This is a genomic window from Bradyrhizobium sp. USDA 4452 (assembly GCF_054063575.1).
This window is the reverse complement of record NZ_JBSSGK010000001.1, coordinates 2,377,660-2,433,088: the sequence shown is the minus strand read 5'-3', so window position 1 is coordinate 2,433,088 and position 55,429 is coordinate 2,377,660. Positions and strand designations below refer to the sequence as shown.

The 55,429-nt window shown below is 64.6% G+C and carries 55 protein-coding genes and 1 pseudogene (2 of these 56 running past the window's edge); 35 read left to right on the top strand and 21 right to left on the bottom strand.

From position 1 onward, the window contains the following. Window positions 1-1,036, bottom strand: partial view of an MFS transporter gene (locus tag ACVISU_RS11630; protein WP_456707032.1) — the 5' portion only. Its footprint begins 302 nt before the window's first position; only the first 1,036 of its 1,338 coding nucleotides appear in the window; it begins with the start codon at window positions 1,034-1,036; its stop codon lies beyond the left edge, outside the window. A gap of 212 nt (window positions 1,037-1,248) precedes the next feature. Between ACVISU_RS11630 and ACVISU_RS11625 the strand changes: the two genes are divergently transcribed. Further along, a complete protein-coding gene (locus ACVISU_RS11625; RefSeq protein ID WP_456707031.1) occupies window positions 1,249-2,280 on the top strand; it encodes an alpha/beta fold hydrolase in 1,032 nt (343 codons plus the stop codon). A 14-nt stretch (window positions 2,281-2,294) separates the two neighbouring features. Further along, on the top strand, window positions 2,295-3,245 hold the full coding sequence (locus ACVISU_RS11620; protein WP_456707030.1) for a fatty acid desaturase: 951 nt from the start codon (window positions 2,295-2,297) through the stop codon (window positions 3,243-3,245). 3 nt (window positions 3,246-3,248) lie between these two features. On the opposite strand, the gene ACVISU_RS11615 is transcribed toward ACVISU_RS11620, so the two are convergent. Then, window positions 3,249-3,860: a TetR/AcrR family transcriptional regulator gene (locus ACVISU_RS11615; RefSeq protein WP_456707029.1), complete on the bottom strand. Its 612-nt coding sequence runs from the start codon at window positions 3,858-3,860 to the stop codon at window positions 3,249-3,251. Window positions 3,861-4,013: 153 nt separating this feature from the next. Between ACVISU_RS11615 and ACVISU_RS11610 the strand changes: the two genes are divergently transcribed. The 6 genes and pseudogenes from ACVISU_RS11610 (at window position 4,014) to ACVISU_RS11585 (ending at window position 9,057) form a co-directional block, all read left to right on the top strand. After that, a complete protein-coding gene (locus tag ACVISU_RS11610) occupies window positions 4,014-5,039 on the top strand; it encodes a histone deacetylase family protein (protein WP_456707028.1) in 1,026 nt (341 codons plus the stop codon). A gap of 171 nt (window positions 5,040-5,210) precedes the next feature. Beyond that, window positions 5,211-5,327 (top strand): annotated as a pseudogene (locus ACVISU_RS11605) (gfo/Idh/MocA family oxidoreductase); the annotation flags it as partial. Window positions 5,328-5,329: 2 nt separating this feature from the next. Further along, window positions 5,330-6,400, top strand: a complete 1,071-nt coding sequence (locus ACVISU_RS11600) for an aldose epimerase family protein (RefSeq protein WP_456707027.1) — start codon at window positions 5,330-5,332, stop codon at window positions 6,398-6,400. 35 nt (window positions 6,401-6,435) lie between these two features. Continuing rightward, window positions 6,436-7,314 carry an SMP-30/gluconolactonase/LRE family protein gene (locus tag ACVISU_RS11595; protein ID WP_456710808.1) on the top strand — a complete coding sequence of 293 codons (879 nt, stop codon included), beginning with the start codon at window positions 6,436-6,438 and terminating at the stop codon, window positions 7,312-7,314. 57 nt (window positions 7,315-7,371) lie between these two features. Then, entirely contained in the window at window positions 7,372-8,115 is a 744-nt protein-coding gene (locus ACVISU_RS11590; RefSeq protein ID WP_456707026.1) for a TetR/AcrR family transcriptional regulator, read from the top strand. 159 nt (window positions 8,116-8,274) lie between these two features. Continuing rightward, window positions 8,275-9,057, top strand: a complete 783-nt coding sequence (locus ACVISU_RS11585) for an SDR family NAD(P)-dependent oxidoreductase (protein WP_050401673.1) — start codon at window positions 8,275-8,277, stop codon at window positions 9,055-9,057. A 185-nt stretch (window positions 9,058-9,242) separates the two neighbouring features. On the opposite strand, the gene ACVISU_RS11580 is transcribed toward ACVISU_RS11585, so the two are convergent. Continuing rightward, window positions 9,243-10,046, bottom strand: coding sequence for an enoyl-CoA hydratase (locus ACVISU_RS11580; protein WP_456707025.1), 804 nt, complete (start codon window positions 10,044-10,046; stop codon window positions 9,243-9,245). Between the two features lie 377 nt (window positions 10,047-10,423). Between ACVISU_RS11580 and ACVISU_RS11575 the strand changes: the two genes are divergently transcribed. Continuing rightward, on the top strand, window positions 10,424-11,077 hold the full coding sequence (locus tag ACVISU_RS11575; protein WP_456707024.1) for a PilZ domain-containing protein: 654 nt from the start codon (window positions 10,424-10,426) through the stop codon (window positions 11,075-11,077). Window positions 11,078-11,268: 191 nt separating this feature from the next. Here the strand turns inward: ACVISU_RS11575 and ACVISU_RS11570 are convergent, their stop codons facing one another. Both ACVISU_RS11570 and ACVISU_RS11565 read right to left on the bottom strand, forming a co-directional pair. Further along, complete coding sequence (locus ACVISU_RS11570) at window positions 11,269-11,619, bottom strand: hypothetical protein (protein ID WP_456707023.1); 351 nt, start codon at window positions 11,617-11,619, stop codon at window positions 11,269-11,271. A gap of 251 nt (window positions 11,620-11,870) precedes the next feature. Further along, on the bottom strand, window positions 11,871-12,575 hold the full coding sequence (locus ACVISU_RS11565) for a hypothetical protein (RefSeq protein WP_456707022.1): 705 nt from the start codon (window positions 12,573-12,575) through the stop codon (window positions 11,871-11,873). 195 nt (window positions 12,576-12,770) lie between these two features. Between ACVISU_RS11565 and ACVISU_RS11560 the strand changes: the two genes are divergently transcribed. The 7 genes from ACVISU_RS11560 (at window position 12,771) to ACVISU_RS11530 (ending at window position 20,845) form a co-directional block, all read left to right on the top strand. After that, window positions 12,771-13,379, top strand: a complete 609-nt coding sequence (locus ACVISU_RS11560; RefSeq protein ID WP_456710807.1) for a class I SAM-dependent methyltransferase — start codon at window positions 12,771-12,773, stop codon at window positions 13,377-13,379. A gap of 23 nt (window positions 13,380-13,402) precedes the next feature. Continuing rightward, window positions 13,403-13,813: a DOPA 4,5-dioxygenase family protein gene (locus ACVISU_RS11555; RefSeq protein WP_050401679.1), complete on the top strand. Its 411-nt coding sequence runs from the start codon at window positions 13,403-13,405 to the stop codon at window positions 13,811-13,813. Between the two features lie 358 nt (window positions 13,814-14,171). Next, window positions 14,172-16,553 carry a putative bifunctional diguanylate cyclase/phosphodiesterase gene (locus ACVISU_RS11550; protein ID WP_456707021.1) on the top strand — a complete coding sequence of 794 codons (2,382 nt, stop codon included), beginning with the start codon at window positions 14,172-14,174 and terminating at the stop codon, window positions 16,551-16,553. A 292-nt stretch (window positions 16,554-16,845) separates the two neighbouring features. Further along, the gene (locus ACVISU_RS11545) at window positions 16,846-17,805 is read left to right on the top strand and encodes a DUF2778 domain-containing protein (protein WP_456707020.1); all 960 of its coding nucleotides are present in this window, start codon (window positions 16,846-16,848) and stop codon (window positions 17,803-17,805) included. A gap of 243 nt (window positions 17,806-18,048) precedes the next feature. Then, window positions 18,049-19,098 (top strand): aromatic ring-hydroxylating dioxygenase subunit alpha, encoded by a 1,050-nt coding sequence (locus ACVISU_RS11540; protein WP_456707019.1) that lies wholly within the window; start codon window positions 18,049-18,051, stop codon window positions 19,096-19,098. Window positions 19,099-19,105: 7 nt separating this feature from the next. After that, the gene (locus tag ACVISU_RS11535) at window positions 19,106-19,852 is read left to right on the top strand and encodes a GntR family transcriptional regulator (protein WP_456707018.1); all 747 of its coding nucleotides are present in this window, start codon (window positions 19,106-19,108) and stop codon (window positions 19,850-19,852) included. Window positions 19,853-19,864: 12 nt separating this feature from the next. Further along, window positions 19,865-20,845, top strand: coding sequence for a PDR/VanB family oxidoreductase (locus tag ACVISU_RS11530; protein WP_456707017.1), 981 nt, complete (start codon window positions 19,865-19,867; stop codon window positions 20,843-20,845). Between the two features lie 200 nt (window positions 20,846-21,045). On the opposite strand, the gene ACVISU_RS11525 is transcribed toward ACVISU_RS11530, so the two are convergent. The 4 genes from ACVISU_RS11525 to ACVISU_RS11510 form a co-directional block, all read right to left on the bottom strand. After that, window positions 21,046-23,007: a putative bifunctional diguanylate cyclase/phosphodiesterase gene (locus tag ACVISU_RS11525; protein ID WP_456707016.1), complete on the bottom strand. Its 1,962-nt coding sequence runs from the start codon at window positions 23,005-23,007 to the stop codon at window positions 21,046-21,048. A 512-nt stretch (window positions 23,008-23,519) separates the two neighbouring features. Beyond that, window positions 23,520-23,993, bottom strand: a complete 474-nt coding sequence (locus ACVISU_RS11520) for a GlcG/HbpS family heme-binding protein (protein ID WP_456707015.1) — start codon at window positions 23,991-23,993, stop codon at window positions 23,520-23,522. Window positions 23,994-24,032: 39 nt separating this feature from the next. Next, entirely contained in the window at window positions 24,033-25,538 is a 1,506-nt protein-coding gene (locus ACVISU_RS11515) for an aldehyde dehydrogenase family protein (RefSeq protein WP_456707014.1), read from the bottom strand. Between the two features lie 10 nt (window positions 25,539-25,548). Further along, window positions 25,549-27,090, bottom strand: a complete 1,542-nt coding sequence (locus tag ACVISU_RS11510; RefSeq protein ID WP_456707013.1) for a hypothetical protein — start codon at window positions 27,088-27,090, stop codon at window positions 25,549-25,551. A gap of 309 nt (window positions 27,091-27,399) precedes the next feature. Between ACVISU_RS11510 and ACVISU_RS11505 the strand changes: the two genes are divergently transcribed. From ACVISU_RS11505 to ACVISU_RS11480, 6 genes are all read left to right on the top strand, one after another. Continuing rightward, window positions 27,400-28,167 (top strand): TenA family transcriptional regulator, encoded by a 768-nt coding sequence (locus ACVISU_RS11505; protein ID WP_050401687.1) that lies wholly within the window; start codon window positions 27,400-27,402, stop codon window positions 28,165-28,167. A gap of 21 nt (window positions 28,168-28,188) precedes the next feature. Next, window positions 28,189-28,533: a 2Fe-2S iron-sulfur cluster-binding protein gene (locus ACVISU_RS11500; RefSeq protein WP_050401688.1), complete on the top strand. Its 345-nt coding sequence runs from the start codon at window positions 28,189-28,191 to the stop codon at window positions 28,531-28,533. A gap of 3 nt (window positions 28,534-28,536) precedes the next feature. Further along, window positions 28,537-28,833: a hypothetical protein gene (locus tag ACVISU_RS11495; RefSeq protein ID WP_050401689.1), complete on the top strand. Its 297-nt coding sequence runs from the start codon at window positions 28,537-28,539 to the stop codon at window positions 28,831-28,833. A gap of 12 nt (window positions 28,834-28,845) precedes the next feature. Next, window positions 28,846-29,175 (top strand): 2Fe-2S iron-sulfur cluster-binding protein, encoded by a 330-nt coding sequence (locus ACVISU_RS11490; RefSeq protein ID WP_050401690.1) that lies wholly within the window; start codon window positions 28,846-28,848, stop codon window positions 29,173-29,175. Between the two features lie 127 nt (window positions 29,176-29,302). Further along, the gene (locus tag ACVISU_RS11485; RefSeq protein WP_063695321.1) at window positions 29,303-30,112 is read left to right on the top strand and encodes a GntR family transcriptional regulator; all 810 of its coding nucleotides are present in this window, start codon (window positions 29,303-29,305) and stop codon (window positions 30,110-30,112) included. 176 nt (window positions 30,113-30,288) lie between these two features. Beyond that, a complete protein-coding gene (locus ACVISU_RS11480; RefSeq protein ID WP_456707012.1) occupies window positions 30,289-31,920 on the top strand; it encodes a GMC family oxidoreductase in 1,632 nt (543 codons plus the stop codon). 6 nt (window positions 31,921-31,926) lie between these two features. Here the strand turns inward: ACVISU_RS11480 and hemE are convergent, their stop codons facing one another. Next, on the bottom strand, window positions 31,927-32,973 hold the full coding sequence (gene hemE / locus ACVISU_RS11475) for a uroporphyrinogen decarboxylase (protein WP_456707011.1): 1,047 nt from the start codon (window positions 32,971-32,973) through the stop codon (window positions 31,927-31,929). A gap of 120 nt (window positions 32,974-33,093) precedes the next feature. Here hemE and ACVISU_RS11470 point away from each other — a divergent pair, with 120 nt between their 5' ends. Further along, window positions 33,094-33,279, top strand: a complete 186-nt coding sequence (locus ACVISU_RS11470; RefSeq protein WP_050401692.1) for a hypothetical protein — start codon at window positions 33,094-33,096, stop codon at window positions 33,277-33,279. Between the two features lie 218 nt (window positions 33,280-33,497). Here ACVISU_RS11470 and ACVISU_RS11465 read toward each other — a convergent pair whose 3' ends face one another. The 3 genes from ACVISU_RS11465 to ACVISU_RS11455 are packed head-to-tail and all read right to left on the bottom strand — an operon-like array spanning window position 33,498 to window position 35,929. After that, window positions 33,498-33,788, bottom strand: a complete 291-nt coding sequence (locus tag ACVISU_RS11465) for a PilZ domain-containing protein (RefSeq protein ID WP_456707010.1) — start codon at window positions 33,786-33,788, stop codon at window positions 33,498-33,500. A gap of 55 nt (window positions 33,789-33,843) precedes the next feature. After that, window positions 33,844-35,514: a pilus assembly protein TadG-related protein gene (locus ACVISU_RS11460; RefSeq protein WP_050401694.1), complete on the bottom strand. Its 1,671-nt coding sequence runs from the start codon at window positions 35,512-35,514 to the stop codon at window positions 33,844-33,846. A 1-nt stretch (window position 35,515) separates the two neighbouring features. Next, window positions 35,516-35,929, bottom strand: a complete 414-nt coding sequence (locus tag ACVISU_RS11455; RefSeq protein WP_456707009.1) for a TadE/TadG family type IV pilus assembly protein — start codon at window positions 35,927-35,929, stop codon at window positions 35,516-35,518. A 396-nt stretch (window positions 35,930-36,325) separates the two neighbouring features. On the opposite strand from ACVISU_RS11455, the gene ACVISU_RS11450 reads away from it, so the two are divergent. Beyond that, on the top strand, window positions 36,326-37,213 hold the full coding sequence (locus ACVISU_RS11450; RefSeq protein ID WP_244521973.1) for a LysR family transcriptional regulator: 888 nt from the start codon (window positions 36,326-36,328) through the stop codon (window positions 37,211-37,213). Window positions 37,214-37,239: 26 nt separating this feature from the next. Here the strand turns inward: ACVISU_RS11450 and ACVISU_RS11445 are convergent, their stop codons facing one another. Further along, window positions 37,240-37,455, bottom strand: a complete 216-nt coding sequence (locus tag ACVISU_RS11445) for a SlyX family protein (RefSeq protein ID WP_050401697.1) — start codon at window positions 37,453-37,455, stop codon at window positions 37,240-37,242. Then, on the bottom strand, window positions 37,448-38,200 hold the full coding sequence (gene trhO / locus ACVISU_RS11440) for an oxygen-dependent tRNA uridine(34) hydroxylase TrhO (RefSeq protein ID WP_050401698.1): 753 nt from the start codon (window positions 38,198-38,200) through the stop codon (window positions 37,448-37,450). The genes ACVISU_RS11445 and trhO overlap by 8 nt, the downstream gene beginning before the upstream one ends. A gap of 171 nt (window positions 38,201-38,371) precedes the next feature. Here trhO and ggt point away from each other — a divergent pair, with 171 nt between their 5' ends. Genes ggt through ACVISU_RS11425 form a run of 3 tightly spaced genes read left to right on the top strand, consistent with a single transcriptional unit; the run spans window position 38,372 to window position 41,506 of the window. Then, entirely contained in the window at window positions 38,372-39,958 is a 1,587-nt protein-coding gene (ggt, locus tag ACVISU_RS11435) for a gamma-glutamyltransferase (RefSeq protein ID WP_456707008.1), read from the top strand. A gap of 35 nt (window positions 39,959-39,993) precedes the next feature. Next, window positions 39,994-40,452 (top strand): FKBP-type peptidyl-prolyl cis-trans isomerase, encoded by a 459-nt coding sequence (locus tag ACVISU_RS11430; protein ID WP_083992030.1) that lies wholly within the window; start codon window positions 39,994-39,996, stop codon window positions 40,450-40,452. A 46-nt stretch (window positions 40,453-40,498) separates the two neighbouring features. Next, entirely contained in the window at window positions 40,499-41,506 is a 1,008-nt protein-coding gene (locus ACVISU_RS11425) for a D-2-hydroxyacid dehydrogenase family protein (RefSeq protein ID WP_456707007.1), read from the top strand. Window positions 41,507-41,562: 56 nt separating this feature from the next. On the opposite strand, the gene ACVISU_RS11420 is transcribed toward ACVISU_RS11425, so the two are convergent. Next, window positions 41,563-41,766: a CsbD family protein gene (locus tag ACVISU_RS11420; RefSeq protein WP_456707006.1), complete on the bottom strand. Its 204-nt coding sequence runs from the start codon at window positions 41,764-41,766 to the stop codon at window positions 41,563-41,565. Between the two features lie 147 nt (window positions 41,767-41,913). Here ACVISU_RS11420 and ACVISU_RS11415 point away from each other — a divergent pair, with 147 nt between their 5' ends. After that, on the top strand, window positions 41,914-42,435 hold the full coding sequence (locus ACVISU_RS11415; RefSeq protein ID WP_456707005.1) for a cupin domain-containing protein: 522 nt from the start codon (window positions 41,914-41,916) through the stop codon (window positions 42,433-42,435). Between the two features lie 154 nt (window positions 42,436-42,589). Next, window positions 42,590-43,327, top strand: coding sequence for an enoyl-CoA hydratase/isomerase family protein (locus ACVISU_RS11410; RefSeq protein ID WP_050401703.1), 738 nt, complete (start codon window positions 42,590-42,592; stop codon window positions 43,325-43,327). 120 nt (window positions 43,328-43,447) lie between these two features. Here ACVISU_RS11410 and ACVISU_RS11405 read toward each other — a convergent pair whose 3' ends face one another. Next, a complete protein-coding gene (locus tag ACVISU_RS11405; RefSeq protein WP_456707004.1) occupies window positions 43,448-44,974 on the bottom strand; it encodes an amidohydrolase family protein in 1,527 nt (508 codons plus the stop codon). Between the two features lie 215 nt (window positions 44,975-45,189). On the opposite strand from ACVISU_RS11405, the gene ACVISU_RS11400 reads away from it, so the two are divergent. Together ACVISU_RS11400 and ACVISU_RS11395 are read left to right on the top strand one after the other, a co-directional pair. Continuing rightward, a complete protein-coding gene (locus tag ACVISU_RS11400; protein ID WP_456707003.1) occupies window positions 45,190-46,206 on the top strand; it encodes an alpha/beta hydrolase in 1,017 nt (338 codons plus the stop codon). A gap of 116 nt (window positions 46,207-46,322) precedes the next feature. Then, window positions 46,323-46,745 (top strand): VOC family protein, encoded by a 423-nt coding sequence (locus ACVISU_RS11395; RefSeq protein WP_050401722.1) that lies wholly within the window; start codon window positions 46,323-46,325, stop codon window positions 46,743-46,745. A gap of 29 nt (window positions 46,746-46,774) precedes the next feature. Here the strand turns inward: ACVISU_RS11395 and ACVISU_RS11390 are convergent, their stop codons facing one another. Beyond that, window positions 46,775-48,220: a sensor histidine kinase gene (locus tag ACVISU_RS11390; RefSeq protein WP_456710806.1), complete on the bottom strand. Its 1,446-nt coding sequence runs from the start codon at window positions 48,218-48,220 to the stop codon at window positions 46,775-46,777. Further along, window positions 48,220-48,891 (bottom strand): response regulator, encoded by a 672-nt coding sequence (locus ACVISU_RS11385; protein ID WP_050401724.1) that lies wholly within the window; start codon window positions 48,889-48,891, stop codon window positions 48,220-48,222. Before ACVISU_RS11385 ends, ACVISU_RS11390 begins: the two co-directional genes overlap by 1 nt. A 474-nt stretch (window positions 48,892-49,365) precedes the next feature. Here ACVISU_RS11385 and ACVISU_RS11380 point away from each other — a divergent pair, with 474 nt between their 5' ends. The 3 genes from ACVISU_RS11380 to ACVISU_RS11370 all read left to right on the top strand — a co-directional run bounded on the left by ACVISU_RS11380 (window position 49,366) and on the right by ACVISU_RS11370 (window position 51,964). Further along, window positions 49,366-51,135, top strand: a complete 1,770-nt coding sequence (locus tag ACVISU_RS11380) for a glycosyltransferase family 39 protein (protein WP_456710805.1) — start codon at window positions 49,366-49,368, stop codon at window positions 51,133-51,135. A gap of 113 nt (window positions 51,136-51,248) precedes the next feature. Next, window positions 51,249-51,572, top strand: coding sequence for a hypothetical protein (locus tag ACVISU_RS11375; protein WP_050401706.1), 324 nt, complete (start codon window positions 51,249-51,251; stop codon window positions 51,570-51,572). A gap of 65 nt (window positions 51,573-51,637) precedes the next feature. Beyond that, on the top strand, window positions 51,638-51,964 hold the full coding sequence (locus ACVISU_RS11370) for a hypothetical protein (RefSeq protein WP_456707002.1): 327 nt from the start codon (window positions 51,638-51,640) through the stop codon (window positions 51,962-51,964). A 65-nt stretch (window positions 51,965-52,029) separates the two neighbouring features. On the opposite strand, the gene ACVISU_RS11365 is transcribed toward ACVISU_RS11370, so the two are convergent. Together ACVISU_RS11365 and ACVISU_RS11360 are read right to left on the bottom strand one after the other, a co-directional pair. Beyond that, on the bottom strand, window positions 52,030-53,148 hold the full coding sequence (locus ACVISU_RS11365; protein ID WP_456710804.1) for a hypothetical protein: 1,119 nt from the start codon (window positions 53,146-53,148) through the stop codon (window positions 52,030-52,032). Between the two features lie 47 nt (window positions 53,149-53,195). Beyond that, the gene (locus ACVISU_RS11360) at window positions 53,196-53,903 is read right to left on the bottom strand and encodes a FecR family protein (protein ID WP_050401709.1); all 708 of its coding nucleotides are present in this window, start codon (window positions 53,901-53,903) and stop codon (window positions 53,196-53,198) included. 237 nt (window positions 53,904-54,140) lie between these two features. Here ACVISU_RS11360 and ACVISU_RS11355 point away from each other — a divergent pair, with 237 nt between their 5' ends. Further along, on the top strand, window positions 54,141-55,429 hold the 5' portion of the coding sequence (locus tag ACVISU_RS11355) for a phospholipid carrier-dependent glycosyltransferase (RefSeq protein ID WP_456707001.1). It continues 16 nt past the right edge of the window; only the first 1,289 of its 1,305 coding nucleotides appear in the window; it begins with the start codon at window positions 54,141-54,143; its stop codon lies off the right edge, out of view.

Here is a 55,429-nt window from a genome sequence, read left to right as displayed (position 1 = left end):
TGTTGACATAGTTGCAGGCGATGATCGTCATCGACAGCAGCATGCCGCCGACGATCGGGATCTTGCGCGCCATGGTCAACGAGCCGGTGCGGCGCAAGAGGTAGTCCGAGATCACGCCGCCGAGCACGCCGCCGATAAAGCCGCACAGCGCCGGCAATGTCGCGACGAAGCCGGCCTGCAGGATCGACAGGCCGCGTTCCTTTACCAGATAGACCGGGAACCAGGTCAGGAAGAAGTAGGTCAGCGTGTTGATGCAGTACTGGCCGATATAGACGCCGAGCATCATCCGGTTGGCGAGCAACTGGCGGATATGATCCCAACTCGGGCCGCCGACCTGGGTCTTGCCGGTCTTGGCGGCATCCATGTCGACCAGCGCGCCGCCCTCTTTGATGTAGTCGAACTCGGCCTCGTTGATCGCGGGATGGTCCTTCGGCTCGTAGATCGTCTTGATCCAGGCGATACCCATCACGACGCCGAGCCCGCCCATCACGTAGAACACGTGGCGCCAGCCATATTCGTGCGCGATCCAGCCCATCAGCGGCGCGAAGATCACGGTCGCGAAATACTGTCCGGAGTTAAAGAACGCCGATGCGGTGCCGCGCTCATTGCCGGGGAACCAGGCCGCGACGATGCGGGCATTGGCCGGGAACGATGGCGCTTCGGCAAAGCCGACCAGGAAGCGCAGCGCGAACAGCGCCAGTACGGCCGCGCCGGCCGACAGGAACCCGACCAGGCCTTGCATCGCGGTGAAGATCGACCAGACGATGATGCTGATCGCATAGACCCATTTGGAGCCATAGCGGTCGAGCAGCCAGCCGCACGGCACCTGCGCGATTACATAGGACCAGCCGAACGCCGAGAACACGTAGCCCATCGCGACGGGGTCGAGATGCAATTCCTTGGAGAGCGCAGGGCCGGCGATCGAGAGCGTGGCGCGATCGGCATAGTTCACGGTGGTGACGAGGAACAGCATCGTCACGATCAACAGCCGGACGCGGGATCGCCGCGCGTCCGTGGCGGACACAATTGCGCTCATTCGCGCCTCCTTGGAAATTTCCTCGGGGTCTGTCCTAGAGAGATGACGGCAATGGGTCCAAGCCGAAACGGGTATTGATCGATGCCGATTTTGAATGGATCGGCCCGGTGTCATTCCACCTTCGTCGCTCTTGCTTCGGTTCCAGATTAATGTACTATTAGTACAGTTATTGGGGCGCGGCGTTTGCGCCCGCCTTTCGAGGTCGAATGCGCATGACCACGCAACGCGACTATGAGGTGTTCGAGGCAGGCAGGGTGACCTTGCAGGGCGGCGCGGTGTTTCCGCAGCTTGCGCTCGCCTACAAGACTTACGGCACGTTGAATGCGGCCAGGGACAACGTCATCCTCTATCCGACGTCGTTCGCCGCACAGCACACCGACATCGAATGGCTGGTGCAGCCGGGCGGGGCACTCGATCCCGCGCGCTATTTCATCGTCATCGCGAATCTGTTCGGCAACGGCCTGTCGTCCTCGCCGTCGAATTCGAGCGAGGTGCTCGGCGGCGCACCGTTTCCAGACTTCACCTATCATGACGCCGTCGCTATCCAGCGGCGGCTGCTCGTCGAGCGGTTCGGCGTGACCAAGCTCGCACTGGTCTATGGCTGGTCGATGGGCGGCATGCAGGCCTATCACTGGGCCGCGCGCTATCCTGACATGGTCGAACGCGCGGCGGTGGTCTGCGGCAGCGCGAGGTGCTCGCCGTATAATCATGTCTTCCTCGAAGGCGTGAAGGCCGCGCTGACCGCCGATCCGGCCTACCAGGATGGCCGCTTCGTCACCAGGCCGGCAGCAGGCCTTCGCGCGATGGGGCGCGTCTATGCCGGCTGGGCGATGTCGCACGCGTTTTTTCGCGAGGAAGCCTGGCGCGGGGCCGGCTTCAACTCGTTGGAGGACTACCTCGCGGGATCGTGGGATGGTGCTTTCGCGCGGCGCGACGCGAACAATCTGCTGGCGCAGATCGCGATCTGGCAGGCCGGCGATATCAGCCGCTGCAACGAATTCGGCGGCGACTTCGACCGTGCGCTGGCGGCGATCAAGGCGTATGTGCTGCTGATGCCCGGCCGCGCCGACCGCTATTTCGACCCGCGCGACAACGCGGATGAGCTTGGACGCCTCGTCAATGCCCGCTCCGCGGCGCTGCACGCGATCCCATCGATCCATGGGCACCGCGCCGGCAATCCCGTCAACAACGCCGAAGACCACGACTTCATCAACGCCGAAATCTCGGCGCTCCTGCAACGCTAATATGTGAGACCGCTATGAGCACCGCAGAAACCAGTGATGCCGGGCCTCGCCTCAAGCCGCTCAGCCCCCTGACCTTGCGCGAGCTGTCGACCAGGTCGAACCTTGCCGGCGCGGTGCGCGGGGCAAGCCACTACGGGATGATCGTCATCGTCGGCGCGCTGATCTCGTTGATCTCGTCGCGTTATGGTCTCGTCTGGGCGCTGCCGCTGATGGCCATCCAGGGTTACTTCGTCGCATTCCTGTTCATGGTGGTGCACGAGACTGCGCACAAGACGGCGTTCCGCAGTCACGCACTCAATCTTGTGGTCGGCAACCTGTCCGCCTTCATGATCGGATTGCCCTACCAATATTACTGCCTGTTTCACTGGGACCATCACCGCTACACCCAGGATCCGGAGAAGGATCCGGAGCTGATCGTCGGCCCCAAGCCCGCGTCGGACACCCAGCTCGCGATCGCCTATTCGGGACTGCTGCAGGTGCTGGTCCGGATTCGCCTGATGTTCCGGCATGCACTCACCGGGAAGGTGATCGTGCCGTGGATTCCGCAGCACAAGCGCGCCGCGATCGTGCTGGAGGCAAGGCTCTACCTCGCCGGTTATCTGCTGTTGCTCGTGGCATCGCTTGCGCTGCACAGCGCGATCCTGCTCTGGGTCTGGATCGTGCCGCTGCTGGCCGGCCAGCTCATCCTGCGCCCGTATCTTTACGCCGAGCACACCGGTTGCGAGCGGACGCGGAGTGCGTTCGAGAACACCCGCACCACGATGACCGGCCGGATCATGAAATGGTTCGCCTGGAACATGCCCTATCATGTCGAGCATCATGCCTATCCGACGGTGCCGTTCCATGCTTTGCCGAAGCTGAACGCGATCGTCGACGGCCACATCGTCTATCGCGGTCGCAACTACCGCGCCGTGACACGCGAGACCTGGGCCTGGTTCCGCCGTCAGCGGCAACGCTCCGCTTGATATTCAAGCCTCGGCGTGTGGCCGAAGCACCAGATTGACGAGATTGCGGGCATAGGCCGGCGTCAGCGGCCTGATGCCGAAGACATAGCGGTAGAACAGGCTGCCATACATCGCGTCGTAGATGTCGCTGGGCACGCCAGGCGCGCCGATGCTGCCGTCCTTCTGGCCGGCGGCGATGATTTTCAGCATCCTGGCGCGGCGAAGGCCGAGGTAGCGCTCATAAAACAGTTCGGCCGTGCCGGTCTGCGAAATGCATTCCGAGATCACCGCGAGCTGCACCCGTCCGAACTCGCCCTGCAAGGCCTCGACATAGGTCGCGACGTGCCGGCGGATGCGGGCCACCGGATTGCCCGCTTCGGGCAGCGGCACTGCGCGCGAGGCCTGGTCGAGGAAGGCATCGATCAGCAAGGCTTCGCGCGACGGCCACCATTTGTAGATCGTCATCTTCGAGACGTTGGAGTGTCTCGCGATCGCGTCGATGGTGGTGGCGGCAAGGCCCGTGGTTGCCATCAGCGTATAGGCGCTGTGCAGGATCGCGGCCGTGGTCGCGGCGGAGCGCGGCCGGCCGCGCCGTCCCGTCGTCGTATCCTCCGTCTCCGCCTTGCTTGCCGCCATGGCCGGGATTGGTGTCCTGCGTGCTTGAATCAGTGCGTTGCCTGCGGACATAGCATGAAATCGCGCGCTGTTTCAGATCATCGCGGCCGCTGATACTGTACAATTCGCCAGCGAAGGCTCAGCTCAATTGCCCCCATCGAACAGGAGTATCCCGTGAAGGCCGTCTACAGTGATCTGCACCGCAGCCATGATCCGCAATTCTTCCTGGTCCGCGGTGTGGTCCAGCGCACCACGGAGCAGCCTGAGCGCGCCGATCGCCTGCTGGCGGGCCTGAAGGCCGGCAAGCACTCGCTGATCGAACCGACCAAATTCGGGCAGGGGCCGCGGGCGCGCGTGCACAGTCCGGAATATCTGAGCTTTCTTGCTGACGCCTGGGACGAATGGTCGGCACTCGGCAACGCCGGGCCGGAGATGATCGCGAACATGCACCCGGTGCGCAACGCCGGCACCTATCCCACCCACATCGTAGGCAAGCTCGGTTGGCACACGGTCGACACCGCGGCGCCGATCGGCCCCGGCACCTGGGCCGGCGCCTGCGCCTCGAGCGACGTCGCAGTCACCGCGGCGCAGATGGTGCTCGATGGCGAGGATGCCGTCTACGCGCTGTGCCGTCCGCCGGGCCACCATGCCTATCGCGATCTCGCCGGCGGCTTCTGCTTCCTCAACAACAGTGCGATCGCGGCCGAACATCTGCGCCAGAAGCACGAGCGCGTCGCGATCCTCGATGTCGACGTGCATCACGGCAACGGCACGCAGGGCATCTTCTACGAGCGGGGCGACGTCTTCACCGTCTCGATCCACGCCGACCCGTCGTTCTTCTACCCCTTCGTCTGGGGCCATTCGCATGAGCGCGGCGCCGGGCCCGGTCTTGGCACCAATCTCAACATTCCGCTCGCCAAGGGCACCGGCGACGACGATTACATCAAGGCGCTCGCCGCCGCCGAGAGGGCGATCCGCTCCTTCGCGCCGACCGCGCTGGTGGTCGCGCTCGGGCTCGACGCCTCCGAGAAGGACCCGCTCGCAGGCCTCGCCGTCACCACCGACGGCTTCCGCCGGATCGGCGAGGCGCTCGCCCGGTTCGGCCTGCCGACGGTGCTGGTGCAGGAAGGCGGCTATCTCTCAGACATCCTCGGTGCCAATCTGACGGCGGTGCTCGGCGGATTCGAAGCTGCGCGCTAGCGTGGTTTCGACTGGTGATCGGTCCGCGCGAAAAAGCCTGTCAAGACAACGAATCTGGAGCATCGGTTTTGATCGATCAGGACCGATGCCCCAGCCGCGCGTCGCACAACAAGGCGTCGTGAATTTGCCGGTTTGTAACCAAGGCCGGATCAAGCCGTTGGTATCCCGTTCCGATTCGTCGTGCTGACCTCGGACGGAAAGTCCGAGGTCGACCTCGCGCCCTTGCGGCTCGTCGCCGATAGTTTCATGCTGGGGCGACGGCGCCTTGTCGAGGCGTTCGGGGACTGACCATGACATCAGCCAAAATTGCTCGCGCGCCCTTTGGCAACTTGTCCGACGGCACCGTGGTCGAGCGCGTGACGCTGCGCGGCGAACACGGCTTCGAGGCCAGCATCCTCACTTTCGGCGCCACGCTGCAAGCGCTGCTCGCGCCCGATCGCGGCGGCCATTGCGCCGACGTCGTGCTCGGACATGACGAATTCGAAGGCTACCTCGCTCAGCGCAAATTCTTCGGCGCGACGATCGGGCGCTACGCCAACCGGATCGCCGCCGCGCGCTTCGCGCTCGATGGCGAGACGGTAAATCTCGCCGCCAACAACGGCCCCAATGCGCTGCACGGTGGCCCCCAGGGCTTTGATCGCAAGCTGTGGCGGATTGCCCGGCTCGTCGATCAACCGGGGCCGACGCTGGTGCTGGAGCGCGAAAGCCCGCATGGCGAAGAGGGCTATCCGGGCAATCTTCAGACCCGAGTGACGTATCAGGTGCGCGACCCGGTGGAACTCGCAGTCACGTACGAGGCGACCACCGACCGGCCGACTTGCGTCAACCTCACCAATCACACCTTCTTCAATCTCGACGGCGCGCGTTCAGGCACGCAGATCCTCGATCATCGGCTGACGATCGCCGCAGATCATTTCCTCGCGGTGGACGCCACCGCAATTCCGCTACCGGGGCCGCCGTGGCCGGTTGACGGCACGCCGTTCGACTTCCGCAAGCCGATCGCGATCGGCGCGCGGATCAGAATTAATGATGAGCAGCTGCGGCTCGGCCGCGGCTATGACCATAATTTCTGTCTGGCCTCGGGGACAGGCATTCGCTTCGCCGCGCGGCTCGAGGCACCGCATAGCGGCCGCGTGATGGAGCTGTTCACCGATCAGCCGGGATTGCAGTTCTATTCCGGCAATTTCCTCGACGGTTCGACCGCCGGCAAGGGCGATCGGCTCTATCGCCAATCCGATGCGCTGTGTCTCGAACCGCACGCCTGGCCGGATACGCCGAACCGGCCCGACTTCCCGCCAGCGCGGCTCGATCCCGGGCAGATCTATCGGCGAACTGCAACCTATCGATTCTCGACCATGTGAGTAACGCCATGACCGATCCTGCCGCCGAGCCGCTGATCGAACGGGTCCCGACATCGGTGCTGTCAGCCGAGCGCTGTCACCTCGGCGAGGGCCCGACCTATGACGCAGCGACCGACACCGCCTGGTGGTTCGACATCCGCGAGCGTCGCCTGTTCGAGCATCGTTTTGCCAGCGGCCGCACCGTCATTCACGCGCTGCCGAAAATGGCGAGCGCGCTGGCGCGGATCGACGGCGAGCGGCAGCTGATCCTCACCGAGGATGGGCTTTACGTCCGGCAGGTCGCCGGCGGCCGGCTGGAGCTGTTCGCCGCACTCGAAGCCGACAATCCGGTGACGCGCTCCAACGATGCGCGCGTGCATCCGTCGGGCACCTTCTGGCTCGGGACCATGGGGCGTCAGGCCGAGCATAACGCCGGCGCGATCTACGCGCTGCATCACGGCCGCATCACGCGGCTCTATCCCGGGATCACGATTCCCAACGCGATCTGCTTTTCGCCCGCAGGCGACGTCGGCTACTTCGCCGACACCGCGACCAACGTGCTGTATCGCGTACCGCTGGATCCATCGACGGGATTGCCGACCGGCGAGCCCGTCGACCTGATCAGACATCAGGGCATCGGCGGGATCGACGGCGCGATTGTCGATGCCGATGGAATGATCTGGAACGCGCGCTGGGGCGGTGGCTGTGTCGACGTCTACGATCCCGGCGGCCGGCATTTGCGCTCGCTGAAGGTGCCGGCGAAGCAGTCGAGCTGTCCGGCTTTTGTCGGCCGCGATTTCTCGCGCGTGCTGGTCACCTCGGCCTGGCAGGACATGGACGAGGCGCAGCGCGCAGCCGATCCCGGCCACGGCCAAACCTTCCTGCTCGACGCCGCGGCACGCGGCCGTGCCGAGCCCGACGTCAAGCTCTCCTGAACGCGGCTCGCTGCCGCCTCGTTGACGCGACCTGAATATTTGGACGACAGTACAAATATGGTCCGTAAACCTGCCAGGTCCGGCATCAAGCCCGACGCCAAGGCCACCAGCACCAAGCCGAACATGCGCGAGGCGATCCTCGCCGCGGCGGAGGAGTTGTTCTCGACCTACGGCTTCAACGCCGTCTCGGTGCGCGACATCGCGCAGGCCGCCGGCGCCAATCCCGGCAGCGTGACCTATCACTTCAAGACCAAAGACGGCCTGCTGCTGGAGATCTATCGGCGGCATTGCGGCCCGATGAACCGGCGGCGCTCCGAGCTGCTCGCGGCAGCGCGGCGGGTGCGCGATCTTCAAGACCGGCTGGAGGCGATCGTGCGCGCCTATGTGCTGCCGGCCTTCACCTCGGGCAGCGATCTCGCCGGCGGCGGAACGCAGTTCACGCGGTTGCGCGCGATCATGTCGACCGAAGGCAATGAGGTGGTGCGCAAGATCATCGCGCAGACTTTCGACGACACCAGCCATGCCTTCATCGACGCGATCCATGACAGCCTGCCGCATATTCCGCGCACCGATCTGGTCTGGCGCGGCCACTTCCTGCTCGGCGCGCTGTACTACACGCTGGTGACGCCGGAGCGCGTCTCGCGGCTGTCGCGCGGCAGCGCCGACGGCACCGATGCCGGCCACGCTATCGAGGAGCTGGTACGCGCGACGGTCGCCGCGCTGCAGGCTGCGCCGCTCGATCAACCAACGCCTGTGCCGCGGAAGACCGCAAGCGCGAATCCTGGGCGCGCGCTGACCTGACCCCGCGGAGTTCGTCGCCATGGAGAAACTTCGGCTGCGCACCGTGCTTGGCAATCACCCGCACGTCCAGGCGGTGACGCGCGGAGAATCCGCCGCGTTCCCTGCCGACGCGCAATGCGCTATTGCTCTGCGAACAGCTTTGGTTCTGGAGGCACTCCCATGAAGAATTCCGGCAAGGTCGTCGCCATCACCGGGGCGGCGCGCGGCATCGGCAAGGCCTGCGCGGCGCGCTTCCTGGCCGATGGCGCCAGGGTCGTCATCTCGGATGTCGACGCTGCGGGGCTCGTCCACGCCGCCCAGGAACTCGGACATGAGGATCGGTTGCGGGCGGTCGAGGCCGACGTCAGCAAGCGCGCCGACGTCGATCGCATCGTGGCCACGGCGGTGAAGGAGTTCGGCCGGCTCGACGTCATGGTCAACAACGCCGGCGTCGCGCGCAACCGCGACTTCCTCGACATCAGCGAGGCCGAGTTCGACGACGTGATGGGGATCAACCTCAAGGGGGCGTTCTTCGGCGTTCAGGCCGCAGCCCGCCAGATGATCGCGCAGGGCGGTGGCGGCGTCGTCGTCAACATGTCCTCGGTCAATGCGCTGCTCGCGATCCCCTCGCTTGCGACCTACGCGATGTCCAAGGGTGCGATGAAGCAGCTCACCTCGGTGGCCGCCGTCGCGCTGGCGCCGCACGGCATTCGGGTCGTGGCAGTCGGGCCCGGCACGATCCTGACCGAGATGGTGGCGACCGCGATCTTTTCGTCGGAGGACGCGCGGCGCAGCGTGCTGTCGCGCACCCCCGCGGGGCGCTGCGGCGAGCCGAGCGAAGTTGCCTCGGTGGTGTCGTTCCTCGCCAGCGACGACGCCTCCTACATCACCGGCCAGACCATCTATCCCGACGGCGGGCGGTTGATCCTCAACTACACGGTGCCGGTCAACGAGAAGAAGTAGCGCGCCGCCAAAATATCGAAAACAACCCCATGCACAGTAGCCGCGGGCGGCCTGTGTCGGGGTGCCGGGCCTAATTTGCGGTATTATTTTACTTTTCAGAAACCTCGCGGCATCACCAACTGGATCGCCCGGTTAACCGGGCGATCCAGTAGGCCGCGGCATGCGCGGGTGATAACATCGGATGGCTACCGGCCCTTGAACCGCGGCTTGCGCTTTTCCATGAAGGCGTTGCGGCCTTCGCGGAAATCCGCGCTGTCCATGCAATCGATGCCGATCTGCCTGATCGCGGCCATGTCGCGATCGGCGGGATCCTTCAGCACCTGCGCGATGGTGATCTTGGCGGCCTTGATCGCCAGCGGCGCGTTGGCTGAAATGGTGCGCGCGATCTCCATGGTCGCGTCCCAGAGCTCAGCATCCGGCAGCACGCGGTCGACGAGGCCGATCCGCAGTGCTTCGGCGGAGTCGATCCGCATGCCGGTATACATGATCAGCCGCGCCCAGGACGGGCCGACCAGCGAGACCAGATGGCGCAGCCCGTCATACCCGTAAGCGATGCCGAGCTTGGCGGCGGGAATGCCGAACTGGCCGCTCGTGCCGGAGATACGGATGTCGGTCAGCATCGCGACCTGCATGCCGCCGCCGAGACAGAAGCCGCGGATGCAGGCAATGGTCGGTTTCGGGTAGTCGGCCAGCAGCGCGCGCTGGGCGGCGCTGCGGCGTGAATATTCCTCGGAAGCTGCCGCGTTGTGGCGGGTCTTCTCGAACTGGCTGATATCGGCGCCGGACACGAAGGCCTTGTCGCCGGCGCCGACCAGGATCACGACGCGGACGTCAGGATCGTCACGCAAGGCGGTCAGCGCTTCGCCAAGCCCCTCCCACATCTCCAGCGACATCGCATTGCGCTTGTCGGGGTTGTTGAAGGTGACGACGCCGACGCCGTCGACCACGCTTTGCAGGATCTTGCCGTCGGCGAGCGATTTGTCTGACATATTGAGCCTATGAGTGGCCGGACTGATTTGAGCCGAGGCTAGCAGGCAGTTGCCAGCCGGGGCAGGCGGTTTATGGCACGGCGCGATTGCATCGGCGCGCGGTAACTCTCCCGGTAGTTGCACGGCTCGCGAAATAAACTGCCGCGAAAGGGTTGCGCGATAGACTGTGCACTTTGTGCCAGTTTAACTGTTTCCTAGTGTTTCGACGGTACGACTGTACGCACCTGCGCGCCAGGACCGTTCCCCGACGCGCTGGGGTGCGTGCCGCAGCCTCCCGCTGCCATCGCGCCGGTAGCGGACGTCCCCCACCGGACCGGCAGGCAAGCCGGTCATCCCCGACCTCCGTGCACTCACATCGCCCCGGGCGAGGTTCAGTCGTGTCCGTCGAAAAGTTTCTCAAGCAACGCGCGGTCAGGATCACCGTCAACGGCAGCTACACGTTGCCGAGCTGGTACGATGCGCAGGGCAAGCTGCGCACCTTCGCCTGCCGCACCACGCGCGTCTCGCCGTTCCGGATGATCGTGGACGTGCCTGTCGTCGGCAAGGTCGGCGACCGGCTGACGTCGTATTTCGAGGAGTTCGGCAAGTTCGAAGGCTGCATCACCGACACGATGAGCGGCAGCTTCCTGCTCGAGCTCGAGATGACGCATGCCAGGCGCGAGAAGTTCGCCGACAAGCTGACCTGGATCGAGAAGAAGCAGAAGGATCCGAGCGTCCGCGAGGCGCGCAACAATCCGCGCTTCGTTCCCGTCGCGCCGCATGCCATGCTGACGCTCGCGGACGGCACCATGCAGAGCTGCTTCATCATCGACATGTCGCTGTCGGGCGCGGCAGTGTCCTCCGAGGTGCAGCCGCCGATCGGCATGCCGCTGGCGATCGGCGCCTGCGTCGGGCGCGTTGTCCGGCATCTGCCGAACGGGTTCGCCATCAAGTTCGTCGAGACCTACAAGCAGAGCGAACTGGCGCGCCTGATCGCGCGCAAGTCCAAGGAGCTGCTGGTGGCCTCCGCCGACGCGGATCCGGTTGCCTAGGGCGAGTACTCACAAATCGGGTGCGTGCGTGCGGCAATAGCGAGGACGGAGATATTCTCCAAAGCAGACGTCACCGGCGCCTAGGTGAATGTCCGCAAAGGGCCAAGAGCCGACATGTCGAGAGCGCCCAAGGCGATCTCTGCGCGCACTTCAAATGAACGAGACCAACTGGGGCGGCCTTGGTCTCAGAACTATTTGATCCCCGAAAACCAGAACCCGAAAAGCAGAAGTACGAGCATTGCAGCCTCGACGAAAAAGTAATGTACGGCGTCGGTCAAAGGCCTTTTCTGAACCCAAGCGCCGAGCCGTGACTTCGGGTCACTCAAGGCTCCCCAGGCTACTAAAGCAAAAAAAGCGCCCGTAGCCGCGACCAAGGCGATAAGTGCCGCTATCACCAACCAACCCCAAGCTTGATTTTCCGCGGCATGACCTGCTTGTCGCACCAGAGCAAAGACCACGCCGAACAAGAATAACGACATCCCCCCAAAGATGAGTGAAGCGGCGACGCGGTAGTGCAGCGGGTTATCTGGCATTTTTTTCATCGAAAGCGCTTCGAGTGCGACGCTTCCACGAAGATAGGTCGGAGCCGCACCGATCGGCGTTCACTTAGCAACACAAGAGCGTTATGCCGCGCCGCAAACCGCGTGTTCTCCGCATTGCATCTGATGTCTCCAATGGGTCAAAAAGGCGACTTTCCTTTGGTCGGGCCGCGAGTCCGCTTTCTTAAGTCTCGAACGCGGACAGGATCTATGAGTGCTCACCCTAGCCTGTGGCCGCGCGTCCGTTCCGCGCGTTACGTCAGCTCTTCCGGATCATCCGCCGCGCGCATGCCCGCGATGAGGTCCTCCGTCGCCGTTGCACCGGCGGCCGCGATCGCGATCTCGCGCGCCAGATTGGTGCATTCGGCCCACAGCAGGAAGAACACCAGCGGCGGCCGCTCGCGCGCCTCCAGCAGCTGCCGGCAGCGCTCCGCCGCACCGTCGAGCGCCCACCACTGCCGGGCGACGACCATGACCTTGCGGAAACTTCGCAGCGTGCCGGAGAATTTCTGCGGATCGGCACCGACGATGGTGCCGCAATGGTTCAGCCAGTTCAGCGCAGCGTAGATCGCGATCCCGTAGTCCTCGATCGTGGTGCCGGTGAAATCGACGACGGTCTTGTCGTGTGCGCGCTGGCGCAGGAAGGCGTCGATCATCTCGGGTTGGCGGGCCGGATCGACCAGCAGCGACGTGTCCTGCCGCGGCACCATCGGAATGTAACGCATCGCTTCGAGCCGGGTGTGCTCCCAGATCGCCCTGCTGTCGCCGAGCAGGTCGCCGGGCTTGCGCTTGCAGGCCGGATAGACCAGCACGCCGTTGTCGGCGAGGTCGAGATAGCGCGGCACCACCTTGTCGAGCGCGGCGAGGAACGCCGAGGGATCGGTGAGGCCGCGCAAGTCGCTGGCGGCGTCCTCCGTCTGTGCAGGCTTGTTGCCGCGTGTCCAGCCGAAATTGGCCATCCCCGGACGCCCCGATCTCAACCCGGCCATCAGGTTAGATGGAAAATGCGGCGATGCAAATGCGGCATTTGCTGCGACGCCGCCGTGCGTGTCCGCCGCTGCCGGTTGACGCGGGAGACCGCCGCGCCTAGCTGATGGTTAATGGCGCGCAACGCAACTTGTTGTCGCTTACAGGACGTATCGCCATGACCGCTTCTGATCGACAATCGCTGGCAGGCCGTCTATCTGACCAAGGGCGAGCAGCAGGTAAGCTGGTCGCAGGCCGATCCGCAACCATCGCTGCGTCTGATCGAACAGATCGCACCTCGCCGCGACGCGTCGATCATCGACATCGGCGGCGGGGCCTCGCGCCTCGTCGATGCGCTGCTGGCGAGGGACTTTCATGATCTGACCGTGCTCGATCTCTCGGAAGCTGCGCTGGCGAGCGCGCGGCAACGGATCGGCGCGGCCGGCGCGGCGGTGCGCTGGGTTGCCGACGATGCGACGGCCTGGCAGCCGCAGCAGGCTTTCGACATCTGGCACGATCGTGCGGCGTTTCATTTCCTCGTCGCGGAGGGCGACCGCGCGGCCTATCTCGAAAGGCTGCATCGCGGCGTCAAGGCAGGCGGCCACGCCGTGATCGGCACCTTCGCGCTGGACGGTCCGGAAAAATGCAGCGGCCTGCCGGTGCAACGCTATGATCCGGAAACACTCAGCCGGACCATCGGTCCGGCATTCGAATTGATCGCGCATGAGGCGCACCGGCACGTCACGCCCTGGGGCGCAACGCAGTCGTTCCAGTTCAGTGTGCTGCGGCGCAGGTGACCGGCCGCGGAAGGAGAGGCGAGATGACGGACGGGCCACGGGCGATCGGCGAGATCGCGAGCTATCACGCCCACGTCTATTACGATCCCGCGACCAGCCGGGGCGAGGCCGAACGGCTGCGCAACTGGATCGGCGAGCGCTTCCTGGTCACGCTCGGGCGCTGGCACGACGTCAAGGTCGGCCCGCACGATCAGGCGATGTATCAGGTGGCGTTCGCGGCCGAGCTGTTTGCCACCCTGGTGCCGTGGCTGATGCTGAACCACGGCAGCCTGAGCATCCTGGTCCATCCCAACACGACCAATCCGCGCCGCGATCATCGCGATGATCCGCTCTGGATCGGCACGCCGCTTGCCGTCCATGCCGACAAGCTGCCCGAAGAGGCCGACATGGAGCAGGCGCCGGCCCCGAACACGTCGCCGACATTGCGTCCCTGAGTACTAGAGCGGGATGACGTTAGCTTGAATCGGTTTGGCCTCGGGTTCGGTTTACCTCTCCCCGGCGGGGAGAGGTCGATTTGCGCAGCAAATCGGGTGAGGGGCCGTAACTCCAACGAGGGACCGTAACCCCTCACCCGGCGCTGCGCGCCGACCTCTCCCAAGGGAGAGGTGGACCTCCGATGCCGCTACAATTCAACCTAGTCTCGCTCATGCTTTGGCCCCGGCCGACACGATGGGTAAAGTTTGACGCAATTGCGGTACAGCCAAGTCGTTTCAAACTCATCGCGTTTTGCAACGTGAGGTTAAGCCGGCATTCCTAGGCTTACCCGGCATTTCAGGGTCGGGCGCATTGGGCATGTTCTTTTCGTTTCGAAGCTGGTCACTGTGGCGGGTGGTTGGGCCTCTGCTCGCCATCGTGCTGTTGCTCGGCGGTCTGTCGGCCGGCAGCCTGCAGGTGATGTCCGCGGTGCGCGCCTACGTAGCCGGCGAGAGCATGTGGTCGAAGGGCCAGAAGGACGCCATCTATTACCTTCAGACCTATGTCAGCACCGGCGCGCCGCTTTATCTGCAGAAGTTCGATGACGCGATCGCGGTGCCGCTGGCCGATCGCACGGCGCGGCGCGCGCTGGAAGCGCCCGGCAACAACGACGCCGTGGCGAGGAGCGGCTTCGCCAAAGCCGGCAATCATGATGACGATATCGGCGGCCTGATCTGGCTGTTCAAATATTTCCGCACGATGCATCACGTGGCCGGCGCGGTGACGGCCTGGCGCAACTCGGATGCGTTGCTCGATCAACTGATCGAAATCAGGAACGAGGCTGCTAACGACGTCGCACTGCATGATCCCTCGGCTGCGACCATCAAGCACTGGGCCGAGCGGATCGGTGCGGTCGACGCCGCGCTGAGCACGCTCGCCGTCGATTTCTCCGACCAGTTGGGGAAGGCGTCGCGTCAGGTCTCCGCGCTGCTGCTGCTGGTCAATCTCGTGATCGCGGCTTGCCTTGCCGGCATCGTGCTGTTCCACACGCGGCGGATGCTGTGGCGACGCTGGCTTGCCGAGACCGCGCTCGCCGTCGAGAAGGAGCGGGCCCAGCTCACGCTGGCCTCGATCGGCGACGCTGTCATCGTGACCACGCAGGACGATCGGGTCGGCTACATGAACGGCGCCGCAGAGCGGCTGATCGCGCCGGGGCAGGACGTGACCGGATGGCAGCTGTCATCGCTGTTCAACATTGCCGAGCAGCCGGTGCGGGGATCGTTCCAGAGCACCGATGCCGACGACGAGAGCCGGCCCCAGCAGCGGCTGCTGATGCGGCCGGACCATTCCAGCGTGCCGGTCTCGGTGGTCGAGACCCCGATCGTGCATGCCGGCGAACCGGCCGGCCGCGTCATGATCATTCACGACATGACCGCCGAGCGGCGGCTGGTCGAGGAACTGGCGTGGGCTGCATCTCATGACGCGCTCACCGGCCTTGCGAACCGGCGGCAATTCGAGTTCGAGTTGCACAAGACGATGTCGGGTTCGCCTGTCGTGGGCGCCGATCTGATGCTGATCGACCTCGACCAGTTCAAGATCGTCAACGACACCTGCGGCCACATGGCGGGTGACCGACTGTTGAAGCAGGTGGCGAAGATGCTGGCCGCCGAGGTCGGCGACAGCGGGCTGGTTGCGCGTCTCGGCGGCGACGAGTTCGGCATTCTGCTGCGCGACGACGGCTCCGTCACGCACGACGCTGCGGCCGATGTCGCGGAGCGGATCAGGGCGGTGGTCGAGCAGTCGAGCTTCGTCCACGAAGGCTCGAGCTTCCGGATCAGCGCGAGCATCGGCCTGGTCGCGCTTTGCGACAGCGCCGGCGTGCAGGACGCGCTGCGGCTTGCCGACGTCGCCTGCTTCCTCGCCAAGGACAAGGGACGCAACCGCGTCCAGGAGCACCGTCCCACCGACACCGGCATGGCGGTGCGCGTCGCCGAGATGAGCTGGGTGAACCGCATCCGCAAGGGATTGGACGAGGGGCGCTTCTGCCTCTACGAGCAGGAGATCCGTCCGATCAACGCTGCGCTGAAGGGCAGCGAGCGGCGCGAATTGCTGCTGCGGCTGCGCGACGAGAACGGCGCGCTGGTGCCGCCCGGCAGCTTCCTGCCCGCGGCCGAACGCTACGGGCTGATGCCGCTGATCGACCGCTGGGTGGTGCGCCGCGCCTTCGAGATCATCGCCGAGCGCAAGCACCACCCGCGCAAGGTGGCGAGCTACGCCATCAACCTCTCCGGCGCCACGATCGGCGACGGCGACTTCGTCGACTTCGTCGCCAGGCTGTTTGCGCAGCATGATTTTTCGCCGGCACTGGTGTGTTTCGAGATCACCGAGACCAGCGCGATCTCGAATCTCGACGAGGCGCAGGCATTCATCGCGCGGCTGCGCGAGATCGGCTGCAGCTTCTCGCTCGACGATTTCGGCACCGGCATGTCCTCGATCGCGTATCTGAAGCACCTGCCGGTCGACATCATCAAGATCGACGGCTCGTTCGTGAAGGAGATCCTGAACAGCAAGGTCGATCGCGCGATGGTCGAGATGATCACCAAGACCGCGAAGATCATGCAGAAGCAGGTGGTCGCCGAATTCGTCGAGAGCCTCGCGATCCTGGACGAGTTGCGCCTGATCGGGGTCGACTACGCCCAGGGTTACGCGATCGGCAAGCCGGTCCCGGTGCTCACCCTCCGGGAAGAAAAGATCGCCTGAGGTCGCCGAAATTGTCCCGAATCGGGACTTTTTCGACCATTCCAGCTCGCTCGGGGCTGATTCTCCGGCACTTTCCATCCGAAAAACGTTTAAAAAACCTGTCGTTGCCCGCTTCGTCTCGATTATGCCTTACTCTAATTCCCTGATATGATGAGTGATCGGTGAATCCCACGTGGGCCGGGTAACAGGCCCCAGAGCACCGAACTTGGGGATGATGGGTCAACGAACGACGAAAGCTGCCGCGCGTAAGTCGAACCGCGGCGTGTCTCTGGTGGGCAGCACGGCGTTCGCCGTGAGCGCGCTCGTCCTGTCGTCTGGCCTTGCCGCCTGGGTGGTCGGCATCGACCCTACCGCTTGGCTGCATGGACCGGCACTCGCCAATACCACCGCCTCGCTGAATTTCGACGACCGCTTTGGCTCGCGCTCCACGATCAATACGGCTTCGCTCTATTATCCTCTGCGCCGCGGGTTCCGTTCGAGCCGCGGCGATTTCGATTCCGAGTTTGGTCAGATCGAGGACGCGCTGGCCGGCCAGCTCCGTGACACCCAGACCGAACAGCCCGCCAGCCAGCCGGCGACGGCATCCGTCGCGGCCACGACCACGACAGCGGCACCCGCCGTGCCGATGCCGCGATCGCGGCCGGCCGAAGCCAATCTGCTTGCGCGCAACGATCAGCCGCTGCCGCCGCAGGCGCCGGTGCAGCAGGGCGACAACCGGACGTTCCTGCAGAAGATCGCAGATATGATGCCGGGCAAGCTGCACCTCGCCTCGATCGATCCGAATGACGGCTTGTTGTCCGGCCCGAGCCCCGATCTCGGTGCGCTCGGTTACGACAGCACCACGGCGGTCTACGACATCACCGGCCGCATCGTCTACATGCCCGACGGCACCAAGTTCGAGGCGCATTCGGGGCTCGGCAATCTGCTCGACGATCCGTCGCATGTGACCGCCCGCAACGCCGGTGCGACACCGCCCGGCATCTACGAGATGAAGCCGCGCGAGAAGCTGTTCCACGGCGTGCCCGCGCTGCGCATGACCCCGGTCGATGGCAGCGATACGTTCGGGCGTGTCGGCCTGCTCGTGCACAGCTACATGCTCGGACCGAACGGCGACTCCAACGGCTGCATCTCGGTCAAGCACTACGACAAGTTCCTGCAGGCCTACCGCAGCGGCATGATCAAGCGCATCGCCGTCGTGGTCAGCATCAAGGACGTCAAGTCGGCCTCGACCCGCGCGGCGTCGAACTCGTAAGCCGCAGGCCGGCGCGGCCGGTTCATCGAACCCATCAAATCCTCAGTGAATCTCTTTGTTTCCGGCGCGAAAGCGTCGGGCGATGCGCTATTGGCGCGGCGGAACGCGGGCCGCCAAGAGCGCGTGTTTTCCGATACATGTATACGCGAAGGCCAATAAACAGTATTATACTACTTTAATTTGCTATGGATAGCCATATTATGTATACAGTCGGTATCTAGGGAGACTCCGGAGGGAGAACCGATGCCAAAACCCTTTCCGATGAACGCGTGGTACGCGGCCGGCTGGGACGCCGAGATCAAGCACGCGCTGCTGCCGCGGACGATCTGCGGCAGGCATGTCGTGATGTACCGCAAGGGCGACGGCGAGGTGGTGGCGCTGGAGGATGCCTGCTGGCATCGCCTCGTGCCGCTGTCCAAGGGCCGGCTCGACGGCGACACCGTGGTCTGCGGGTATCACGGCCTGAAATACAACGCGCAGGGCCGCTGCACCTTCATGCCCTCGCAGGAGACGATCAATCCGTCGGCCTGCGTGCGCGCCTATCCGGTCGTCGAGCGCCATCGCTTCATCTGGCTCTGGATGGGCGATCCTGCGCTGGCCGATCCGGCGCTGGTGCCCGACATGCACTGGAACCACGATCCTGCCTGGGCTGGCGACGGCAAGACCATTCACGTCAAATGCGACTACCGGCTCGTCGTCGACAATCTGATGGACCTGACCCACGAGACCTTCGTGCACGGCTCGAGCATCGGCAATGATGCGGTCGCCGAAGCGCCGTTCGACGTCACCCATGGCGAGAAGACCGTGACCGTCACGCGCTGGATGAAGGGCATCGAGGCGCCGCCGTTCTGGGCCAAGCAGCTCCAGAAGCCGGGCCCGGTCGATCGCTGGCAGATCATCCGCTTCGAGGCGCCGTGCACCGTCAATATCGACGTCGGCGTCGCGCCGGCCGGATCGGGCGCCCCGGAGGGCGATCGTTCGCAGGGCGTCAACGGCTATGTGCTCAACACCATCACGCCGGAGACCGAGAAGACCTGCCACTATTTCTGGGCCTTCGTCCGCAACCACCGCATCACCGAGCAGCGCCTCACCAGCGAAATCCGCGACGGCGTCGCCGGCATCTTCCACGAGGACGAGATCATCCTGGAAGCGCAGCAGCGCGCGATGGACGAGAATCCGGACCGCGTATTCTACAACCTCAACATCGATGCCGGCGCGATGTGGGCGCGGCGCGTCATCGACCGCATGGTGGCGAAGGAAAATCCGCCGCCGCAGCTGCAGGCGGCGGAGTAGGCAAGCCATGGCGGAGCGCGAAACCGATCGCTCAGTGTCGCAGACGGTGCGGGCGCAGCTCGCGCTGCGCGACCTGGTTCTTTCGGGCCGGCTGCGGCCGGGCGAGCGGATCTCGGAATTGCAGGCGGTCGAGATCACCGGAGTGTCGCGCACGCCGGTGCGGATGGCGCTGGTCCGGCTGGAGGAGGAGGGCCTGCTGGAGGCGATCCCGTCCGGCGGCTTCATGGTCAAGGCATTTTCCGAGCGCGACATTCTCGATTCGATCGAGCTGCGCGGCACGCTGGAAGGGCTTGCCGCGCGCTTTGCTGCCGAGCGCGGCGTGTCGTCGCGCGATCTCGAGCCGCTGAAGGAGTGCCTCAAGGAGATCGACGGCCTGGTGCGGCAGGACCCGATCTCGGTCGAAGCGTTCTCGTCCTATGTCGCGCTCAATGCGCGCTTCCACGCGCTGCTCACCGAGTTGTCGCGCAGTTCGCCGCTGGTCCGGCAGATCGACCGCGCCTCGGCGCTGCCGTTCGCCTCGCCGAGCGGTTTCGTGATGGCGCAATCGGCCCTACCCGAGGCGCGCCAGATCCTGCTGATCGCGCAGGACCATCATCGCGTGGTGGTCGACGCCATCGAGAACCGCGAGGGCGCGCGTGCCGAAGCGATCATGCGCGAGCATGCAAGGCTTGCGGCCCGCAATCTGCGGCTGGCGCTGCGCAACCGCACGCACCTTGATCTGCTGCCGGCGCTGGCGCTGGTCACATCAGGCTGAACGGAGCGCGCGATGCGATTCATTGACACCTGGACGTCAGCCACGCTGCTTGCTGTGCGCGACCTTGTGCCCGGCATCCGCGAATTCCTGCTGCGGCCGGATAATTTCACCGGCGCGCCATATCCCGTCGGCAGCCACATCGACGTCGGCGTCACCATCGACGGCCAGCCGCAGACCCGGTCCTATTCGCTGGTCGGCGAAGTCGATCCGCAGGGTTTCCGGATCGCGGTGCGTCACGCAGCGGAGTCCCGCGGCGGCTCGCGCTACATGTGGTCGCTCGTGCCGGGGGCTCGGCTCAATATCACGCAGCCCGTCTCGCTGGTACAGCTCGACTGGACGCGGAGGCATTTCTGCCTGATCGCGGGCGGCATCGGCATCACGCCGATCGTCGGCGCGGCACAGGCGCTGGTCCGCCGCGATGCCGGCGTGACCTTGCACTATGCCGTGCGCGCGCGCAGCGATGCGGCCTACCTCGATACGCTCGAGCGCCTGCTCGGCGAACGTCTCGTCGTCCATGCCGGCGATGAAGGCAGGCGGCTCGACCTCGCCGGTGTCTTCGCCGGCCTGCCGCAGGACACGATGACGTTGTTCTGCGGTCCGATGCGGATGCTGGATGCGGCGCGGCGGGCGTGGGAAGCGTCCGGCCGCCCGCCGACCGATCTGCGTTACGAGACCTTCGGATCGAGCGGGCTGCTGCCGACCGAGGCGTTCCGCGTGCGGCTCAGGGGTGAGGGGACCGAGTTCGTGATCCCGCGCGACCGCTCGATGCTGGACGTGCTGAGCGAAGCCGGCCATGAGGTGATGAGCGACTGCCGGCGCGGCGAATGCGGCGTCTGTGCGATCGATGTGGTCGTCGTCGACGGCGAGATCGACCATCGCGACGTCTTCTTCAGCGACCATCAGAAGCAGGAGAGTCGCAAGATCTGCGCGTGTGTCTCGCGTGCCCGCGGCACCATCACAGTGGATACCCTGCATCGTGTCGACGCGCTCTAACCTTACTGCGGAGCGACTCTTTCTCCGCTGTCATTGCGAGGAGCGACAGCGACGAAGCAATCCATCCAGCCGCGTTTGCGGACAGCTGGATTGCTTCGCTTCGCTCGCAATGACGGCGGAGTTTTCTCACAGGCTCCCGGGATCAGCAGAAAAAGTGACACAATCCGACCGATGCGCTCGGACGCGGCGCTAGATCCGGTTTAGGCCGCGTGCACCGAGTGCTGCGGATTGCGATCGAGCAGCGCGGAGATCTCGCTGCCCGACATCGGCCGGCCGATCAAATAACCCTGCACCTCGTCGCAACTGGTCTGGCGCAGATATTCGAGTTGATCGGCGGTCTCGACGCCTTCGGCCACGACGCCGATCTGCAGGTCCTGCGCGAGGCCGATCACCGATTTGACGATCGCGGCGCAATCCGGCTGGGTCAGCATGTCCCGGATGAAGGATTGATCGATCTTGATGCGGCTGAACGGAAGCTTGCGCAGATAGGTCAGCGACGAGAAGCCGGTGCCGAAATCGTCGAGCGCGACCGTCAGCCCAAGCTCGAGCAACCCGTTCAGGATCGCGGGCGCCGATCCGTATTTCGAGATCAGCATCGATTCGGTGATCTCGATCTCCAGCCGGCTCGGCGCGACGTTGGCTTCGGAAAGCGCCTCCACGATGGTCTGCAGAATGCCGACATTCTGGAACTGGACCGCGGAAAAGTTCACCGCGATCCTGATGTCATCCGGCCAGCGCGACAGCATTGCGCAGGCGCGGCGGATCACCCACTCGCCGAGCTGGTGGATCAGTCCGCTCTCCTCGGCGATCGGAATGAAGACGCTGGGCGGGATCAGGCCGCGGGTCGGATGCTGCCAGCGCAGCAATGCCTCGAAGCCGGTGACGCGGCCTTGGCGGATGTCGAGGAAAGGCTGGTAGACCAGAAACAGCTGGTCTTCCTCGATGGCCTGTTCCAGGTCGCGCTGCAGGGTGCGGCGTTCGCGCGCCGACTGGTCGTCGGAGGCCTCGAAGAAGCAGATCGTGCCGGGGCCGGATTTCTTCGCCCGGAACAGCGCAATGTCGACATGCTTGAGCAGCTCGTGGGACGTGTTGCCGTCCCGCGGCGCGAGCACGATGCCGACGCTGATGGCGCTGGTGATCTCGAACCCGTCGATCGGGAAGGGATCGGCGAGGGCCGCGACGAACCGCTCGGCGATCGCGAGCGCATCGTCGGGCCGGGTCAGATTCGACATGAGCAGTGCGAATTCGTCGCCGCCGACCCGTGCGACGTGTTCGGCCGCGCGCGTGCAGCGCTGCAGCCTCGCTGCGAGCTGCACCAGGAGCTCGTCGCCGGCCGGATAGCCGAACCTGTCGTTGACCTCCTTGAGGCGATCGAGATCGAGCAGCAGCACCGCGAATTCCTCGCCCGAGCGCTCCAGCCGGCTCAGCGCACCATTGAGCGCCTCGTTGAAGGCGACGCGGTTCGGCAGATGCGTCAAGGGATCCTGCCGCACCGTCCGTTCGGCCTCGTGCTGGGCGATGATCCGCCGCCTGAACTCGAACGCATTGACGAACACGCCGCGCAGCAGCACCGAGCCGTAGACCAGGACGAGGATGGCCATCAGCAGGTAGATGAAGTCGCCGTCCCTGCCGAGGCAGATCGCGGTGCCGACGAAGATCGGCGCGGTAAAGGCGATCACGGCGATCGGGATGGTCGAGAAGGCGAAGGCGCCGCCGGCCAGCATGCCGGCGCAAAGGCACGTGATCACGAGTTGCGCGCCGCTCGATGCGTTCGCAAAGAAGGCGACCGGGACGACGCCCCAGGCGGCGCCGAGCGCAAATGCATTGCGCACCAGCCGGTACATGGTCCGGCGCGACACGAATTGCGGCTTGGCGATGCGGCGCGAGGCGCGCGCCTGCAGGCCGAAGAACAGTGCCGCGCCGCTCACGGCGGCGGCCCATACCAGCGCGAAGGCCCGATCCGGCGACTGCCACAGCGCAGCCGCCAGCACCAGCGCGTTGCAGGCGTTGGCCAGCATCATGCCGAAGGAATAGCCCAGCACGAGCGAAACCTGCTCGGCGCGGATGTGGCCGGCAAGCGCTTCGTCTGTCGGCGATGCGCCGAATGCCGCGAGGTCACCCGCGAACAAGGCCGCGAAATATGATCTGAGATCGATACGCATCTCACTACATTGCCTGCGCGTCACCACGTCGCTTGCGTGGTTTGACCATGCGCAGGGACCAAGAATTCTCTGCAAACCTTTGACAAACTGTGAATTATTGGAACGGACCGTGCCATGTCTGGCTCACGATCTTGTTCCACCGGCAGGCATCGCGCACAAATCGAAGAAATGCGTGATGTGACGTCACGGCGGGCCGTGACGGGTGTCACGGACCGGCAGATATGACCCGCCGCGCTGCTCGATCGCCCGCCGGTTTTCGGCGATGAGTCGGGTTCCGCGAACGGCAGAACCAGCAGCTGCACAGAGCTCGCCGACCACCGATCACGATCCCGGGTTCCGGATCGCGCGGGCCAGCTACGTCGTCTGTCCCTGATCTCACGGCAAGTCGGCAATTCCACGAAAACGCGATCTGCCCGATCCCCCGACCGCGGAGGAGGACGATGCGCTCTATTGGCGCATCAGGCGAGGGTACCGAGATCACGCCAGACGTTCGTCGTTCCCGGCGGCGCCCGTCACTTCTTGATGTCGGCCGCGACCAGCACGCGATGGCCCTGCAGCAGCTCCTGCAAGGCCTGCAGGGCAGCGACGCCGCATTGGGTGTCCTGCTCGCCGTTGCCGCCGCTCAGCCCGATGCCGCCGACGACCTCGTCGTCGACCACGATCGGAAAGCCCCCGACGAACACGGCAAATTTTCCGTCGAAACTCCACTGGATGCCGAACGCCTCGTTGCCGGGCAGGGCGGGTCCGTTCGGCGGCTGGTTGAACAGATGGGTGGAGCGCTTGTGTCCGGCCGCCGTGAACGCCTTGTTCCAGGCGATCTGCGGGCCCGTGATCCGCGCGCCGTCCATCCGCTCCAGCGCCAGCGGATGGCCGCCCTCGTCGGTCACGCAGACCGTTTCCGCAACGCCCATCTCGGCGGATTTGCGGATCGCGGCCGCGATCATGTGGCGGGCTTCGGCAAGTTCGAGTTTGAATGACTGTCTCATCGCGATCTTTCGGAATTGGAGTAGGTGGTCGATCGCGGCTCAGGTGCCGCGATAGACGGTCTTGATCTGGGTGTAGAATTCGAGTCCGGTGCGGCCGGACTCGCGGAAGGTCGAGGTGCTCGATCGCTTCAATCCGCCGAACGGCGCGTTGATCAGATTGCCCGTCGTGGTGCGGTTGATCTTCACCGTGCCGGACTGGATGTCGCTGGCGAAATCATGCATCGCGCGCGGGTTGCGGGTCACGATCGCGGCCGACAATCCATATTCGCTGGCATTGGCCGTGGCGATCGCATCAGTGTAGCTGTCGACCTCGATGATCGCGATCACCGGGCCGAAGATTTCCTCGCGTGCGATCGTCATGTCCTGGGTCACGTCGGTGAAGATCGCAGGGGAGACGAAGTATCCGCCGTCATAGGGAGCTCCGGTGAGCCGGTCGCCGCCGTACAGATGCGTGGCCTCCTTCTTCCCGATCGCAACGTAGCGCAGCACGGTGTCGAGCTGCCTCGCCGTCGCCAGCGGTCCCATCTCTATTCCGCCGGTGAGGCCGCTGCCGATCTTGATCGCCTTCACTTTGGCGAGCAGCTTCGCGGTGAACTCGGCGCGCACCTGCTTCATGACCAGCACGCGGCTGGTGCCGGTGCAGGCCTGGCCGGCCAGCGACAGGCCGCCCTTGACGGTCAGATCGACCGCCAGATCGAGGTCGGCGTCGTCCATCACAATCAGCGGGTTCTTGCCGCCGAGCTCCATCTGCGTGCGGGTCGTGAAGCTGACCGCGCGGCAAATCTGCTCGCCGGCCGACGTCGAGCCGGTGAAGGAGATCGCGCGAATGACCGGCGGCTCGGTGATCGCAGGCCCGATCTCGCCGGCCTTGCCGGTAATGAAGTTGAGCACGCCGCTCGGCAGGCCCGCGGCGATCAGCGCCTCCGCCAGGCGATAGCCGCTGAGCGGTGCATCGGACGACGGCTTGAACACCACCGTGTTGCCGGTGATGAGGGCCGGTGCGATCTTGCGCGCCGGGATCGAGATCGGAAAATTCCAGGGCGTGATCACCGATACGACGCCGAGCGGCTCGCGCAAGGTGTAGACCGTCATGTCCTGATCGTCGTTCGGAAACACCTCGCCGGTCAGCGACTGTCCCTCGACGGCATAGAATCGCAGGGTCTGGGCCGAGCGCAGCACCTCGTCGCGCGCGAGACCGAGCGATTTGCCCATTTCCCGCGTCATCTCGCGGGCGATCTGATCGGCGCGCGCCTCGAGATGATCGGCGGCCCGGTTCAGGATGGCGGCGCGTTTCGTGATCGGCGTCCGCCGCCACCCCGCGAAAGCGGCGGCCGCGGCATCGACGGCCGCCTGCGCATCGGCGGCGGTCGAGTCCTGGAAACGTCCGACCAGGTCGCTGGTGTCGGCGGGATTGATGTTCGCGAACGATCTGCCGGAGGCGCTCGCGATCCGCTCGCCGGCGATCAGGTTCGGAAATTGCTCGATCCCGGCGCCGCCCTCCGCTGAAGGGTGCGCGTTGCGTATCGTCGTTTCAGCTATCGTCACAAGATTCTCCTCAATGCCAGATCAGGACCGCGCAGACGGTCGAGACCGCGAGCCCGGTCAACACGGGGACCATCGCGGTCCGCACGATCTGGAACACGGGAACGCGCGCGAAGCCGGCTACTGCGATCAGCGACGACCAGGCCACCAGGGTGCCGCCGCCGGTCCACACCGCGCCCATCTGCCCGATCGCGGCGAGCGTCGCGGGCTGCATCCCGACCGACGGGGCCAGCGCACCCGACAATGAGCCGGTCAGCGGCAGGCCGGCAAAGCCCGAGCCGTCGATGCCGGTGATCATGCCTGATATCAGGATGCCGAAGGCGACGAAGAACTCGTTGCCCGGTATCCAGGCCTGTGCGGTCTGGATCAGTTCGAACAGCAGGCTCGGCGCCTGCGCCGCGGGCACGCCGAGGATCGGCGCGGACAGACCGGGCTCGGCTCCGAGAAAGAAGAAGCCCGCGATCGGCAGCACGGATCCCATTGCCTTGAATGCGAAGACGAAGCCTTCGGTAACGTGGTCGGCGCTGGTGTCGAGGAATTTGCGCAGATCATCGGTGATGAAGGATGCGCAGATCATCAGGATCGCGGCGACGCCGCCGACGAGGGCCGCAGCATCGCCGCCCTTGAGGTCGTGGCCGATGCCGAGCTTGGCAAGCACCATCACCGCGATGACGCAGAGAAAGGCGAGCGGGGTCGCGACCGCAAAGAATTTCGACCAGCCTTCGCGGCGCGTCGGCACCCCGGCGAGCGCCTTGTCGATCTGCGCCTGGGTCGCAAGCGGCGGCTGGCAGCCGGCGGTGCCGCGCGCGATCTCCGCCTTGTCGAACGTGCCCTCCTGCTCCAGCCGCGCCAATTCTCCGTTGCTCGACTGCGCCTGCCAGCGCTCCAGCAGCCTCTCGTCGGCCTTGGTGATCGACTTGCGGATCGAAAGATAGGCGAGGGTCAACGCGATGCCGCCGGTGATAAGGGACAGCACCAGTGCGCGGTCCGCGACGGAAGCGGCGCTGACCGCGGCGCCGGCCGCCTTGGCGCTGATTCCGGGCGCGACGCCGATCACATAGTCCGACGACAGCGCCATGCCTTGTCCGGCGATCGCGATCGCGATGGCGCCGCCGAGCGGCGACAGGCCGGCCGCAATCGCTGCGGGCAGCAGCACCGCGGAGACCAGCGGCACGGCCGGCGTCGGCCAGAAGAACAGCGAGATCACATAGGTGATGGCGGCAAGCACGAAATAGGCGGTGTGTCCGGTCTTCATCACGGCGCGGAACGGCTCGACCATGCGGATGTCCGAGCGCAGCACCTTCAGCGCGTTTAAAAGCGCCGTCATCAACGCGATCACCAGGAAGATGTTGAACAGCTCCTTGGCGGCCGTGAAGCTCGCATTGAACACGCTGGCTAGCGCTGCGACCGGGCTGTGCGTCCAGGCAAACGCCACCAGCAGCGTCGCGATCACCGACGGCACCACGACGTTGGCGCGCCAGACCATGGTGAGAACGATGACGGCGACGCCGAGCAGATAGACCCAATGTGCCGCAACGATCGGAGCGTGCTGCATGGTTGTTGCTTCCCCCTCTGATGCGGCGAATAATGTATACTGTATGCCGCGATAGCAAGCGCAAATTGCGAGCCATCGCTCTGTGCCTCGCAGAGGGGTGAAAGCACTTCCGATCATATTTTGTGCGAAATATGCCCTAAATTGAGGCGATAAAGCACGGCTGCCGCCAGGTGGGATGAACGGAGGAGAACCCGGGTTTCGGTGTTGACAGTCATTGGTTTAGTATACAGTATACCGGAATAGCCGATCAGAATGCGCCCAATGGCCCGTTGGTGGACGGCGATTTCTTCACGGCACAGGAGCACCACGATGCAGAAGCTGATGGATCACGTGGAATTTCGAGCGGCCCTCGAAAATGCCATCAAGGGAAAGAGCGCCAACAAGGCCCCGTTCAGCGTCGCCTGGGCCAGCGGCAAGCTCAGCCGCGCGCATCTCGCGCGCTGGGCCGAGAACCACTACCACTATGTCGGTCCGTTCGCCGATTACCTCGGCTACATCTATGCGCGGATGCCGGAGCAGTATCAGGAAGCCAAGGACTTCCTCCTCGCCAACATGTATGAGGAGGAGATCGGCGGCGACCGCCACACCGACCTGCTGATCCGTTTTGCCGAGGCCTGCGGCACCACCGCGGCACGCGTCAAGAACCCCGACAACATGACGCCGACGACGCGCGGGCTGCAGAGCTGGTGTTATTCGGTCGCGATGCGCGAGGACCCGATCGTCGCGGTGGCCGGCCTCGTGGTCGGCCTGGAGTCGCAGGTGCCCTCAATCTATCGCAAGCAGACGCCGACCCTGCGCGAAAAGTACAAATTCACCGACGAGGAAGTCGAGTTCTTCGACCTTCACATCGTGTCGGACGAGATTCACGGCGAGCGCGGCTACCAGATCGTGCTCGAGCACGCCAATACGGTCGAGCTGCAGCAGCGTTGCCTCAAGATCTGCGAGATCGGCGCGCAGATGCGGCTGCTCTACACCACTGCGCTGTACCACGATTATGTCGCAAGCGACATTCCGCTGGCGGAGCTCGATCTTGCCAGCGGCGTCTCCGCCGAAGAGCGTGTGCTGTTGCAGGCCTGAGCCGCAGGGAGCAGCGGCGCGATGCCCAACGTCATCTTTCACCGCAACGGCGAGACCTTTGTCGGCGAGGTCAAGGACAACACCAATCTCGTCGTCCGCGCCGGCATCCGCCAGTTTCCCTATCCCAACTTCCTTTACGGCTGCGGGATGGGGAAGTGCGGGAAGTGCGCGTCGTTGGTCATCAAGGGCGGCGAGCATTTGCCGGAGCCGAACTGGAAGGAAAAGAAGCGCCTCGGTGCCAGGATCGAGCAGGGATATCGCCTCGCCTGCCAGCTCTGGCTCACGCATGACATTGAACTGTCGCAGGAGGCAGCCCCGCTGGCCGACGTCGTCGCGCCGGCCGGCGCCGCCGTTGGGAGGACGTGACCGATGTACGTGATACTGACGAGCAAGCCGGGGCAGTTTCGTACCGAGATCGCCGGGGGCCTACGGCCGCTCGCGGCCTATGACTACCTGTTCTACGGCATCAGGAAAGCGACGTTCGTGATTGCCGAACTGCTCGAGGAGACCAAGGTCAGGGTGATCGACGAGGCCTGGTCGCCACAGGTCGTGAACGAGGTGCCCTCGAAATTCCTCGAGAAGTTCGAGACGCCCGAGCGGGCGCTGAACGAGCTCGAGCATCTCGTCACGTTCGGTCACATGGACACCAAGCTGCGCAAGCGCTGAGTGGATCGCGGGATGATCGAAGTCACGTTTCTGACCAATGGCGGGAAAACCGTCACTGCCGCCGAGAACAGCAATCTGCTGCGCGTCTCGCTGCGCGAGCAGGGCGGCATTCCGTTCAAGTGCGGCGGTGGCCTGTGCGGAACCTGCAAATGCCTGATCGAGAAGGGCATCGAGAACACCGATGCGATCAAGCCGAAGGAGCGCAAGCACCTCACCGAGGAGCAGTTCGCCGCCGGCTACCGCATGGCGTGCCAGACCTTTCTCACCGGCAGCGTGAGCGTCTCGTGGGTGCCGAAAGCCGCCGTGCCGGCGGCGCGACCCGTAGCTGTTGACGGCGAATGAGCGCAGCTTGATGGCATGCCGCCGGCGGTCTAAATACCGGGCAGCGGTCATTCGGCCAGGACTCTGGCAGCTCGCTGGACCTCCGGTGTCCATGCATTGAGCGAAGCGCGGCCGGACAGGTCGGTTCATGGCAGGCAAGCTCGGAAGCTCCAAACGTCTCGGCGACGACTACCTCTCCCTCCACGGCAAGGTCATCGAGGAGCTGCGGCAGGCGATCCTGAGCCGGCGGCTGAAGCCCGGCGAGCGGCTGGTCGAGGGCCGCCTCGCCGACGAGCTCGGCGTTTCCCGCAATCCCGTGCGCGAGGCGATCCGGGTGCTGGAATCGGAGGGGCTCGTCGAGGTGACCGCGCGGCGCGGTGCCTCCGTCATCACGATGAGCGACGAGGAAGCGCGCGAGACGATCGAGGTGCGCGCGCTGCTCGAGGGACAAAACGCGCGCCTCGCCGCGCGCCGCCGCGAAGAGAGCATCATCAAGCGGATCGCGGCGGTGCTGAAGCAGGGCAACGAGGCGGTCGCGGCACGGCGCTACGAGCTGTTGCCGGATCTCAATCAGCAATTCCACCATGAACTGGCGGAGGCCGGCCGCAACCGCGTGCTCGCCGATCTGCTCAAGCGGCTGCGCGAACGCACGGCGATGCTGTTCTCGCCGACCGATCCGGTGCGCCAGGCGCGCACCTGGGACGAACACGCCGCGATCCTGCGCGCCATCATCGCCGGCGACGAGCGCGCCGCCGCCACGCTTGCCGCCGAGCACGTGATGCGGGCCGGTGCGGATTTTCTCTCCACCCTCCATGTGCCCGATGAGGAGACCTCGCTGGAGGCGGCGTCGGCGAAATACGGCCTGCCGTCCGGCTCCCGCGTGGATCAGGCAACGACCAGGCCGCCGCGCCGGACCCAGCAGCGCACCGCTACGCGGCGGCAGAAAACCGAGAGCTGAACGCGCCCGTCGCGTTGATGGTCTGCGGCGCGCCGATCCCGCGCTCGAAGGTCCGGCGGTACCGCTCCGGATCGCCCTAACTTTCTTGACCGTATCTGCCACGCTCGCTAGGTCTGTTCCCAATGCTGGGCAGGGGCGCAACCCTGCCGGCCGCGCCGCATGGCCGGGGGAAACCAATGAACAACAACAATCATGGCGCGTCGACCAACGACGCCGCCGAGTATGATTACGTCATCGTCGGCGCCGGCTCGGCCGGCTGCGTGCTCGCCAACCGCCTCAGCGCCGACGGCAAGCATTCGGTGCTGCTGCTCGAAGCCGGGCCGAAGGACACCAACATCTGGATCCATGTCCCGCTCGGCTACGGCAAGCTGTTCAAGGAAAAATCCGTCAACTGGATGTACCAGACCGAGCCTGAGCCCGGCCTGAACGGACGGCAGGTGTTCCAGCCGCGCGGAAAAGTGCTCGGCGGCTCCAGCTCGATCAACGGCCTGCTTTATGTGCGTGGTCAGCACGAGGATTATGACCGCTGGCGGCAGCGCGGCAATGCCGGCTGGGGTTATGACGACGTCTTGCCCTATTTCAGGAAGGCCGAGGATCAGCAGCGCGGCGGCGACAAATACCACGGCACCGGCGGTCCGCTGCCGGTATCGGACTGGCGGCATCGCGATCCGCTGTCCGAAGCCTTCGTGCATGCCGCAGCCGAGGTCGGCATCCCGACCAATCCGGATTTCAACGGCGCGACCCAGGAGGGCGCGGGCTTCTTCCAGACCACGACGCGCCGCGGCCGGCGCGCTTCGACGGCGCGGTGCTATCTGCGGCCGGCGCTGACGCGCGGCAATCTGCATGTCGAGACCTCGGCGCTGGCGCAGCGCATCCTGTTCGACGGCAAGCGCGCCAGCGGCGTCGCGTACCGGCAGAACGGGCAGTTGCGCACCGCCAAGGCGCGCAAGGAGGTGCTGGTGTCGAGCGGCGCGTACAATTCGCCGCAATTGCTGCAGCTTTCCGGCGTCGGCCCCGCCGATCTGCTGAAGCAGCATGGCATCGAGGTTCTGCTCGATGCGCCCGGCGTCGGCAACGATTTGCAGGATCATATGCAGGTGCGCATCGTCACGCGCTGCGCCCAGACCGTCACGCTGAACGACGTCGTCAACCATCCGGTGCGCCGCGTCATGGCGGGTCTGCGCTACGCGGCGCTGCGCAAGGGGCCACTGACGATTGCGGCCGGCACCTCGGGGGCGTTCTTCAAGACCAGCCCGCGGCTGGCATCACCCGACATCCAGATCCACTTCCTGCCGTTCTCGACCGACAAGATGGGCGAGAAGCTGCATCCATTCTCGGGCTTCACCGCGTCGGTCTGCCAGCTGCGTCCGGAGAGCCGCGGCTCGCTGAAGATCCGCAGCGCGGACCCCAGCGTGCCGCCGGAAATCCGCATCAACTATCTGGCGACCGAAACCGATCGCCGCGCCTTCATCGACGGCATCCGCATCCTGCGCAAGATCCTGGCCGCGCCGGCGCTGAAGTCATACTCGGTCGGCGAGGTCGATCCCGGCGCCAAGGTGGTCAGCGACGACGACCTGCTCGATTTCTGCCGCCGCACCGGCAGCACGGTCTATCATCCGACCTCGACCTGCCGGATGGGCAACGATGCGCTCGCGGTCGTCGACAACAGGCTCAAGGTGCGCGGTGTCGAGCGGCTGCGCGTGGTCGATGCGTCCGTGATGCCGGACCTGATGTCGGGCAACACCAACGCGCCGACGATCATGATCGCCGAGAAGGCGTCGGACATGATCCTGGAGGATGCAAGGTAGCAGGCCTCAGCCCTTATACGCGCGCACCCGTGCGACCATCTGCTCGACATGGGCGATCGGCGTCTCCTGCAGGATGCCGTGGCCGAGGTTGAAGATCAGCCGGCCGCGGCCGAAATTCTCCAGCACATCGTCCACCGCGCGGTCGAGCGCGGCGCCGCCGGCAATCAGGGCCAGCGGATCGAGATTGCCCTGCACGGCGACGCGGCTCTGCACCCGCTCGCGGATCATCGACGGCTCGGTGGCCCAATCGATCGACACGGCATCGACGCCGGTCTGCTCGACATAGGCCGGCAGCATACCGGCCGCGCCGCGCGGAAAGCCGATGATCCGGGCACCGGGGACCTGCTCGCGCACCCCGGCAACGATGCGCTTGGTCGGCTCGATCGACCAGCGGGCGAACTCGCGCGGCGGCAGCACGCCGGCCCAGGTGTCGAAGATCTGCAGGCAGTCGGCGCCGGCCTTGAGCTGGCCGACGAGATAATGGATCGAATTCTCGACCAGGACGTCGATGATCCCAGCGAACGCGTCCGGATGGCGGTAGGCGAGCATCCGCGCCGGCGCTTGGTCCGGCGTGCCTTGTCCGGCCACCATGTAGGTCGCAACCGTCCACGGCGCGCCGCAGAAGCCGATCAGCGCGATCTCGGGCGCAAGCTCGCGCCGGACGCGGCGCACGGTCTCAAAGACCGGCTCGAGCTGGTCGAAATTGGCCTTTGTCGCCAGCGTGGCGATCTCGCCGGGCGTTGCCAGCGGATCGAGCCGCGGCCCTTCGCCGGCCTCGAAGCGCACCGAACGGCCGAGCGCGTAGGGGATCACCAGGATGTCGGAGAAGATGATCGCGGCGTCGAAGTTGAACCGGCGGATCGGCTGCAGCGTGATCTCGGTGGCGAATTCGGGCGTGAAGCAGAGGTCGAGGAAGCCGCCGGCCTTGGCGCGCAGCTCGCGGTATTCCGGCAGATAGCGGCCGGCCTGCCGCATCATCCAGAGCGGCGGCACGGCCTGGCGGTGGCCCGACAGGAGGTCGATGAGCGGCTGCTTGATGGGGTCCTGGGGCACGCGAAAGTTCCTGGTCACGGTCAAGATTTGGCCCCTGATACACGCTGCGGCGCAATGCGCCAAGGCGGTTCTGGAACCCTCCTTTGCGTGGGCGCGTTGTCCAGGAGATGGAGGGACGACATGGCCGAGAAATTCGATCCAGCCGCGCATGACAAGCATGCCGAGAAGCCGCACGAGGCGCAGGCTGCCGACCGCAAGGCGCACTCCCGGCTGAAGGAAGGACTAGAGGATACCTTCCCAGCCTCCGACCCGGTCAGCGTCACGCAGCCCGCACCGACGAAGCACGACGGCAATCGGGACAATTAGCTGGTATTTCCCAGCGGTTGCTAACCACGATGCGAAATGAGTTCAATCATGCGAAGAACGACTCGCCGCGCAGCGGTAGCTCGAAGCGCGCCGCGCCCGTGGTATGGAGCGGGATCGTCGTGGCTGCAATTGCCGTGAGCTTGTGGCTGACGCTGCACGCTTGACACGCTTGCGGGCGGCCTCGATCAGCGAAGCCGCCCGGATATCGTGACGGAAGGCTAGACCGGGCCGCCTTCTGGCCGCTGCACCCGGTCGAATTCGAAGGTCACGCCGAGCCGGCGCTCCAGCCGCCAGACCTGAATGCAGTGCCGCCGGATCGGTTCGCTCTCGATCTCGAGATCGAACGCGAACGGAAGCGCGACGTCGCTTTCCACCGCCAGCCCCGCGCCGCCGGTCGAGATGTTGAGCACAAGGCATCCGACGCTGGTGTTGCGGAAGAAGATCGTTCCGCGCTTCATCAGGACGGTTCGCTGGCTGTCGATCTTGTATCTTTTTATTGTTGCGCTCACGGCAGTCTCCTATCCCGATGTGATGCCCGCTCGCGATCGTTCCCCGGAGAATGCCCTAGTTCACCAGCACCGCGCCGTCGCAGCGTATGCCCAGCACCCAGACGTCGACCTGGCCGAGCCCGATGCCGAGCGTCGAGAGCAGTGTCGCCAGCACCTGATCGATCGGGCTCGTCACGGCGTTGAGGATACCCATGACGAGCGCGCCCAGTCCCGGGATCGGAAGCCCGAGCGGGCCGACATTGATGGTGAGTGAGAGGTCGCCGAGTAGGGTTGACGTGAGCGAGGTGAGGAAGTTCGTCGTCGTCACCGTCTTCTTCGTGCCCGACTGGATGTCGCTGTAGCTGAAATTGACGTTGGTCGGCGTGGTGTTGCCCATGCCGGCATGGGCAAGGCCGGTGACGGTGATGAGGCCGAGATTGACCAGCATCGCCGGCGGTGGATTGGGCTTGGTCGTGAAGTTGGTCATGTCGGCAACCGTGACGTTGCCGATCCAGGCATCGACGATCCCCGGCGTCACGCCGATCGTGACCTGCGAGGTGTTGATGTTCGGATGGCCGCACGACACCGCGTTGAGCGTCGCGGTGCCCGAGGCGACCTCGACATAGACCGGGAGGTTGATCGCGGAAACGCTGCCGGAGCCGAGCACGTTGATCGTCGCCAGGATCCTGGTCTGCGCGGTGTGGACGCTCACACCCTGGGTGCCCATCGCGATCCAGCTCGAGCCGACCGGACGCTCGCCGATCGTTGCGATCACGGACACGTTGGCGATGCCGGGCAGGCCGAGATTGATCGAGGTGGCGATCTGATTGCTGCCGTTGGCGATCTGCGCCACCGTGTTGATGAGGTCGAACACCGAAACGCTGGCGCCGACCTTGGGTTTCTGCCCTACCGTCAGGTTGGCGAACGGGCCGAGATCGATCAGGGTGCCCGGCGAAATCTTGGCTGAGGAGCCGGTGAGAGCCTGGGAGATCGTCGACAGCGCGGTCGTTGCTGCGTTCGCGCCGTTGGTGATCTGCTGTGTGTTCAACGCCGCCGCCATGATGTCGCCGACCTTGATGTTGCTGCTCAGGAGGTCGCTATAGGTGACGCCGGTCAGGTTGACCCGGGTCGCCAGCGCCGACAGGAAGTCCAGCGCGTCGATCTTGGCGCTGATCAGCGCATTATAGTCCATCACCGAGAGCGACAGCGTGGTGCCCAGCATGGCGCCGAGCAGCGCGTTGAGCGCCCCGCCGTTGACCGAGAGCAGGCGCGATCCGATCGCGAACGTGGCCATTTCGGTCGACGTCGCGGTGGCGGTGGTCGTGATGTTGAAGCTGCTCGCGCCTGTGATGTAACGTGCGAAATAGAGCGGGGTCTTGGTCGTCAGCGTGACGCGCGCAGCGTTCGGAATGCCCACCGCGGGGGTCACGAAACGGGATTGCGGCGCGATGGTCTTGTCTGCGGTGTAGGTCCCTGTCTCGACCTTGACCAGCGCGCTGGCCGGATAGTTGTTCTGCGTCACCGTCGCGGTGGCAGCGTTGACCGGGTTGCTCAGGTTGGCGGCGGCGACGATCGCGGCGAGGTCCGCGGTGCTCTGGGTCTTGCGCCGGTCGGCGAAGATCGTGCCGAGATCGATGGCAAGGCCGGCGCACCCGATCAGGAGCGTCATCAGGCCGGCCGAGATCATCGCGAAGTTCCCTCGTTCGTCGGCGCCGAAGCGCCGCACCAGCATGAGGATGCCGCTCATGCTAGAATCCCCCGTACTGAATCGCCGCGGAACGGACGATGGTGCTCGCCGGAGCGGGGACGAAAGGCAGCTTGTAGATGAAGTTGCCGGCCGCGTTGTAGTTGACCGTCACGACGTAGACGTTGGCATTCGCGGGGGACGGCGCGGCACTGACGGTGAGATTGCTGGCCACCAGCAGCGGGTAGGTCGATGCGTTGGCGGTGACGTAGTTCGTCGCGAGGCTGTTGCGTTCGGTGTCGGTCATTCCGGCGATCGACGACCGCGCCGCTTCGGCGGCGAGTTGCTGGACGCCATGCACCATCGCGAGATAGGAACCGAATACGATGATGCCGAAAATGAAGGCGAGAAACAGCGGCAGCATTAGCGCAAATTCAACAGCAGAAGCGCCGCTTCGACAGCGAAGGAACCGGGTCATTGCACACCTCGAAACGCAGGCCAGGGCGCCACGTTGCGAGGCTTTGATTAAGGAAAACTATGAAAACGCTTCCGCGAATCAGTGACGTCAATTCAGATGAATAGGAGCGTTCAAACTGATTGGGTGCTCGATGCGTTATGGGGCGATCAGAATCTTTGATGAGGTGTCCGCAGAAACCCGGGGTCTGACGGTGTTGAAGTGCTGCGTGCGTATGCAGATGCAGTCGTCTGATACCGTAGCACTACGCGGAAATGCACGTAACAATACATATACCGAGCAGTTATTGCACTATCGCGGCGAATTGAACCTAAAGGAAAGTGCAACCAAATGTTAGTATAGCTGAATCGCATAATGGAGAACGTAGTTGCGCCCCGTGCTGAAACTGGAGGGCTCGCGATGCACAGACCACGTCAGCATTTGAATATTCCTACGGAGATCGTTCGCACGGTCGTTGCGATCGCAGAGACCGGAAGTCTATCGAAGGCCGGCGAGCGCCTCGGCCTCAGTCAGCCGGCGATCAGTTCGCAGGTGAAGCGACTGCAGAGCCTGGTCGGCGGGGCGCTCTTCGTCAGGACTGCCAACGGCACCACCACGACCGAACTCGGCAAGGTTGCCGTGCAGCAGGCAAGGCGAATCCTCGAAGCGAACGATCAACTGCTTCGGCTCGGCGGCAATCATGAAGGACCGCAGCCGTTGCGGCTCGGAATAAGCGCCTTGCTGGCCGAGGAGTTCCTCAAGTTGCATCCGGCCGACGCACTCGCTGACGTGCTGGTTCACGCCGACATGTCGCCGATCGTCATCAGGGGATTGATCGACGGCTACATCGACATCGCCTTCGTCTACAGCAACCCTTCGCTGGAGAACGAAGATGAAGTGACGATCGCCGCCGAGGCCGACGAGCGCTCGGTGTGGGTACGATCACGCGATTTTGTGCTGCGGCCGGGCGCCCCGATTCCGATCCTGGCGTGGCCGGGTGACGACTGGATGATCCGGACGCTCGCCAAGCACAACATCTCTTACAAGATCGTGTTCAGGAGCCCGAACTACCAATTGCGACTTGACGCAGCACGGGCCGGATACGGCCTGACGGCGTGCCCCGAGCGGATGATCCCGTCCTCGCTGATTTCGGCGAAGGACTACTATCTTCCGGAGCTTCCGATGCAGAAGCGCCTGCTGTGTGTTCGCCCGGGCCTCGAGGGAAGCCGCGCGACGGCGATGGTGCAGCGCCTGTCCAGCCTGTTCTTCAGCGGCGCGAAGCCGATGCGCCAGGTGAGCAACATGTAATCCGGTGCCGCGCCGGGCGGCACCGATCAGTAGTGCGGTGGGCGCTCGTTGGCGGGGCCCGGCGCCTGGCGTTCGGCTTCCTGAAGCCGGTCGCGCAGCTCGGCGAGCTGCCGCGTCAGTGCGTCGATCTGCTTCCATTGCGCCGTGATGGTCTGGTTCAGCGTCTCGATGGCCTCGTCCTGGTAGGTCAGGCGGACCTCCAGCGCATCGATCCGCTCGCTCAGCTTTGCCGCGTCATTCATGCACGGCGTCCTCGCGGCCACGTTCACGCAGGCCGTGACCGAGCGCGACCCGTTCGTCGAACACAAAGCAGTCGCCGCGCCAGCGGCTATCCTGCCGCGGGGTTTCCTCGAGATATTTCAGGATGCCGCCCTTGAGGTGATAGACCTCGCTGAAGCCTTGCGCGAGCAGATAGGCGCTGGCCTTCTCGCAGCGGATGCCGCCGGTGCAGAACATCGCAATCCGGCGGTGCTTCGCGGGATCGAGCTGCCGTGCGGCAAATTCCTTGAATTGCCCGAAGCTCGCGATCTTGGGATCGACCGCGCCTTCGAAACTGCCCATCGCGACCTCGAACGCGTTGCGGGTGTCGAGCACCATGATGTCGGGCGAGGCGATGAGTTCGTTCCAGTCCGCGGCGTCGACATAGGTCCCGACCTGCCGCGTCGGATCGACCGTGGTGTCGCCGAGCGTCACGATCTCCTTCTTCAGCCGCACCTTGAGCCGCTGAAACGGCATCTGCGCGGCTTCGGAGAATTTCAGCTCGAGATTGTCGAGGCGGCCGCCGAACAGCGATCCGTGCCTGAGCTCAGCGACGAAGCCATCGACGGCTTCGTCGCTGCCGGCGATGGTGCCGTTGATGCCCTCATGCGCGAGCAGCACGCTGCCCTTGAGATCAAGGTTGGCGCAGAGCGTGCGCAGTGGCTCGCGCAATGCGCGGAAGTCGGGCAGTGCGGCGAACTGGTAGAAGGCGGCGACCTTGAGGGGCATGGCCGGGGTTTATCAGGCCGGGCAGATCGGCGAAACCCCGCAAAGCCATGCATTATCGGGATAATTCCTCTGGCATACCATGCATTGCCCTGCCGGGGATGAATATGCCATGTACGTCGCGTCCACGCACGCAGCAGCATCAGACCATCACGATCAAGCGAGCTCTCCGTTATGAGGAATTTCCACTTCGCCGGCCGTTCCACGGTCCACGCCCAGAACGCGATGGTCGCGACGTCGCATCCGGAGGCAGCCCTGGTCGCCATCGAGGTGATGCGCGAGGGCGGCACGGCCGCCGACGCTGCGGTTGCGGCCTGCGCGCTGCTCGGCGTCATCGAGCCACAATCGACCGGCATAGGCGGCGACTGCTTCGCGCTGATCCAGCCGAAGGGCGAGGGCAAGATCACGGCATATAACGGCAGCGGCCGGGCGCCGATGGCAGCCACCGCCGAGTGGTATCTCGAACGCAATATCCATTCGGTGCCGCTCACCTCGGCGCATGCCGTCAGCGTCCCCGGCGCGGTCGATGCCTGGGACGTGATCCTCCGGGATCACGGCAAGTTCGGCTTCGACCGGCTGCTGCAGCCGGCAATCAGGGCCGCCGAAGAGGGTTACGTGGTCGCGCCGCGCATCGCCTTCGACTGGAAGAACGGTTTCGAGAAGCTGAAGAATGGCACCAACACCGAGCGCTATCTGCTGCCGCACGGCAAGCCTGCGGTTGCCGGCGACGTGATCCGCCAGCCCGAGCTCGGCAAGACGCTGCGCGCCATCGCGCAAAAGGGCCGCGATGCCTTCTATAGCGGCGAGATCGCCGCCGACATGGTCGACACGCTGCGCGGCATCGGCGGCCTGCACACGCTGGAGGACTTTGCCGCGCACTCGACCGAGACGACTGCGCCGATCGGCACGATGTACAAGGGCTACGACGTCTGGCAGTGCCCGCCGAACGGCCCCGGCATCACCATGCTGGTGATGCTCAACATCCTCTCGCGCTTCGACCTGACCAAGTTCAAGCCGCTCAGCGTCGAGCGCTTCCACCTCGAGGCCGAGGCGGCGCGCATCGCCTATATGATGCGCGAGCAGCATATCGCCGATCCCCAGCACGCCCATGTCGACGTCGCCGGCATCCTCTCCAAGGAGTTCGCCGACGAGCACATCAGGAACATCCGGATGGACCGGCTGCTCGAACTGCCGAACGTCGCCCCGCCGATGAACCCCTCGACCGTCTACATCACGGTGGTCGACAAGGACCGCAACGTCTGCTCCTTCATCAACTCGATCGCGCACTCGTTCGGCTCGGCGATCGTCTCCAACAAGACCGGCGTATTGCTGCAGAACCGCGCCGGCGGCTTCCGCATCCAGCCCGGCCATCCGAACTGCATCGCGCCGGGCAAGCGCCCGCTGCACACCATCATCCCGGCGCTGGCCACCCGGAACGGCCGTGCCGTGATGCCGTATGGCGTGATGGGCGGGCAGTATCAGCCGGTCGGCCAGACTCACCTGCTGACCAACATGCTCGACTATGGTTGCGATATCCAGGAAGCGATCGACATGCCGCGCGGCCTGCATTACGAGGGCGTCTACCAGCTCGAGGACTCCGTGCCGGCGGAGATCGTCGAGGGCCTGAAGAAGATCGGCCACAAGACCACCAGCGTGGTCGCGCCGCTCGGCGGCGGGCAGGGGATCTGGATCGATTGGGACAAGGGCACGCTGACCGGCGGCTCCGATCCGCGCAAGGACGGCTGCGCGCTCGGCTACTGATCGCGATCGATATCAATCAGGGAAGGACGTCCAGGATGCAATCTTCACGACGAGCGATCATCAAGACTGCGTTTGCCGGCCTTGCGGCGGCAGTCTCCACGTCCGTTGCCGGCGAGACGGCAATGGCTCAAACTGCAGGAAAGCCCATGACCACAGCTTCAGGCCTCCAGATCATCGACAGCCAGGTCGGCACCGGCGCCTCGCCGAAGACCGGCCAGACCTGCGTCATGCACTACACCGGCTGGCTCTACGAGAACGGCCAGAAGGGCAAGAAATTCGACTCCTCCGTCGACCGCAATGAGCCGTTCGAGTTTCCGATCGGCCAGGGTCGCGTGATCAAGGGGTGGGACGAGGGCGTCGCCACCATGAAGGTCGGCGGCAAGCGCACGCTGATCATCCCGCCGAACCTCGGCTATGGCGCGCGCGGCGCCGGCGGCGTGATCCCGCCGAACGCCACGCTGATGTTCGATGTCGAGCTGCTGGGTGTAAAGTAAGCCACTGGCCGTCAGTTAGTCGGCCCACGACAAGAGGGGCGCAGCGATGAAGATCTCGATCCTCGACGATTATTTCGACACGCTGCGCACCCTCGATTGCTTCCGCAAGCTCGACGGCTACGACGTCACGATCTGGAATGACCATGTCCAGGACGTCGATGCGCTCGCCGAACGGCTGCGCGACACCGAGGCGCTGGTGCTGATCCGCGAGCGCACCCAGATCCGCACCCCGCTGCTGGAACGGCTGCCGAAGTTGAAGCTGATCAGCCAGCGCAGCGTCTATCCGCATATCGACATCGATGCCTGCACGCGGCTCGGGATCATCGTGTCGTCGAGTCAGCACGCGGATACGCCGTCCTACGCCACCGCCGAGTTCACCTGGGGCCTGATCCTCGCCGCGATGCGCGCGATCCCGCAACAGATGGCGGCGTTGAAGGCGGGCAAATGGCAGATCGGCGTCGGCCATACGTTGCGCGGCAAGACGCTCGGCATCTACGGCTACGGCCGTATCGGCGCCGTGGTCGCGGGCTACGGCAGGGCGTTCGGCATGAACGTGCTGGTCTGGGCGCGCGAGCCGGCGCTGGCGAAGGCACGCGCTGACGGCTACGAGACCGCCGCTAGCAAGGCGGACTTCTTTGCGCGCTGCGACGTGCTGTCGCTGCATATGCGGCTAGTCGACGCGACGCGCGGCATCGTCAAGGCGGAGGATCTCGCGCGGATGAAGCCGACCGCGCTGATCGTCAATACCAGCCGTGCGCCGCTGATCGAGCCGGGCGCGCTGGTCAACGCGCTCAACGCCGGCCGGCCCGGCATGGCCGCGATCGACGTCTACGAGAAGGAGCCGCTGCGCGACACCACGGACCCGTTGCTCAACATGGACAATGTGGTCTGCACGCCGCATCTCGGCTACGTCTCGCGCGACGAATACGAGATCCAGTTCACCGATATCTTCGATCAGATTTTGGCTTACGTGGTCGGTACGCCGACCAATGTTGTCAATCCGGATGTGCTGGCACATCCGGATGTGCTGGCACATCCGCGTCCGCGCGGCTGACCGGCATCGCTCATGATCGAGCGGCCGGCTCGATGGGCGGCCACGTCATCTTTCGTTCAGCGAGGCCAGCGAGCCGCTGCGGTCACCCTGCCGACGATCCTCTTGAAGCCGCCGAGTGCCTTCTGTCCCTTGCCCTTGGCCTGCAGAATCGCGCCTCTGCCCTGCATCGCTGGAGAGCCGGTGACCTTGCCAAGATGCCGCTTGAACCTGCCGATCGCCTCGTTGGCGGTGCCCTTGATCTTGTCGGTTGTGCCACTCATGAAATTACTCCTTCGGAATATGCTGAGGCAACGCGCCGGCACATGGCGATGTTCCGATTTGGCAACGTTCCGATTTTCCGCTCGCCTGCGCGCATGCTTTTCGGTAGCGTTCCACGCACGCAAACTCGACCAACGAAAGCAAGTACGATGAGCGGTTCCCACGATCACACCCATTCCCACGACCATGATCATCATCACGACGACGAGCGCTGGAAGCACGACGGCGTCCGGGTGATTCCGGGTAACCAGCTCGATCCGAACGTGCCGTCGACCGCCGGCATGGACCGCAAGGCCGCGATTAACTTCGCCCGGGTCGGCGCGCAGAAATTGTGGGCAGGCACCGTCAGCATCAAGCCGGACGCCAAGACCGGCGCGCATCATCACGGTCATCTCGAAAGCATCATCTATGTCGTGAAGGGCAAGGCGCGGATGCGTTGGGGCGAGAAGCTGCAATTCACCGCCGAAGCTGGTCCCGGCGATTTCATCTTCGTGCCGCCTTATGTGCCGCATCAGGAGATCAACGCCAGTCCCGACGAGGTGCTTGAATGCGTGCTGGTGCGCTCCGACGGCGAGGCGGTCGCGATCAATCTCGATATCGAGCCGGTCGAGAAGCCGGAGAACGTGCTCTGGGTCGATCCGGTGCACCGGCATCCCGACGAGAAGAAATGATGGAGTCTCGTCATTCCCCGGTGCGCAATTGCGCACCTGAGGGCTCGCGAAGTGAGAGCCCGGAATCTATCGAGCCGCAGCGTTGACGGATGAATGGACTCCGGGTTCGACGCTGCGCGTCGGCCCGGAATGACAATGCAGGGAGGAGGTCAGCATGACGCTCGTTCGCTACGAGAGCGCCGACCACGTCGCGACCATCACGATGAACCGAAGCGAGAAGCACAATGCGCTCAACAACGCGTTGTGCACGGAGTTGCGTGATGCCTGGCTGCGCTTCCGCGACAGCGAGGATCGCGTCGCGGTACTTGCCTCCGCGGAGGAGAAGTATTTCTCGGTCGGCGCCGACGTGGCCGACCTTCCCGTCAACATGTGGCACGCGGTGCCCGGCCTCGGCGTCGAGCTCGACAAGCCGGTGATAGCAGCGACCTCTGGCTGGGTCGTGGGCGGCGCCTTCGTTCTGGTGCAGATGGCCGATCTGTGCGTCGCGTCCGAGACAACGCGCTTCATCTACCCGGAGGGAAAGATCGGCACCACCGCGGGCGGTGTCTCGTCGGTGATGGCGCGGATGCCGCACAAGATCGCGATGGAGTTTCTGCTGGTCGGCGAGGAAATGTCGGCGGAGCGCGCCTTCCAGATCGGCTTCGTCAACAAGGTCGCACCGAAGGGTCAGCACCTCGCGCTGGCGCAGGAGATGGCCGCGAAGATCGCCGGCAATGCACCGCTGGTGGTTCGCGCGTTGAAGAAGCTCGCCCGCGAAGCGATGCCGAAGGGACCGTTGGAAACCGTGGCCGACGTGCGGCGGTTGCTCGATGAAGTCAAGGACAGCGAGGATCTCAAGGAGGGCGTAAAGGCCTTCAGCGAGAAGCGCAAGCCGAGGTTTACGGGGAAGTGACGCAGCCATTCCAGGGCTCGCGAAGCGAGAGCCCGGAATCCATTCCACCACACGGCCTGCGGCGAAATGGATTCCGGGCTCGACGCTGCGCGTCGCCCCGGAATGGCAGGTGGTGAGACCCTACGCAAACACCCGGTGATCGATCGCGCCGGTCGGCACCACATAGCCGTAGCGCGTGTTCGACGGCTCGACGCCCGCCTTCTCATACTGCGCCTTCATCATTGCGAAGCGGTCGCCCTTGATGTCGAGCATCGCGCGCTTCGGCTGGATGTTGTAGAGGCGGGCATTGTTGTCGCCGAAGATCGCCGTCTTGACCGGTCCGTCGGCAGGCCCGAGCGGCGCGTAGCCGAATTTCTTCTGCATCATCTCGGGGATCTCCAGCCGCCGCAGGCCCTCGATCTGCCATTGCGGCGCGCCGGTCCACAACGCGTCGGTGCCCCAGCAGACGTGGTCGACGCCGAGGCCCTTGATCAGGGTGCCCATCAGCGCGGCGCAGACATTGGGTTCGGCGACCAGCGTGGTCGCGAACAGTTGCCCGACGTCGCCGTAGACGTTGCTGACGCCGTACTGCGCCGGGATGTCGGCGAGGTCGGAAGTCCAGGCGATGCGGCCGGTGCGTTCGAATTCGGCCAGCGCGACCTTGGGATCGCCGCCGACATGGCGGTAGGCCGAGTGGTAGATCACGAAGTTGAGCTGCGGCCAGTCCTTGGCCGCCTGGCCGACATCGGCAACGTCGGCGAAGCCGCGCAGGTTCGGATATTGCTTCTCGATACCGGGCGGAAACAGTCCCTTGTGGACGCAGACATTCTTGATGCCCGCCTTGACCATCTTCTCATAGCCCTTGTAGGCGACCTTCTCGTCATCCAGCCGCCAGGGGTAGCGGCTGATTTCCTTGTGGGTGTTGTCGCCGATCGTGTAGCCCTTGCAGGACTCCGGCCCGAGCGCCAACGCGGCGTCGAGCTTGTCGAGCCAGCCCGGCTGGCCCGGCGTGAAGATCGCGTGACAGAACACGCGGCGCGAGCCGGCCTCGTCGTTGATCTGCTTGCGCGCGGCCGCCATCTGCTCGTTGGTCAGGAACCAGTCCTGCTCGATGTCCGACGGCGCCGAGGAGATCAGCGCGATCTTGGTGTCGGAATCGAGAAACATCTCCTTCTTGTAGTTGTTGAACTTCAGATCCTCGATGGTCTGCTCGTGATCGTTGAGCTCCTTGTTCCAGCCGGCTTTGCCGACCGCCTTGCGCATTTCCACAAAACCCATGATGCGGGTGTCGTCGCGCAGGAAATGCGTGTGCATATCCATGATGAACTGGTCTTTCAGGCCGTTGGCGCGTTCTTGCGCCATTGCCGGCGTTGCGGCTTCCGCCGGCGTGACGTCGAACAGATTTCCGTAGACCTGGTTCATTGCGACGAACGAGGCGGCCATGCCGGCCGCGGTCTGGAAGAATTTTCGGCGATCGAGGCCCTGCTTGCCGCCGAGATCGTCGGCCATCGCCAGCAGGCGTGCCTCGACCTCGCGCTGACGTTCGTTCTGCGGGTCGGGATAGAATTCGTCGCTGGAGACGAGCTGGGTCGGGATCGGCGTCTGGTACTGGCACAGTTCGGAGGGCATCAAGGCGGCAAGTTCTTCGTCGGTGAGATTGCTGCTCATTCTTCGCTCCCGCTCTCGCCGGATTTTTCCGGTCGGACCGCGGCGGAGACTAGGACCAAGTCCGTCCGTCGTCCGCGCCGATTGCCTGAAACCGTGTTCACAAAATCGTGCGTCGCAGCTGTGGCCGCGACATGCCGGCTTCGCACAACCGGTCCTGCGCGCTGCTATGCTCGATCGCACCGGGTCGGACGAAGAAATCCGGAAGGGAGCGAACCATGATGCCAGCAGATCATTCGCGGCGCACCATCATCACCGGCATCGGCGTTGCGACGGCAGCCGGTGTGCTCGGCGCAGCACCGGCGCAGGCCGCGAACGCAGTTCCAGCCGAGGGAGAAATATGGAGCAACGAATACTGGGCGAAGAAGGCTGACATTCCGCTGTGGATGTTTCGCAAGCGGATCGGCGCGCCCAAACCGGGCGAGCCGGCGCGGCCCGTGGTGTTCTTCGTCCACGGCTCGTCGGTGACATCGAGGGCATTCGACCTCACCGTGCCCGGCAAGGGCGAGTATTCGCTGCTCAACGTCTTTGCGCGCTACGGCTTCGATTGCTGGACCATGGACCACGAGAACTACGGCAAGTCGGGCCGCACCTCTGGTAATGCCGATATCGCGAGCGGCGTCGAGGACCTGAAGGCGGCGGTGGAGGTGATCGCGCGCGAGACCGGGCAGGCCAGATATCACTTCGTCGGAGAATCCTCCGGCGCGCTGCGCGCGGGCGCCTTCGCGATGGCCGCGCCCGAGCGGATCGATCGCCTGGTGTTCGCCGCCTTCACCTACAAGGGCGAGGGCTCGCCGACACTGGCGAAGCGCGCCGAGCAACTGGCGTATTATCGCAGCCACAACATGCGCAAACGCGACCGCGACATGATCCGCTCGATCGCGACCCGCGACCGGCCGGGCACATCCGACCCCGCCGTGATGGAAGCGTTGGCCGACGTCGAGATGCAGTTCGGCGACCAGGTCCCGACCGGCACCTATCTCGACATGACCGCCAATCTGCCGGTGGTGCATCCGGAGAAGGTGCCGGCGCCGGTGCTGCTGGTCCGCGGTGAATATGACGGGATCGCAGCAGTCCCCGATCTCGAGGAGTTCTTCAACAAGCTGCCGAATGGCGACCGGCAGTTCATCATCCTGCCCGGCACCGCCCATTCGGTCGCGCTGGCGACCAATCGCGAGCTGTTCTGGCATGTGACGCGGGCGTTTCTGACCATGCCAACGCCGATCGTGACCTGAAGCCTGCGGCAGGACGCCGCAATAAAAATCTGCGCGGCGATGTCGGGATCCGGCTATTCGGTTCGTCCTCGGGGCACAACCCGCCAACAGGAGTTCTTCGCGTGGCCAATCCCAAGATGATCTTCGTCAACCTGCCGGTCAGCAATCTCGCCCATGCCACCGCGTTCTATGAGGCGATCGGCGCGACCAGGAATCCGCAATTCTCCGACGAGACTGCGTCCTGCATGGTGATCTCCGACACCATCTTCGTCATGCTGCTGACTCACGACAAGTTCAGGCAGTTCACGTCGAAGACAATCGCCGACGCCAAGACCACGAGCGAAGTGCTGGTCTGCCTCTCCGCCGACAACCGCGACGCCGTCGACGGCTACGTGACCAAGGCGAAGGGGGCGGGCGGCACGGCCGATCCGTCGCCGAAGCAGGATTTCGGCTTCATGTATGGCCGCAGCTTCGAGGATCCGGATGGGCACATCTGGGAAGTGATGTGGATGGACCTCGAGGCCGCTGCGAAGGCGCAGGCTGCCGCGGCCACTGCCTGAGCCGCCGCACGATGCGTTGAGACAGCACTTCAGGCGATGGAAATGCCGTCCGGCCGGACTTCGGTCATGGCTTGGACGGCATTTCTGGCTGGAGGCAGGTCGCCTTGCCGGCAGCCAGGGACCGGAAAGTTCAGTTCGACCGTGGTGCCGCCGCCGGGCGTCTCGCAGAGGGCAACGGTGCCACCGTGTGTGGTCATCACCTGGGACACGATCGAAAGCCCCAGTCCCGTTCCTTCCGCGCGGGTGCTTCCGCGCTTGAAAGGCTCCAGCAGCAATTCGGGCTGACCGAGTTGCAGTCCCGATCCGTGGTCAATGACGCTCAACCGCGCTGGCGCTCCGACTTCGATCAGGACGGAGCCGCCCGCGCCGCCATGGGTCACGGCGTTTCGGATCAGGTTCGAGAGCGCGACGGCGATCGCGGCTTCCGAGCCACGCACCCAGACCGGGTGACGAGGCTCGGTAAACTCGACATCGCTGCCGTTCTTCAATGCCATCGGCACGTGTTCGGCCGCAACCCTGCGCGCAAGCGCCGCAAGGTCCGTTTCGATCAGCTCGGCAGGCTCCGCGGAGATGCGCGCCAGCTGGAGCAGCATGGTGACGATCGACGACAGCTTCTGGTTCTCGGCGATCAGCCTGGCACGCAGCGGACCGTCTTCGACCTGCTCGAGGATGGTGCGCGCATTGGTCAAGGGCGTACGCAACTCGTGTGCCGCATTCGACAGGAAATTTCGCTGCGCTTTTGAAGCAACGTCTATTCGGGATAGCGCGCGGTTGAAGGCCGCGACGAGCGGCAAGAGCTCGGCCGGAGCATCTTCTTCCGGCAGTCGGCGGCCATCCGAAACTCCGTCGATCATTTCAGCGGCCGCCGCAACGGCGCGGACCGGACGCGCGATCAGCGTCGGCACGAACACCATCGCGGTGAACGCCGTCGCCGCCAGCACAAGGATGATGGGGAGCGCGACGATCGTCGCATCGGTCAGCATTCCGGTCGTCAGTTGCGCGGCCGTATAGGCCACGCCACCGGTCTCGATCCACACTTCACCCACCGGCGTATTTCTGACGGCCGACATCTTCTTCAGATTGGTGGTTTCGCCGTCAAACGCGTAGGCGAGGAAGCTCGTCCCGTCACGCGATGTCTGGGTCTTTTGCGGACGCCATTTCGGGACCGGGCCGTAGCTGACCTCTCCACTCTTGTCGGACACGACATACCAGAATGTCGGGAATTCGCGGATGATCTCGTCCAGTCTCGAGGTCCGCTTGAGCGCCAGTTGCCCGGTCTCGTTGCGGATGACGGCTTCCTTCAAGGCATCGGCGACGTCGGCGGCGGCCCAGGTGCCGTCATCGTCACCGCCAAATCGGATCAGCAGCGCTGCCGCGCAGAGCAGCATGATGGTCGTCACGGCGCCGATCAGCGTCGCGGACAGCACCGCGATCGAGCGATGGACGCGCTTGAGCCTTTGCCACTTCAAGATCATCATTCGCCGCTCAACAGATATCCGAGGCCACGGACCGGTTTGATGACGACCTTGCAGTTGGCCGCGCGGAGGCGCCGGCGCAGCCGCGAAACGTGTGCCTCGATCGCGTTTGACTGAATCTCGTCATCAAAGCTGTAAGCGGCAACTTCAAGGGTCTCGCGCAGGACGACGCGCCCGATGCGCCGGACCATCGCTTCCAGAATCGCCAGCTCACGCCGCGGGACAACAATGGGGGCGTGATCGACGCAGACTTCGCGATTGAGCACGTCGTAGCTCAGATTGCCGATGCGCACGATCGCCCCTCTATCCAGAAACAGACGTCGCAGCACCGCCTTGGCTCGCGCAATCAGCTCAATCGGTTCGAATGGCTTGGCCACGTAGTCGTCCGCCCCGTCGTCGAGGGCGCGAGCAATATCAAGGGGGTCATCGAGCGCCGTCAGCACGATCGTCGCGGGGCTCGGCTTCTGCTGCTTCAGGTCGCGCAGCAACGCCAGACCGTCGCCATCCGGCAGTCCACGGTCGATCACCACGAGTTCGAAGCTACGCACGGCGACTGCGGCGCGCCCCTCCTCGAGCGTCGTGACCATGTCGGATGCGCCGAAGGCCGTGGCCAACGTATCCCGCAGCCATGGCCCAAGCTGAGGATCATCCTCCACGACCAGAACTCGCACCACGTTCTCCCAATTGTAAGCCATTGTTTCTACCATTACAGACGGATTACAATAAGATTACGGCCGGTAGGAAAACTGCGGTGTCCACGCGAATACATTGACGTGATTGGCCTTTTCCTTGTGGTTCGATCAGCCGTGCTCGAAGGCAGCGGCGATCGCCGAGCCGCCAATGAGCCCCGGCGTTACTGCCGCGCCGTAACCGGCGCGAACGCCACGCACACCAGCGCTTCGGAGCCGATCGGCGTCATGACCGTGAGCGAGCTTTCGCATGGCATTCCCGCTCAGCGATTTCAGCGCCAGGGGCGTCGATCAACATGACCGGCGAATGACGGCGCGTCGGCGCTTGCGAGGATACGTCGACGGAGCCGTGAAACGGACCTGCGTCAGGCTATCGTAATGGTCGCTGTGAAAAGCATGTCGGACAACGCGGCTCGCATCGCGCTTTCCGATCTCCGTCCCCAGGCTTCCGAACATATGCCGGTCGATTTTGCGTTCTCAGCGATGGCCAAGCGGTCGGATCGCAGCCCGGCGTCTTGGCGTCGTCCGTTCAATCGATGGCTGGATGGAGTCGAGGCGGGATGGTCGGTGCCGTTGCTGCTGGTTTGCTTCGTCGGCATCTGGACGGTGTATCTGTCAGTCGCCTATCACGGCGCCGGTCTGCATCCGGACCTGCTGGAGACCTGGACCTATGGGAGGCACTTCGCATGGGGCTATCCCAAGCACCCGCCATTGATGGGGTGGACGACCGGCGCGTGGACCTTGGTCTTTCCACTCTCCGACTGGTCGCTGCAGCTGATGGCGATGACGAATGCGGCGTTGGCCCTGTGGTTCGTCGATCGCATCGCAAGAAGGTTTGTGACCGGGCACAAGCGCCTGATCGTGCTGTTCCTGTTGATGCTGACCCCGGCATACCAGTTTCACGCGCAGCGCTTCAACGCCAACGCCGTGTTGCTCGCGGTCTGGCCGCTTGCAACCTACTGCTTCCTGCGTGCCTTTGAAACGAGGGCGCCGCTCTGGGCGATTGCCGCGGGTGTCGCGGCAGCGCTTGCAATGCTGGGCAAGTACTATTCCATCTTTCTGATCGCCAGCTTCGCGTTGGCGGCAATCATCCATCCCTTGCGACGAGCCTATTTCGCGTCCAGCTCGCCCTGGATCTCCACAGCTGTCGGGCTGATTGCGCTGTCTCCGCATCTGCACTGGCTGGCCACGACGGGCGCGGAACCCGTCCACTATGCCGCGACGCATGTGGGCGCCGGTTTCCCTTCGTCGCTGCGGGATGCCGTCAATTTCCTGTTGGGTCTTGCTGCGGCGACGAGTGTCTCGGCCGTAACGTGGATGATGATAACAGGGTATCGCATCAAGCGCCTTCCCCGGGATCTCGCGGCGGCAAATCCCAACCTGAAGCTGCTCGGCCATGTCGCGATCGGCACGATCGCTCTTCCTTTCATCACGTCCATCTTGCTCGGCACCGACTTGCCGTCGCTCTGGGCGCTTCAGGGATTGTTCCTGCTTGTTGTGCCCGTCGTGTGCAGCACGCGTTACCCGATCGAGCGGTTCTATACGGTCAATGCCGCGCTGCTGGTTGCCGGAATAGCAATCGTCGCCACCGTGCTGGCAGCCCCGGCCCATGCGCTCTACCGCAACAGCTACGGCTACGATGAAGGGCGAAACGTCTATCACCAGGCTGCAGACAAACTCACCCGGCTGTGGCACGAGCAGATGGGTACGCCGCTGTCGATCGCCGGCGGCAACGATAGCCTTGGGGTCGCGGTGGCCTTCTACAGCTCCGATCACCCGCATTATGGCGACCCTTTCGCCTACCAATATTCATTGGCATTGCCACGCGAGGTAACACCGGAGCGCGGCTGGGCGGCGCTCTGCTTTGACGACCAGGACGATTGCCTTGAATGGACCGGGCGAATGGCGGCCCACGCCGGAGATTATGTCAAACGCGAATTTTCCGTTCAATCGAGCCTGTTTGGAATTCCGGGCGTCAAGCGGAACCTCGTTGCTTTCCTGGTCGCGCCCCGTCGTGAGCCGGCCGATGCGCCGTCAAGTCTCGTCAACGATGCCGATCAGGGCGGAGGACATGTCTCTCCGCAAGCGGATTCGCCGCCCCGCGCTGAGCCGGATGTCGCGCTGCCGGAAAATCAGCCGCCGGGAAATGCGCCGCAGACGAACGATCCGGGAGCCAACATGCTGGTGCATCATGGAGCAGCAAAGCTCTTCGTCTTGATGCGCTGATCAAGCTCATCCGCAACGCGGCCGTGCCGATCGCGCGCGTAATCTTGCGGTAATCGGCCGCCGCTTTATCTGCGGCGGGGTCAAGGGCGTCATATCACGAAGGATAGCGGTCCATGCTTATCAGGTTGGTTTGCATCAGCCTCGGCGTTTGCGGCATCATCGGCGCCACCGCGGTCGCGCAGACATCTCCATCGATGACCGGCTCAACTCACCAGGCCCCCGCAACACGCGCGCCGATCAGTCGCGCCGACAAGATCAACCTCAACACCGCGCCTGTCAGCGAACTGGTGAAGCTTCCGCACCTCAGCGTGCGCGGCGTCACTGCGATCACGGAGGCGAGAGCAAAGTCGAAGTTCAAGGATTGGAATGATTTCGTGGCCCGACGTGTAGTGCCGCGATACGTCAGGAGCGAGCTCAAGGAGCTCGTCACGTTCTAGAGGGGCTTTGTCGATCGCTGCCGAGGGGCGGGCGCGGTTATCGAACGCGAATAGGATATGCGTCAATGAAACGAGTAGCGGCTTTTGCCGCCATGGCGGTGGTCGCTGTGGGATGTCTTGCGTCGAGCGAAGCCACGGCACGCGGCCGGCGGGGAGATGCGGTTGCCGTCGGGATCGTCGGCGGCCTGGCCCTCGGCGCCCTGTTGGGCTCCACCATGGCTGCCGGTGCGGCTCCGGCCTATGTCTACGAGAGGGACTATTATTCGCCGCCCCCCGTCGTGCACTACCATCGTCACGTCTACGAATACGGCGACGAATATCCGGGCGGTTACTATGGCTATCGATCGGGGTACCGGGAAGGCTACTCGGACGGCTATTGGGACCACGATTGAACGTAGGTCGGTGTCGCTGATCCGGTTGCTCGACGGTACGGGTCCGGACCAGCGGCGGCCCCGTCCTAATAACTGATCCGCAAGCCCACGCCGCCGTGAAGCGTGTTGCCGACCGGTTGCGGCCCGGCGGTGCCGTTCACGAACAGGTCGGCGATCCAGCCCTTGGTGATGCGGAAGCCGACGCGGCCGCCATACTCGAACCAGCCCTGGTTGCCGATCGTCGGCACGATGGTGCCGTCGCCGGTAACGGTGGCGACGATGCCGGAACGGGTGGCGAAGGATTGCACCCAGCCGCCATTGATGTTGGTTTCGATGTTCGATCCGAACAGATGTGTCCATTGGCCGCCGATCTTGACCAGGCTGGTGCGATCGGTGCCGTCGGCGATGGTGGCGTCGAACGGATTGAAGGCAACGGCAGGATCACTGTAGCCCTTGACCCGCTGCCACAGCTGCCAGACCTCGATCGAAGCCGCGACCTCGTCGCGCGCCGAGAGCCGGCTGATCCAGCCCGCGCGCCCGTACACGCCGTAATTCTCGCTCGAGGTCTCGCCGGTGACCGACACCGGGCCGAGGCTGGTCGCGTAGCTGCGGGTGTAGCGCACTTTCTCCGACGGCGAGAGAATGGTGCCGATGTCGAAGAACGGGCGCGACGAGCCCCAGTCGACGAAGTCGTAGCGCAGCGCGAAGGCGCCGATCGGCGCGCTGGTGACGTTGTAGCCGCCTTCGCCATATTGGGTGTAGGCGATGCCGGCGAGCAGCGACAAATTCGGCGTGATGGTCTTGCGGCCGTGGATGCCGGCCGAGAACGAGCCGGCCGAGCCGAACGCGCTGATGCAGTCGTCGCAATTGACCTGCTCGTTGACGCCGAGCAGCACCGATCCGAGCACGCGGTTGGTGATCATCTGGTTGAAGCGCTGGTCGGCGAGGTTGTTGATCGAACTGCCACTCGACGGCGCGCCGGTGATCGGCGTCGGCGATGGGCTGGGCGTTGGTGTCGGCGTGGGCGTTGGGGTCGGCGTCGGCGTTGGCGACGGTGTGGCAGTGGGTGTCGGTGTCGGCGTCGGGGTCGGGCTCGATGTGCAGTTCGACAGGTTGCTATCGGGATTCGGAGTGCAGTTCGGCGTCGGAGACTGCGCCTCGGCGGGCGCAGCCAGTGCATGGAGCATCGCGAGCGACAGCGCCATTGTCAGCGCCGCCGACAGGACCAAATGATGAATATGCCGCAGCATGCTCACCGCCCGCACAACATGCCGGTCGGGTCGTCGACCGGCGGCGTCAGCGGTGACGCGTCTGCGAACTGGGTGACGGTGCACAGGCCTGCGGCCTGGGTGCAGGTCGCGGCGAAGGTCCAGGGCGGGTTGTTGGTCTTCTGGATCGTGGTGCGGCCGCCGCTCGAGGTGATGATCGCGGTGTCGCCGGGCTGCGTCAGGTCGATGCATTGCCGATTTGACGTGCACACCGTCGATGCGCCTTCCTGCAACACCACGGTGGTCTTGCCGCGTTGCGACAGGATGTCGAGCACCGTGCCGCGAACGCCGATGGTCGCAAGCGGCGTGGTGATCGTGTAAGCGGCCTTCTCCGAATGGCCGGTGACGAAGCGGAACGCTCCCGAGGTCAGGCGGATAGCAACATCGCGATAATGATGCTCGTCGTCGAACACGGTGCGATCGAGCTTGAGCGAAGCATTCGGTCCGAGCGACAGGTTGGTGCTGTCGGCCATCACCAGCCGCGCTGCGCTCTCGAGGCCGGTGCGCACCGTCTCGTCGCGCAGTAGTGCGTCGCCGACATTGATCGGTGTGGTCGCGGCGGCGACGCGGACGACCTCGTTCTTCACCATCGCCGCTTCGCCGACGCGCGTTTGCGCCCGAACGGGATGAGCCGTCAGTGCGATCGCGAGACCGAGTGCAAGCACGGAGAAAAAGCTGTGGCGCGAATTCATTTGCAATACCGATCGACCTACCTTCTCATCGTACCGGATCGCGGACGCAGCTGATATTGTATAATTGTCACAAGCCGTGTTGAGTTGCGCCAGATGGTTGGGGGCGATGGATTCAAGAATGCGCGCGGCTGCGGACATCAACGTGAGATCTGATCACACTCGTCACACACATCACACTCGCGGCCGTCGTAGCTCACACTTCGCTCACACCGGCTCCCCTCGCAGGGTGCTCGTCCCTTGATCATCGCATCGAAATCTCCTTCTGTTCTGCGGCGTCCCGCCACATGCACGGCGATCGTCGCGGCCATCATCTTCATCGTCGCCCATGTCGTTCTGCTGCTCGGGATCACCACACCCAACAAGCTCTATTTCGATGAGGTGCATTACGTGCCGGCAGCGCACCAGATGCTGTTGCCGGTGATCGAGGGGCCGATCCTCAACCCGATGCATCCGCCGCTCGCCAAGGAGATCATCGCGCTGTCGATCAAGGCATTCGGTGATGAGCCGCTCGGATGGCGCTATCCCGCGGCGCTGTTCGGCGCGCTCGCGCTGGTCGCCGTCTATCTCGGCGCGCTTGCGCTGTTCGCCTCGCAGGAACGTGCCGTCGCGGCCGTGCTGCTCGCCTTCTGCAACCAGATGCTGTTCGTGCAATCGCGGATCGCGATGCTGGATATTTTCGCGCTCGCCTTCTGTCTGTTCGCGATCGCGGCCTTCATCCACGGCTTCGGACAGAAGCGGCCGCGACTTGCCTTCGCACTGTCAGGGGGTTTCGCCGGGTTTGCCTGTGCCTGCAAATGGAGCGGGCTGTTCGTGCTCGCGACCTGCATCGCGATCGTCGCGGTGATCCGTCTGATGCAGGGCTGGCGCGCGCGCTTTGCCGACGCCAATGCGGAGGACTGGTATCGGCCGGACCTGTGGCCGGACTTCCGTCTTCCCCACTTCATCGGCTGTTTCGTGCTGCTCCCGTCGGCCATCTATCTCGCGAGCTTCGTGCCGCTGTACGGCTTCTCCTTGACCGATCTCATCGAGGCGCAGCGCCGCATCTTTGCCGACAACACCACGACCGCGATCGCCGGCCACACCTATATGAGCGCATGGCCGTCCTGGCCGTTCCTGGTGCGTCCGGTCTGGTACCTGTTCGAGAAGACCGGCGATGACGCCTTCGCCGCGATCGTGTTTCTCGGCAATCCGCTGGTATTGTGGCCGGCGCTGATCGCGCTGATCATCGCGCTGCGCGACTGGATCGTGACCCGCAGCCGCGAGGCGTTTCTCGTGCTGGCGTTCTATCTCGGCCCGTATCTCGCCTGGGCGCTGCTGCCGCGCACGCTCGGCTTCATTTATTACTACCTGCCGCCCGCGACCACCGCGAGCTTCGTGCTGGTCTACGCCTTGACGCGGCAGGGTGCGCCGCGCTGGCTGTTGTGGACCTTCGTGGCGGTCGGATGCGCGGGCTTCATCGCGATGCTGCCGATCACGGTTGCCGCCGTCGGGACGTCGATGGCGACCTTCAATCGGCTGATGCTGTT

What these genes read in the sequence shown, in the direction of transcription:
- ACVISU_RS11625 (WP_456707031.1), top strand. Translation starts at nt 1,249, where the DNA reads ATGACCACGCAACGCGACTATGAGGTGTTCGAGGCAGGCAGGGTGACC.
- ACVISU_RS11620 (WP_456707030.1), top strand. Translation starts at nt 2,295, where the DNA reads ATGAGCACCGCAGAAACCAGTGATGCCGGGCCTCGCCTCAAGCCGCTC.
- ACVISU_RS11615 (WP_456707029.1), bottom strand. Translation starts at nt 3,860, where the DNA reads ATGGCGGCAAGCAAGGCGGAGACGGAGGATACGACGACGGGACGGCGC.
- ACVISU_RS11600 (WP_456707027.1), top strand. Translation starts at nt 5,330, where the DNA reads ATGACATCAGCCAAAATTGCTCGCGCGCCCTTTGGCAACTTGTCCGAC.
- ACVISU_RS11590 (WP_456707026.1), top strand. Translation starts at nt 7,372, where the DNA reads ATGGTCCGTAAACCTGCCAGGTCCGGCATCAAGCCCGACGCCAAGGCC.
- ACVISU_RS11585 (WP_050401673.1), top strand. Translation starts at nt 8,275, where the DNA reads ATGAAGAATTCCGGCAAGGTCGTCGCCATCACCGGGGCGGCGCGCGGC.
- ACVISU_RS11580 (WP_456707025.1), bottom strand. Translation starts at nt 10,046, where the DNA reads ATGTCAGACAAATCGCTCGCCGACGGCAAGATCCTGCAAAGCGTGGTC.
- ACVISU_RS11570 (WP_456707023.1), bottom strand. Translation starts at nt 11,619, where the DNA reads ATGAAAAAAATGCCAGATAACCCGCTGCACTACCGCGTCGCCGCTTCA.
- ACVISU_RS11565 (WP_456707022.1), bottom strand. Translation starts at nt 12,575, where the DNA reads ATGGCCAATTTCGGCTGGACACGCGGCAACAAGCCTGCACAGACGGAG.
- ACVISU_RS11555 (WP_050401679.1), top strand. Translation starts at nt 13,403, where the DNA reads ATGACGGACGGGCCACGGGCGATCGGCGAGATCGCGAGCTATCACGCC.
- ACVISU_RS11550 (WP_456707021.1), top strand. Translation starts at nt 14,172, where the DNA reads ATGTTCTTTTCGTTTCGAAGCTGGTCACTGTGGCGGGTGGTTGGGCCT.
- ACVISU_RS11540 (WP_456707019.1), top strand. Translation starts at nt 18,049, where the DNA reads ATGCCAAAACCCTTTCCGATGAACGCGTGGTACGCGGCCGGCTGGGAC.
- ACVISU_RS11535 (WP_456707018.1), top strand. Translation starts at nt 19,106, where the DNA reads ATGGCGGAGCGCGAAACCGATCGCTCAGTGTCGCAGACGGTGCGGGCG.
- ACVISU_RS11530 (WP_456707017.1), top strand. Translation starts at nt 19,865, where the DNA reads ATGCGATTCATTGACACCTGGACGTCAGCCACGCTGCTTGCTGTGCGC.
- ACVISU_RS11525 (WP_456707016.1), bottom strand. Translation starts at nt 23,007, where the DNA reads ATGCGTATCGATCTCAGATCATATTTCGCGGCCTTGTTCGCGGGTGAC.
- ACVISU_RS11520 (WP_456707015.1), bottom strand. Translation starts at nt 23,993, where the DNA reads ATGAGACAGTCATTCAAACTCGAACTTGCCGAAGCCCGCCACATGATC.
- ACVISU_RS11510 (WP_456707013.1), bottom strand. Translation starts at nt 27,090, where the DNA reads ATGCAGCACGCTCCGATCGTTGCGGCACATTGGGTCTATCTGCTCGGC.
- ACVISU_RS11505 (WP_050401687.1), top strand. Translation starts at nt 27,400, where the DNA reads ATGCAGAAGCTGATGGATCACGTGGAATTTCGAGCGGCCCTCGAAAAT.
- ACVISU_RS11500 (WP_050401688.1), top strand. Translation starts at nt 28,189, where the DNA reads ATGCCCAACGTCATCTTTCACCGCAACGGCGAGACCTTTGTCGGCGAG.
- ACVISU_RS11495 (WP_050401689.1), top strand. Translation starts at nt 28,537, where the DNA reads ATGTACGTGATACTGACGAGCAAGCCGGGGCAGTTTCGTACCGAGATC.
- ACVISU_RS11490 (WP_050401690.1), top strand. Translation starts at nt 28,846, where the DNA reads ATGATCGAAGTCACGTTTCTGACCAATGGCGGGAAAACCGTCACTGCC.
- ACVISU_RS11485 (WP_063695321.1), top strand. Translation starts at nt 29,303, where the DNA reads ATGGCAGGCAAGCTCGGAAGCTCCAAACGTCTCGGCGACGACTACCTC.
- ACVISU_RS11480 (WP_456707012.1), top strand. Translation starts at nt 30,289, where the DNA reads ATGAACAACAACAATCATGGCGCGTCGACCAACGACGCCGCCGAGTAT.
- ACVISU_RS11470 (WP_050401692.1), top strand. Translation starts at nt 33,094, where the DNA reads ATGGCCGAGAAATTCGATCCAGCCGCGCATGACAAGCATGCCGAGAAG.
- ACVISU_RS11460 (WP_050401694.1), bottom strand. Translation starts at nt 35,514, where the DNA reads ATGAGCGGCATCCTCATGCTGGTGCGGCGCTTCGGCGCCGACGAACGA.
- ACVISU_RS11455 (WP_456707009.1), bottom strand. Translation starts at nt 35,929, where the DNA reads ATGACCCGGTTCCTTCGCTGTCGAAGCGGCGCTTCTGCTGTTGAATTT.
- ACVISU_RS11450 (WP_244521973.1), top strand. Translation starts at nt 36,326, where the DNA reads ATGCACAGACCACGTCAGCATTTGAATATTCCTACGGAGATCGTTCGC.
- ACVISU_RS11445 (WP_050401697.1), bottom strand. Translation starts at nt 37,455, where the DNA reads ATGAATGACGCGGCAAAGCTGAGCGAGCGGATCGATGCGCTGGAGGTC.
- trhO (WP_050401698.1), bottom strand. Translation starts at nt 38,200, where the DNA reads ATGCCCCTCAAGGTCGCCGCCTTCTACCAGTTCGCCGCACTGCCCGAC.
- ggt (WP_456707008.1), top strand. Translation starts at nt 38,372, where the DNA reads ATGAGGAATTTCCACTTCGCCGGCCGTTCCACGGTCCACGCCCAGAAC.
- ACVISU_RS11430 (WP_083992030.1), top strand. Translation starts at nt 39,994, where the DNA reads ATGCAATCTTCACGACGAGCGATCATCAAGACTGCGTTTGCCGGCCTT.
- ACVISU_RS11425 (WP_456707007.1), top strand. Translation starts at nt 40,499, where the DNA reads ATGAAGATCTCGATCCTCGACGATTATTTCGACACGCTGCGCACCCTC.
- ACVISU_RS11420 (WP_456707006.1), bottom strand. Translation starts at nt 41,766, where the DNA reads ATGAGTGGCACAACCGACAAGATCAAGGGCACCGCCAACGAGGCGATC.
- ACVISU_RS11415 (WP_456707005.1), top strand. Translation starts at nt 41,914, where the DNA reads ATGAGCGGTTCCCACGATCACACCCATTCCCACGACCATGATCATCAT.
- ACVISU_RS11410 (WP_050401703.1), top strand. Translation starts at nt 42,590, where the DNA reads ATGACGCTCGTTCGCTACGAGAGCGCCGACCACGTCGCGACCATCACG.
- ACVISU_RS11405 (WP_456707004.1), bottom strand. Translation starts at nt 44,974, where the DNA reads ATGAGCAGCAATCTCACCGACGAAGAACTTGCCGCCTTGATGCCCTCC.
- ACVISU_RS11400 (WP_456707003.1), top strand. Translation starts at nt 45,190, where the DNA reads ATGATGCCAGCAGATCATTCGCGGCGCACCATCATCACCGGCATCGGC.
- ACVISU_RS11395 (WP_050401722.1), top strand. Translation starts at nt 46,323, where the DNA reads ATGATCTTCGTCAACCTGCCGGTCAGCAATCTCGCCCATGCCACCGCG.
- ACVISU_RS11390 (WP_456710806.1), bottom strand. Translation starts at nt 48,220, where the DNA reads ATGATCTTGAAGTGGCAAAGGCTCAAGCGCGTCCATCGCTCGATCGCG.
- ACVISU_RS11380 (WP_456710805.1), top strand. Translation starts at nt 49,366, where the DNA reads ATGCCGGTCGATTTTGCGTTCTCAGCGATGGCCAAGCGGTCGGATCGC.
- ACVISU_RS11375 (WP_050401706.1), top strand. Translation starts at nt 51,249, where the DNA reads ATGCTTATCAGGTTGGTTTGCATCAGCCTCGGCGTTTGCGGCATCATC.
- ACVISU_RS11370 (WP_456707002.1), top strand. Translation starts at nt 51,638, where the DNA reads ATGAAACGAGTAGCGGCTTTTGCCGCCATGGCGGTGGTCGCTGTGGGA.
- ACVISU_RS11365 (WP_456710804.1), bottom strand. Translation starts at nt 53,148, where the DNA reads ATGGCGCTGTCGCTCGCGATGCTCCATGCACTGGCTGCGCCCGCCGAG.
- ACVISU_RS11360 (WP_050401709.1), bottom strand. Translation starts at nt 53,903, where the DNA reads ATGAATTCGCGCCACAGCTTTTTCTCCGTGCTTGCACTCGGTCTCGCG.